The sequence below is a fragment of the Streptomyces sp. NPDC090994 genome, from assembly GCF_044768905.1.
Classification (GTDB): Bacteria; Actinomycetota; Actinomycetes; order Streptomycetales; family Streptomycetaceae; genus Streptomyces.
The window spans coordinates 226,825-282,019 of the sequence record NZ_JBIVWS010000004.1 but is presented as its reverse complement, the minus strand read 5'-3'; the positions used below and the strand labels follow the sequence as shown (position 1 = coordinate 282,019).

Below are 55,195 nucleotides of genomic sequence, written 5' to 3'. Positions count from 1 at the left end.
TCAGTACGTACGCGGTGTCCTGTATCCACCGCGTGGTGATCGCCCGCCACATCAGGTCCTCGTCCTTGAACGTGGTGTCCATCGCCAGCACGTGCCGGACGAACTGCTGATTGGTGCCGAAGTCGGTGATGTTGCCGAAGGCGACAAGTGCCATGTAGAGGGCGACGGTTCCGGTGAGGACGGTCGCGGCGAGCGGCAGCGTGCGTGAGGTGGTGGTTGTCATGTCACCACCCTGCCCCACTCGCCCTCGCGGAAGCGCCGGACGACGACGGAACGCTCGGTCGCTGCCCGTGAACACCTCTCCACGTTTCCCACCCTGAACCCCGTCTCCGTTCGATTACAGTGCTGGGCGTCGTACGTACAGACGATGACCGGGGAGGCCTGGGTGGGCGCGACGACCGGTGCCGTCTGGGGGCGTGTCGAGCAGCAGGACTTCCGGAGCCGGGTGCGCGGCGCCCTGCTCGGCACCGCCGTGGGGGACGCGCTGGGCGCACCCGTCGACGGGATGGGGCTGGCGGAGATCCGGGAGACGTACGGCGCCGAAGGGCTCGGGGACCTCGCCGCCGCCTACGGCCGACGCGGTGCCGTCACGCACCTCACCCAGCTCACCCTGTTCTCCGTCGACGGGCTGATCCGGGCCCAGGTCCGCCGGGACACCGGCGCCTGGCACCCGCCGACCGACCTGCACCGCGCGTACCGCCGCTGGCTCGCCACCCAGCGCGACTGGGGACCGGACGAGCGCCGCAAGGAGGACGGCTGGCTGGCACGCGAGGAGTGGCTGTACGCCCGGCGGGACCCGCCCCGGTCGCTGCTGCTCGGGTTCGGCGACACGACGATGGGCACGCCGGACGCGCCGAAGAACCCCGCCGAGCGCGGCGCCGAGGCCGCCGCCCGCTCCGCGCCGTTCGGGCTGCTGGTCGGCTGGGAGCCGCAACTCGTCCTCCAACTCGCCGTGGAGTGCGCCGCGCAGACCCACGGCCACCCCACGGGCCGTCTGGCGGCGGGCGCGTACGCCGTGGTCGTGCACGGGGTGACCCGGGGCGACAGCCTGGACGGCGCCGTACAGCGCGCGCTCGCGTTGCTCGCAGCCCGGCCCGGCCACCCGCCCGTGTCGGACGCGTTGCAGCACGCGCTCGGCGCGGTGCGCCAGGGGCTGCCGACCCCCGCGCGGGTGACCGAACTGAGCGGTGCGGGCACGGCGGAGGGGGTGGTGGCCGCCGCCGTCTACTGCGCGCTGGTGGGCGAGGACGTCCGGCACGGACTGCGGCTCGCCGTCAACCACGGAGGTTCGTCGGCGGCCACGGGCGCCCTCGCCGGCGGTCTGCTGGGCGCGCTGCACGGCGAGACGGCGCTCCCGCCGGCCTGGCTGGCCGAACTGGAGGGACGCCCCACGATCCTCGAACTGGCCGACGACTTCGCCATGGAGATGACCCAGGGACCGGCCCTGCACGGCCCGGCGGGCTCCGCCCCGGGCTGGCTGGCCCGTTACCCGAGGGCCTGACCGGTCCGGCCCGGCTTTCCAGGGGGCCGTTCACTCCTGCAAGATGACTGCGGTCATCACATTGATCACATCGTCACACGCACGATGTCCACCACACTCACGGATCGCCCCGGGGGAGAGCACCACCATGTCCGAACAGCCCCAGCAGCCGCCCCAGCCGCAGCAACCACCCCAGCCGCCTCAGCCGCCGCAGCAGCCGCAACCACCGCAGCAGCCGCAGCAGCCCGGCTACGGGTACCCGGGGCCGGGGGCGTACCCGGGCGATCCGCAGGCGGGACCGCAGGGCGCTCCGCAGGGCGGCCCCTACCAGGGCCACCAGCAGCAGCCCGGTTACCAGCAGCCCGGTTACCAGCAGGCCGGTCACCAGCAGGCCGGCTACGCCCAGCAGGGCTACCCGCAGGGCGGCTACCCGCCCCCGCCGGGCGGCGGCTACCCCGGTTACCCCGGCCCCGGCTATCCCGGTCAGCCCGGTTACACCGGCGACCCCAACGCCCCGTACGGGTACGACCAGTTCGGCCGTCCCTACTCCGAGAAGTCGAAGATCATCGCCGGTGTGCTCCAGCTCATGCTCGGCACCCTCGGCGTCGGCCGCTTCTACATCGGCCACGTCGGCCTGGGGCTCGCCCAGCTCTTCACCTGCGGCGGCCTCGGCATCTGGGCGCTGATCGACGGCATCATCATGCTGACCAGCGACAACACCACCGACTCCAACGGCCGGGTCCTGCGCGGTGGCTGACGTGGTGCGCCGGAACGCCGCCCTCGCCCCCCTCGCCGTCCTGGCGGCGGGGGCGGCCGGTGCCGCGTACCTCTACACCACCAACCCGCACGAGCCGGGCCACCTCCTGCCGCAGTGCCCGTTCCGCCTCGTCACCGGCTTGCTCTGCCCCGCCTGCGGCGGCACCCGCATGGTGTACGACCTGATGCACGGCCACTTCGCGGCGGCCTGGGCGGACAACAGGCTCCTGCTGCTCGCCTCGCCCTTCGCCCTGGCGTTGCTGGGCCGTTGGGCCTGGGAGGGGCTGCGGGGCCGGCGCTGGCAGCCCCGGACCGGCCGGCCGGCCCAGGCGCTGATCCTGACCGTCGCCGTCGCCTGGACGGTCGTACGCAACGTCGTTCAGCCCGGGTAGGCGTCGGCATCGACGTTGGTCACAGAACCAAAACGATAGTCCTACCCCACTCCCGCCGACCTCATGCGTCTCCCTATGCTCACGGCTCACAGGGGGGACGGCCGGTGCGGCGGGAACGCGCGCACGGGCGTGATCGGAACACGGCTGCGGATGCGACGACTCGCTCGCGTACCGGCGTGCCTCCTGGGCGCCGGAACACCCCGTTCCGGTGTCTCGTGGAAACCTCAGGAGCAGCAACTCATGACCGTCCCCACCCCCGAGGCTCCCTACGGTGTCGACCCCAAGGGGCGCCCGTACTCGGACAAGTCCAAGATCGTGGCGGGCCTCCTCCAGATCTTCCTCGGCGGCCTCGGCATCGGCCGTTTCTACGTCGGCTCGGTCGGCGTGGGCGTCGCCCAGCTGCTCACCTGCGGTGGCCTCGGCATCTGGGCGCTGATCGACGGAATCCTCTTCCTGACGAGCAGCGACCGCACCGACAAGCAGGGCCGCGTGCTGCGCGGCTGAGCACGGCGACAGCGTCAGGGCGAGGGCCCCGCTTCCGTCTCGGAAGCGGGGCCCTCGCCCTGTGCGGACCGGTCCCTGTGCGGACCGGTCCCTGTACGCGGCCGGATCAGTCCTTGATACGGGGCCGGGACCCGAGGGCGTCGTCCACCCCGCCCGCCGGGGCCGGCACGGCCGCCGCCGCTCCGGCGGACCCGTCCCCGTCGGTGTTCACGGTCTCGATGATCGCGAGCCGTTCCGGGGTGTCCTCCGGCTTGAGGAAGCCGATCAGGACGTACAGCACCAGGGAGACGGCCAGCGGGATGGACACCTGGTACTGGAGCGGTACGCCACCCTCCACGTTCCAGTTGATCGGGTAGTTGACCAGCCAGAACGCCAGCAGACCGAGCCCCCAGCTGGTGAGCGCCGCCGTCGGGCCCGAGCGGCGGAAGGGCCGCAGCAGACCGAGCATCATCGGGATGGCGATCGGGCCCATGAGCCCGGCCACCCACTTGATCACGACGGTGATGATGTCCTTGAAGGTGGGGGAGTTGACCTGGGTGGCCACCGCCATGGACAGGGCGAGGAAGACGACGGTCGTCACCCGGGCGGCCAGCAGCCCGGACCGCTGGTTCCACCCCCGTGCCCGGGCCGACAGCACCGGCGCCACGTCCCGGGTGAAGACGGCGGCGATGGCGTTGGCGTCCGAGGAGCACATGGCCATGGTGTGCGAGAAGAAGCCGACGATGACCAGGCCGAGCAGACCGTGCGGGAGGAGCTGTTCGGTCATCAGGGCGTAGGAGTCGGAGCCGTCCGGTTTCTGCGACTCGACCAGCAGCGGCGACATCCACATCGGGAAGAACAGCACCAGCGGCCACACCAGCCACAGGATCGCGGACAGCCGCGCCGACCGCTCCGCCTCGTGGGCGTCACGGGTCGCCATGTAGCGCTGCGCCTGGTTGAGCATGCCGCCGTTGTACTCGAAGAGCTTGATGAAGAGGAAGGCGAGGAGGAAGACCGTCCCGTACGGGCCGACCAGCGGTTTCTCGTGGCCCTGGAGGGCGGGCTCGTCCCAGACGCCGAAGAAGCCGCCGTGGTCGCCGAGTTCCATGACGACCGCCACGAACATCGCGACGCCGGCCAGCAACTGGATGATGAACTGGCCCAGTTCGGTCAGCGCGTCGGCCCACAGGCCGCCGATCGTGCAGTAGATGCCGGTGATCACACCCGTGATCAGGATGCCCTGGTTGAGGGAGATGCCGGTGAAGACCGAGAGCAGCGTGGCGATGGCCGCCCACTTCGCGCCGACGTCCACGATCTTCAGCAGCATGCCGGACCAGGCCAGGGCCTGCTGGGTCGGCAGGTTGTACCGGTTCTTCAGGTACTCCAGCGGGGAGGCCACATGGAGCCGGGAGCGGAGCCGGTTGATCCGGGGCGCGAACAGCTTCGACCCGATGGCGATGCCGAGCGCGATGGGGAAGGACCAGGTCACGAAGGACGTGACCCCGTAGGTGTAGGCGATGCCCGCGTAGCCGGTGAACATCACCGCGCTGTAGCCCGACATGTGGTGGGAGATGCCGGAGAGCCACCAGGGCATCTTGCCGCCCGCCGTGAAGAAGTCGCTGACGCTGTCCACGCGCTTGTGCGACCAGACGCCGATGGCGACCATCACGGCGAAGTAGCCGATGAGCACGGCCCAGTCGAGACCGTTCATGTCCCCCCTTCCAGGGTGGTTGTTCCGCATGGTGAACGGCCCGCTCATCGTGAGTGCGGTGCGGTGGGCATGACAAGGAAGCGAAGAGTCAAGAGGAGGTAAAAAGGTTCGGCTTGATGACCCGCGTTCATTGATGTGAACCATGGGTCGGGTTGCGGGCGGGAAGCCCGTCACCGGAGCGCCGGCGGCGGGCCGGACCGGCGGGCCCGGAGGCCCCTGCGGCCAACCGAGTGGTGGTCGATTAGCGTCTACGGGAAGCGAGACGTCCCGTACGAATCACACACGAATGGATAGCCGCAGTGGCTTTCGCCGAGCTGAGCCCGCACCACCCCGTGCTGCGCGACAAGTCCACGCAGGATCCGCCGACCTGGTACGAGCGCCACCGCGTCCCCCTCATCGTCCTGGCGTGTTCCCTGCCGTTGTACGGCGTGTGGGGTGCGGTCTTCGCGACCGGCGGCGGCGACCTGGCGGCGCAGGTCGCCTGGGCCGAGTTCGCGAGGATGTATCCGGGCTACGCCTACAACCTGTTCTGGTACGGCGGACTGCACACGGCGAACTACAGCGTCATATCGCCGTACCTGATGGCCGCCCTCGGCGTGGTGCCCGTCACCCTGCTGTCGGGGCTCGCGGCGTCGTGGTGCGCCGGTGCGCTGGTCCAGCGCACGGGAGTGCGCAAGCCGCTGTGGCCCGCGCTGGCGGTGATGTTCTCGCTGTGGTGCCAGGTGGTGTCCGGACGCTCCACCTTCATGCTCGGCACCGCCTTCGCCATGGGCGCCGTGCTCGCGGTGGTCAGCGGGCGCGGCGGCCGCTACCTCACGGCGGCCGCGCTGACCACGACGCTGGCCACGATGGGCAGCCCGGTCGCCGGCCTGTTCCTCGTCGTCGTGGGAGCCGCCTACCTCCTGACGCGCGAGTGGGGCCGCGCCCTCGCCCTCCTCCTGCCGCCGGTCGTCGTGGTCGCCACGACCACGCTGCTCTTCCCGTTCGAGGGCGAGCAGCCCATGGCGCTCGGGCGGATCTGGCCGCCCGTCCTGCTGTGCGCGGTGGTCGTCCTGGCGGCGCCGACCGCCTGGCGGCTGCTGCGGTACGGCGCCGCCGTCTACGCCCTCGGAGTGGTCCTCTGCTACCTGATCGCGTCGCCGATCGGCACGAACGTCGAGCGGCTCACGGAACTGGCGGCGCCCGCCGCCCTGCTCGCCGTCGTGATGTACCGGTGGGACGGCGAGCCGGACGGGGACGGCGCGCCGTCCGCCCTGCGCGCGCTGGGCCGGCTCACGCCCCGGTGGCGCAGAGTGGGCTGCACGGTGGCCCTCGGCCTGTCCCTGATCTGGCTGTCCGGCAAGACGACCGCCGACATAGTCACCAACACCAAGGTGCCCGAGTGGGCCGTCAAGACCGACGGCGTCGTCAACGAGCTGGAACGCCTCGACGCCTGGCGGACGAGGGTCGAGGTGGTACCGGCCCGCGACCACCGCGAGGCCGCCATCCTCGCGCCGTACGTCAACATGGCCCGCGGCTGGAACCGCCAGGCCGACGTGGAGCGCGGCCGTCTCTTCTACGAGGGACACGGCGGGACCGAGGTGCCCGAGGGCACCTTCACCTCCCGGGCCTACCGCGCCTGGCTCTCCGAGTGGGCCGTGGGCTTCGTCGTCCTCGTCAACGGCGAGCCGGACGGCCCCGCGGAGCTGGAGCACGCGCTGGTGAGCCGTGAACCGGAGTACCTGGACCTCGTGTGGCAGGACGCCAACTGGAAGATCTACCGGGTGAAGGACGCCACCCCGCTCGTCGACGCGCCCGCCTCGGTGGTGAGTTCCGACGGCGCCAACCTCGTCGTCCACATGCCGCGGCCCGGCACGGTCACCGTCCGCATCGCCCACTCCCCCTGGCTGTGGGCGGACAACGGCTGCCTGACCGCCGAGGGGGAGTTCACCCGGCTGACCGTCCAGGAAGCCGGAGACGTGCGGATCAGCTCCCTGTACGGCGGGCCGTCCCGCGAGAAGCCGCTGGAGTGCGAGGAGACGGAACGCTGACGCCGGCCGCGGCGTACGGCGACGCCCCGCGCCGCCGTACGCCGCACGCGGCCCGTCCTCGTCCGAGGGCGGGCCGCGTCGCTTCAGGAGACGCGCGTCAGCCTGTTCGCGAAGGCGGGCTCCGCGAGGTCCTCCCCGAGGGCGACCGGCACCTTGACGGTGCTGCTCTTGCCGTCGCCCACGGTGAGCGTGCCCACCTCGGTGCCGGCCTTCGCCGTGTGCGGCACCGAACTGTCGCTCGGCTCGTCCAGCTCCAGCTTCACGGTCAGCCCCGACCAGCCCACGGCGGAGACGTCCTTGGTGGCGACCACCGGGGTCGTACCGCCCAGACCGTCGTCGACCTGCCCGACGACCTCGCCCTTCTTCACTATGGTCTTCGCGGTGAGCGCGTCCTGCCCCGCCTCGATCAGCCCCCGCACGACGGCGGTGACCTCGTCGATGTTGGCGGTGCCGTTCTGCCCGAACTGGCCGAGGGCCGCGCCGATGATCGTCTGGGTCTTGCCGCCGACGGTCTTCTCCGCGGCGAAGAGGATGTTGCCGCCCGCCGCGGTGGTGGTGCCGGTCTTGATGCCGATGGCCACGGTCGGGACGAGCCCGAAGAAGTTGTTCTGCTGGTCGCCGTTGAGGTCGACGTAGCTGGGCTGCCGGGAGATCTCCTTGAAGACCGGGTCCTCCATCGCGGCGCGGCCCAGCTTCACCAGGTCCTCGGCGGTGGAGACGGTCGTCTTGTCCAGGCCGCTGGGGTCGGTGTACGTGGTGTTCTTCATCCCCAGCTCCTCGGCGGTCTTGTTCATCTTCGCGACGAACTCGTCCTCGGAGCTGCTGCCGGTGTCCCAGCGGGCCAGCAGCTTGGCGATGTTGTTGGCGGACGGCAGCATGACCGCCTGCAGCGCCTCGTACTCGGTGATCTTCTGGCCCTCGGTGACCTTCACCACCGACTCGTTCTCGGCCTTGCCGGTCTCGTAGTGCTGCTGCGCGGCCGCGTCGACCGGGATCTCCGGGCCCTTCTCACCCGTCTTCAGCGGGTGGTCGCGCAGGATCAGGTAGACGGTCATGACCTTGGCGATGCTGGCGATCGGGACCGGCTTCTGGTCGCCGGACGTGCCGAAGCTGCCGATGCCGTTGACGTCCATGGCCGCCTGTCCCTGGGTGGGCCACGGCATGGAGGGCTCGTCGCCCCCGAAGGAGACGGTCTCCTGCGCGGTCAGCTGGAGGGTGGGGGCGGGCAGCGGGCGCACGGCCTGTACGACCGCGAAAACGATCACCAGCAGCAGGACCAGCGGCGTCCAGATCTTGACCCGCCGCCAGGCCGTGCGCAGCGGCGTCTCCGGTGGCGGCGGGGTGTTGGTCAGCTCCGCCAGCAGGTCCAGCGGCGGCTTCGGCGGCAGCGGCTGCTGACGGGTGCGCTCGAAGCCCTCGGCGGCGGGGGCGGGGGCGGGGGTGGGAGCGGGAGCGGGGGCCGGAGTCTCCGGGCCGGCCTGCGGGCCGGCCTGCGACGGCTTGCGGACCGCCGGGTCGTCCAGCGGCTTGAGCGCGACGAACTTGCTGGTCCGCTCGGCGGGGGACTCGCTCTTGTCCGGGCCCTTTGCCGCGGGCTCCTTGGGCTCCTTGGTCTCCTTGCTCTCCTTGGTCTCCTTGGTCTCCTTCGGGGCGCCGCCCAGCTTCAGCATGGTGGTGGGCTGGTCGACGGGGGGTGCGGCGGGGCGGGGGGCCTTGAAGACGGCGGTGGGCTGGTCGGGGGACTCGCCCTTGCCGTCGACGCCGGTGTTTGCGTTCGCGTCGGTGTCGGGGGCCTCGGCGTCGGCGGACTTGGACGGGGTGTCGTCGGAGCCGCCCGAGCCGCCGGAGCCGTCGGTGTCATCCGTGCCGTCGGTGTCGCCGGTGTCGCCGGCGTCCGTGGTGTCCGTGGTGTCCGTGGCGTCCTCGGCGGAACCGGCCGCCTCGGGGCCCTCCGCACGCCCCTGTGCGCCCTCGGACGCGCCGGAGCCCGCCCCGGGGCGGTCGTCGGCGCCCTCGGGCGCCCTGAGGGCCTCCTGGGCGTCTTCCTCGCCCTCCTGGGCATCCTGCCCGCCGTCGGCCGCGCTCCCGGCGTCCGGGTCCCCGGCACCGGCATCCGTCGCCTCCGCCTCGGAAGCCGCCGGCCGCACCCAGGAGGCCATCGCGTTCCGCAGCCGCCCGTCACCGTCCGCGGTGTCCGAGGTGTCCGAGGTGTCCGAGGTGCTCTCGGCCTCCGCGCCCGCGACCGAGCCCGCCTCCGGGTCGGTGCCGGTGCCGGTGCCGGTTCCCGAACCGGTCTCCGTAGCCGTGCCCGTGCCCGTGCCCGTGCCCGAGTCCGCCTCGGCCTCCCTGGCCGTCCGCGTCCGCGTCGCCGTATCGACGCCACCGCCCGCCGAGGCGCTCCGTGTCTCCGACTCCCGCGCCACCGCCAGCCGCGGATCACGCGCCTCGTCGGCCTCCGTCCGGGCCTCGGGAACCGGACCCACGCTCCCCGACGTCCGTTCTGCCGACGACTCGCGCTGCTTCGACCTGTCGGGGGACTCGCCCGCCACCGATGCCTCCTCCATGCGCCGCACGCCCCGCGTGCGCGTACCGAACCGTGAACCGCCGCCCGGGACCCCGCCCTCAGGCGCTGTCCGAACCATGTACCAGTGTCCTGTGTACGGGCTTGACCGAAGCGGTAGACGAGAACGACATACCTGCCGGTTCCCTTACGAAGCGGTCACGCACCCTCGACAGACCAATGTGAGAGGGGTCACCCTGTCTGTCATCCACGCGGGGAGGCATGGATGGGCAGGAGCCGCAGAACACTTCCGGAGGAGCTTCTGCTGCTGGCACTGGACCCGGCCACGGGTACCACTGCGCAGCCGCAGTCGCTCGACCTCGGTCTGGCCGGAGCGCAGCTCGTCGAGCTGGCGCTGGCCGGACGGATAGCCCCAGACGGGGATCGTATCGCCGTGGTGGCACCACGGCCGACTGGAGATCCGACCTTGGACTGCGCGTTGGAGCTGCTGCGAAGGCGCGGCGCTCCGGTACGGGCCGTCCACTGGATCGGCGGACCCCGGCTGGGGCTCCGCCAGACGTACCTCTCGCATCTGGAGCGGTGCGGCATGGTGCATGCCGTGGCGGGCCAGATGTGCGGGGTGCTGCCGACGACGCGCTACCAGGCGACGGACACGGCGATCAGCCGGGAGATCAGGGCCCGGCTGGACTCCGCGATCCGCACCGGCGTACCGCCGGACCCGCGGACCGCGGCGCTCGCCGCGCTGGCGCACGCGGTCGGACTCGGCAAGCACCTCTATCCCGGGAACGAGGGGCGGTCCTCCCGCTCCCGCCTCCGGGACCTGATCCGGCACGACCCGATGGGCGGCCTCGTGGCACACGCCGTGATGGACGTCCAGAACGGCGTCGCGGCCCAGCCGCGCCGCAGCCCGGCCCCGGCCGGCCGCCAGGCCGCCCCCGGAGCCAGGCCCGTAGCGGAACCGGCCCGTGGCGTTCCGGCGCAACCGCGCCGTGGCCCCATGGCGCGCGCCGCGGCCCACTGAGCCGGGCACGCACCCGCACGACAGCACCACCGCGCCACCGCACCACCACGAGACACCCGAGCACCACCGCACCACCTGCACCACAGGCACCACAGGCATCACAGGCACCACCTTGCACCACTCGCACCACCCGCACCCCGAGCCGCCGCACGACAGTCCCCGAGACCGGTCCGGGAGCCGCTGGCCGCGCGGGGCGACGGGACCGACGTCCGGACGACGACCCGGTCCCGCCGCCCCGCGCGGCCGCATGCGCGTTCCGCCGCGCGCACGGGTGGCCTTCCGAACTGGCGTGTACGCGGCGCATATCGGCCGTTTCCCAGCGGTAGCAAGCACCTTGGTGGCAGTCTGCTCAACAGCAGATACGCAAAGTGGCAAGTCAAGTACTGAGTACGAGGCACGCAGCCGGAGGTGCACGTCCCGTGGCGTCCAATGTGAATCCCACCGTCCGGCGGCGCCGGCTCGGCCAGGAACTGCGCCGGCTCCGCGAGGTGAAGGGCATGACGGCCGAGGAGGTGGCGGAGCGGCTGCTGGTGTCGCAGTCCAAGATCAGCCGCCTGGAGAACGGCCGGCGCAGCATCAGCCAGCGTGACGTCCGGGACCTGTGCGGGGTCTACGAGGTCGAGGACCAGCGCATCGTCGATTCGCTGATGCAGATGGCGAAGGACTCCCGCCAGCAGGGCTGGTGGCACGCCTTCGGCGACATCCCGTACAGCGTCTACATCGGCCTGGAGACCGACGCGGAGTCGCTGCGGGTCTACGAACCGCAGATCATCACCGGCCTGCTCCAGACCCGTACGTACGCCGAGGCGCTCATCCAGGGCGCACTGCCGGAGACCCCCGCCGCCGACGTCGAGAAACGGGTGAACGTCCGCATACGGCGGCAGGAGCGCATCACCTCCGAGAACGGTCCGTTGCGGCTGTGGGTGGTCCTGGACGAGGCGTCTCTGCGCCGCGTCGTCGGCAACCGCCAGGTGATGCGCGAGCAGTTGGAGCACGTCGCGGAGATGTCGCAGCAGCCCCACATCACGGTGCAGGTGCTGCCGTTCGACGTCGGCGCGCACCCCGGGGTCAACGGCCAGTACTCGATCCTGGAGTTCGCCGACGCCGCCGACTCCAGCGTGGTCTACATCGAGGGTGTGACCAGCGACCTGTACCTGGAGAAGGCGCACGATGTGCAGAAGTACACGGTGATGTACGAGCACTTGAGGGCGCAGGCGCTGAACGTGGACGAGTCCCGCCGACGCATCGAGGACGTGGCGAAGGAGTACGCCCGCTGAGCCTCGACCCGTGAAGCGGCGGGGATCTTACACCCCTGGAGCCCTGAACTGGAGACTCACCTGGAATATGCCATCCGGTCGGGTGAACGGCTGCTCCGTTTGAGGAGGACGGCGAGTAGCGTCGATCGCGCCAACGATCAGAACTCGTAATCGGAGCAGAACATGGCAATTCTCCAGGGCGCCACCGACGCATGGACCAAGTCCTCCTACTCCGGAGGCAACGGCGCCTGCGTCGAGGTGAAGTCCCCCGTCGTGACGGCGATGCTGGTACGCGACTCCAAGGTCCCGGCCGGCCCGGCGCTGGCCTTCCCCTCGAACGCCTGGTCGGCCTTCGTGGCGTCGGTCAAGCAGTAGCCGCGCCCGTACGCCCGCGGAGCCCTCTCGACCAGCGCGCCGACCTTGCCGAGGGGGCTCGGCCCGTGCCCGGGAGGGGTCACGCCGTCCGCTGCGAGGGCCGCTCCCGGCCCCGGTCACGGCCATGGGCCGCCCGTACCCCAGCCGCCGAAGAAGAGCAGCGGAGACGGCGGCCGGGGAAGGGGCCGAGGTCGCGGGGATGCAGATCAGCCGACCGCGCAGGAAACGGTGGGCCAGGTCCAGTTGCCGTTGTGCTGGATGGTGACGCCGAAGGTGTTGCCGTTGCCGTTCGGGCGGGCGGTGAGGGTCTGGGCGTCGGGGTAGCTCGCGCTGGTGTTCCAGGTGGAGAGCACCTTGGCGGGTGAGGGGATCTTCATGGTGACGGTCCAGTCGCTGCTTCCGGAGACGGCGACGTCGAGGTTGTACCGGTCGCTCCACTGCTGCCCGGCGGACAGCGTGGCACTGCACCCGGTGCCGCCCCCGCCTCCACCACCTCCGCCCCCGCTGTCGGACGGTGCCACGGCGCGGCCGGTCTGCGGGGAGATCATCCCGGCGCACAGCCCGCGGGCGGCGAGGTTCTGGGCGATCCGGGGAATCGCCGCGCGCGTGTTGGCGGACCAGTCGTGCATGAGAATGACCTGACCGTTGGTGAGCCGGCCCGCCGCCTGGACGATGGCGTCGGTGCTGGCGCCGTTCCAGTCCTGCGAGTCGACGTCCCAGATGACCTCGGTCAGCCCGTACTTGGCCGCCACCGACCGCACGGTCGCGTTGGTCTCGCCGTACGGCGGCCGGAACAGGACCGGCGTCCCGCCGCCCGCGCCGGCGATCGCCTGCTGGGTCCGGGCCAGCTCGGAGTCGACCTGGGCCTGGCTGAGCTGGGTCAGGTGCGGATGGGTGTAGCTGTGGTTGCCGACCCACATACCGGCGTCGACCTGCGCCTTGACCTGGGCCGGGTTGGCGGCGGCGTACTGGCCCTGGTTGAACATGGTGGCCCGCAGTCCGTTCTGCCGGAGCGTGTCGAGCAGGGCGGGCGTGCTGCCGGACGGGCCGTCGTCGAAGGTCAGCCCGACGTACCCGGTACAGGCCGCGGCCTGTACCGGAACGGCGGTGGCCTGGGCAGCGGCCTGGGCGGTGAGGGTGGCCGCGGCGGCCGTCGCGACGACGACGAGCCCGGTCACCAGGGAACGCACGGAACGCAGGGCACGGGAGAGGTACGGTCTGCTGCTCATCGAGGTCCCCCTCAGCCGGTGCTGCACGAGACGGTGGGCCAGGTCCAGTTGCCGTTGTGCTGGATGGTGACGCCGAAGGTGTTGCCGTTGCCGTTCGGGCGGGCGGTGAGGGTCTGGGCGTCGGGGTAGCTCGCGCTGGTGTTCCAGGTGGAGAGCACCTTGGCGGGTGAGGGGATCTTCATGGTGACGGTCCAGTCGCTGCTTCCGGAGACGGCGACGTCGAGGTTGTACCGGTCGCTCCACTGCTGCCCGGCGGACAGCGTGGCACTGCACCCGGTGCCGCCCCCGCCTCCGCCACCTCCGCCCGAGCCCGTTCCCCCCACGGTGATGTTCGAGCTGCCGCTGCTCTGGTAGCCCTCGGTCGCCATGATCATGTAGTAGTTGAAGCTGCCGAGGGGCATGCCGGCCCGGGCCCAGGCGTCGAAGTGGTTGCCGGTGGTGATGGTCCCGCCGGTCCGCTTGGACTGCCGGACGCTCCAGTACTGGTCGAAGGTGCGTGTGCCCTCGACGGACGGGGCGTTGTACCGCGTCGTCTTGTAGATGTCGTACGTACCGCCGTCACTGCTGACGGTCCCCATGAAGGTCCCCGTGGGCCGGTACGTCCCCCAGTTGTCGACGATGTAGTACTCGACGAGCGGGTTCGACGTCCATCCGTAGAGCGCCAGGTAGGCGTTGCCGGAGGGGTTGAAGGTGCCCGAGTAGGTCACGCTCCGCCGCCCGCCGTTGCTCCATCCCTTCCCGGCGACGAAGTTGCCGGTGTTGCGCCAGCTGGTGCTGTAGTTGCCGCCGGAGCCGAGGTTCATGGAGACGGTGCCCTGGGCGTCGGTCCAGAAGGAGTAGTAGTACCCGTTGTCCGTGCCGGTCTGGTTCGTGGTGACGACCGTGTCGGCGTGCGCGGTGCCGGGCGCGGCCACGGCGGCCAGCACGGCGGCGCACAGGGCGCTGACGAACAACCGGAAGCGGTGTCTGCGGTGCGTCGGGTGTGCGGGTGTGGTGTCCATGGCGGGCAGTGTTGAGGTGCCTCGTCAACTGTCAATAGTTTCGGTAGCGGCTTCGAAACATTCGATGCCCGCCGGGGCGCCTGTCCGGCCGCTGCCAACGGGGGTGAGTGAACAGGGACTCGCAGGGAAGGACCGCGACCGACTGACGAGTTACCCCTCGAAGACCTCGCTGCGACGGCGAATCATTCGGAAACTTCCCCGAATCACTGATCGTCGTGGTCCAGAAAACCTGCATCGTCCGCTGTAGACATTCGTCGCTCGCAGGGCTAGCGTATGTGCTGTAGCCAGAAGTCAGGGAGGCGTGGCAGACACGAACTGCCCGCATGCAGTACGCACGCAGGACCGCAGTACTACCGAGAAGCCGGCCCCGGAACGGAAGGTGGTCCCACGGTCACGCACGCAAAAGGCAGGCCGGTACCGCAGTAACCCGGCCGGTGGTGTTACAAATCCCTCGGGGCCTTGGTGCCGTACGGCACCAAGGCCCCTCGACGCATGCCCCCACCGAACGCCCGTACAGGTCCCTCAGAGGTGCAGATGACCGCAGACACACCGCTCGACCGAATCGACGACGACGACTACCCCGCCTACACCATGGGACGGGCGGCGGAGATGCTCGGCACCACACCGGCCTTCCTGCGCGCCCTCGGCGAAGCCCGGCTGATCACGCCGCTGCGCTCGGAGGGCGGGCACCGTCGTTACTCCCGCTACCAGCTGCGCATCGCCGCGCGCGCCCGCGAGATGGTCGACCAGGGCACCGCCATCGAGGCGGCCTGCCGCATCATCATCCTGGAGGACCAGCTCGAAGAGGCCCGGCGTATCAACGAGGAACTGCGCCGCGGTGAGACCGGAGCCGGCCGCAGGACGGACGCCTGACGCGGGACCGGTCGGGCACCTCACCGGGGGAGCGGTCTCAGCGGCGAGAGGCCTCGGGGGCGAGCCGCCTCAGCAGCGACCGCCTCAGCGGGTGAGGGCGAGGACGCCCAGGGCGTTGCCGTCTTCGTCGACCACGGGCAGGGCTCCCAGCCGCCGGTCCCGCATCGCCCGCTCGGCCTCGGCCACGGTGCTCAGCGGCGAGGCGAAGGGCGCGCCCTCGACGACGACGTCCCGCAGACGGACCCGGTCCGTGTAGCCGCGGCCGTCCCGTACGGCGGTCAGCCGTGCCCGGGAGACCAGGTCCGTGAACCGGCCGTCCTCGTCCCGCACGACGAGGTGCCCCGTACGGGCGGCGGCCATGACGGACAGGGCCACCTCGACGGTCATGTCGTCCCACACCTGCGGCCCGGCCCCGTCCATGGCATCGGCGGCCGTCCGGCGTCCGGCGTCGGCGCACGGCGTGGGGGAATGCGTCTGGACCAGCGTCAAAAGGTGCCTCCTGGAGAGATGGATCGGCTTCCCGAACTACGGCGCGACGGCGCTACAGCGCTACGGCATTGCAGCGCTACGGCATTGCAGCGCCACAGCGCCACAGCGCCAAGGCGCTGCTAGGCCGCCGCGCCCGGAGCCGACCGTCGTGCGGACGACGCGCGCCGGGCCGCCGAGGCCGGGCGGCGCCGGCCGCGTGAACCGGAACCGCGCTTGGGGCGTTCGGGTGCCGCCGGCGCGGTGATGACGACCGGGACGCCGGAGGGCGCCTGGGCGCCGGTGATCCGGTGCAGGGCCTCCGTGCCGGCCCGGACCTGGGTGGTCTGCGGAACGATGCCGGCCGTCGCCATCAGACGGCTCATGGCGCGCCGCTGATGCGGGGTGACCAGGGTGACGACACTGCCGGACTCACCGGCCCGGGCCGTACGGCCGCCGCGGTGCAGGTAGTCCTTGTGGTCGGTCGGCGGGTCCACGTTGACCACCAGGTCGAGGCTGTCGACGTGGATGCCGCGCGCGGCCACGTTGGTCGCCACCAGCACGGTGACGTGCCCGGTCTTGAACTGCGCCAGCGTACGGGTGCGCTGCGGCTGCGACTTGCCGCCGTGCAGGGCGGCGGCCCGTACCCCGCTGTTCAGCAGGTGCGTGGTGAGGTGGTCGACGGCGTGCTTGGTGTCCAGGAACATGATCACGCGGCCGTCGCGCGCGGCGATCTCGGTGGTGGCCGCGTGCTTGTCGGCGCCGTGGACGTGCAGGACGTGATGCTCCATCGTCGTGACCGCCCCGGCCGACGGATCGACGGAGTGCACGACGGGATCGCTCAGGTAACGGCGTACGAGCAGGTCGACGTTGCGGTCGAGGGTGGCGGAGAACAGCATGCGCTGACCGTCCGGGCGTACCTGGTCGAGCAGGGCGGTGACCTGCGGCATGAAGCCCATGTCGGCCATCTGGTCCGCCTCGTCCAGGACGGTGACGGCGACCTGGTCCAGCCGGCAGTCGCCGCGCTCGATGAGGTCCTTGAGGCGTCCGGGGGTGGCGACGACGACCTCGGCACCGCCGCGCAGCGCACTCGCCTGCCTGCCGATCGGCATCCCTCCCACGACGGTGGCCAGCCGCAGCCGCACCGCCCGGGCGTACGGCGTGAGCGCGTCGGTGACCTGCTGCGCCAGTTCCCGCGTCGGTACCAGGACCAGCCCCAGCGGCTGCCGGGCCTCGGCGCGCTGCCCGGCGGTACGGGCCAGCAGGGCCAGCCCGAAGGCGAGGGTCTTGCCGGAGCCGGTGCGTCCGCGGCCGAGTACGTCACGCCCGGCGAGGGAGTTCGGCAGCGTCGCGGCCTGGATGGGGAACGGCACGGTGACGCCCTCCGACCCGAGCGCGCCCAGCAGCCCGGCGGGCATGTCGAGGTCGGCGAAACTCGCCACGGCCGGCAGCGCCGGGGTGATCGTCTCGGGCAGCGCGAACTCGCCCTGGCGTGCGGCGGGCCGACGGCTCGGGGCCGACGAACGGAACCGGTGGGTGGGACGTGTGCGGTTCATGCGGAACCTTCCTTGAGGGATGCGGCACATATCAAGGAATCCCCGCTCGGCCCCGGAAACTGGCAGCAAGAATTGCAAGAACGAGCCGAATGCAGACGTAATACAGAGAGGAAAAACGTATGCAGCTGGGGCCCGCACCCCGAAGGATGCGGGCCCCAGCTACGAAATGCGCGTACGAAATGCGCGCAAGCGTCAGGCGAGGACGATGTTCTCGGCCGTCGGGCCCTTCTGGCCCTGCGCGATGTCGAAGCTCACCTTCTGGCCCTCGAGCAGCTCACGGAAGCCCTGGGCAGAGATGTTCGAGTAGTGGGCGAACACGTCGGCGCCGCCACCGTCCTGCTCGATGAAGCCGAAGCCCTTTTCCGCGTTGAACCACTTCACGGTGCCAGTAGCCATGTTGTTACTCCTTCAGGGGTGGGTCGGAATCCGCACTGCGCGAAAACCACGTCGCCGCAATGATCACCCCGCCCGGAAAAAGCACCGGCGTCACATGGAATTCGGGAACCACGACTGCAACTGAGAACGACAGTAGCACGTCGCGGCGGACCGTGCGTGATGAGTAATTACGCTCGGTCCGCCGTCGTATGAAAACTGCCCGCGAAATTCGGCAAACCCTCATCTCGCGGGTACAGAAAATCACACCTGGAGCTTCACCGCTTCGATCCACTGGTCGTTGTTGAAGGCACCGACGTAGGTGAAGCCGAGATTGTCCGACTCGGTCCCGGGTTTGTCGCAGTGCATGTCGGTCCAGGTGGCGCCGTGGACGTAGGAGGTCTGGCAGACGGTGTCGTTGCCGTCGTCGACGCTGATGCCGAACCCGAGCAGGTTCGGGGCGTCCGCCGCGGTACTGCCGACGTAGTGGTCCTCGCCGTCGGCGGCAGTCGTCCACGGGCCGTCGTAGTGCCCCGTGTCATCGGCCGACCCGGGGTTGGGGACGAAGTCGTTGCCGCCGGTGCCGTTGGTCCCGTACACGGCGATGTTGACGGCCGTGATCGTTCCCGAGCCCGGGGTGCCCGCCACGTCGTAGTCGCACGCGGCGGCGCTCCAGCCCTTGCCCCGCACGTAGACCCGGTAGCAGATGTGCTGTCCACCCGGATCGTCCGCGGCCCGCTGCTGGACGGCGGTCGCCGCCGTCTCCTCCGCCGCCTCGGTCTCCTCCGCCTCGGAACCGCCGCCCCCGCCCCCGGACCCCGACCCGCCTCCGTCGCCGCCCGCGCCCGCCTCCTGCGTCGCGGTCGCGGCCGGGGGTGCCAGTGCCTCGGCGGACGGAGCCTTCGGCGCCTCGGCGGTCGCTGAGGGATCGGCGGGCGGCAGCGTACTGATGGCGGTGTCCTGGGCCACTTCGGTGGCCGCGGTGCGGACCTGGGGCTTGTAGGCGATCCAGATCATCACGAACGCGATCGCCAGCGCCACGAAGACGCTGAGGAACCCCGCCAGCCAGCGCGGCAGGAAACTCCGCTGCACGTACACGCCCTCGACGTCCAGCGGCGCCACCCCCGACCGCTGCACCGCCAGGGTGTAGGGCCGCTGCTCCGACGACCCGAACCAGCTGATCTGCCGCGGTTTCAGCGTCGTCTTCACGAACGCCGCGCGGCCCGGCTCGATCTGCACATTGCTCGGGTGGATGTCGTACGACAACTGATCGCCGTTGTCGCTGCCGCTCACCGACGCCGTCAGCTTCGTGTTGCCGAGGTTGTCCACAGCCAGCCGCGGCTTCCCCCGGAACCGGCCCTTCACCGTCGGCGGCAGCAACTCCGCCCGCACCTCCGAGAACGGGGTGATGGTGAGGTTCCCCTCCGGAACCGTCACCGCGTCCGGGTGCTCCGTCGGCGTGATCCGCACCCCGTACGGATTCGGCCCCGCCGTCGCGTCCGGCGTACGCGGCGGGGAGAAGGTCAGCTCCACCGTCCCCGTCGTCCCCGGATACAGCCGCAGCGACGGCGGCTCCACGGCGGTCCACGGCGCGACGGAACCCACCGCCTCGAAGCGGTACTCGTCCACCACGTCACCGGTGTTGCGCAACCGCAGCCGTACTGTCGTACTACCACCCGGGTCCACAGTCGCGGAGGCGGGCTCGAGGGAAGTCCACAGGCTCACTCGCGGACACTAAACGCGGCGATGGCGCCGAGTCAGCAAGCCACGGGGCACGTCGGGTGCCCGAAGAGGCGGGACCGGTTGCCCCCGCTCCACGACCGGACCGGAGCGGTGCGGTCGGAAGACGTCGTCGCGGGTCCCTCGTCACCCTCGGCCCGGCACGGCCCCGGCACTCGCGCGTGCGCGTGGCTGCGCGCGGTCGGCGGTCATCGCCTGTCGCCGCTCGTCCGGGCAGGCCGGGAAGACCGAAGGCACCCGGTACCGGTCGGAACCGTACCGTTCGACGAGGTGGAGCTGGGCCAGTTCGTCCAGGAGCAGGTCCGCGGTCCGTTCCGGCACGCCCAGGACGGCCGCCGCGTCCGCCGGGCACACCGGGAGACCGGCGCCCCGCGCCAGCGCCTTGTGGAGGGCGGCCGCCGCGTCGGTCAGCCCGCGCAGCGACCAGGACATGACCACACCCAGGTCGGTGATGTCCTCGCCGAGCCGGAACACGCTCAACGGGTCGCACTCGCCGCGGATCTCGTCCACGAGCCGCGCCAGGGGCACCCCGGGGCGCTGCGCCACCCGTTCGGCGAGGATGCGCAGGGCGAGCGGCAGGCCACCGCAGAGCGCGACGAGTTCGCGCAGCGAGTCCGGCCCGGTCCGGTGCCCGGGCAGCAGCGCCCGCAGCAGTACGGCGGCCTGCTCGGGGTCGAGCGGGGGCAGGGTCAGGCGCCGGGCACCGTTCCTGACGACCAGGCCCCGCAGCTGGTTGCGGCTGGTCACCAGGGTGGTGCCGGTACGGCCGGGGAGCAGCGGACGGACCTGCTCGGGGCAGAGCGCGTTGTCCAGTACGAGCAGGACCCGTCGCCCGGCGAGCGTGCTGCGCAGCAGCGCGCTGCGCTCGTGCGGATCGGCGGGCACCTCGTCCCGGGCCGTCCCGAGACCCACCAGCAGGGCGTGGAGCGCGTCGGCCACGCTCATCGGCGGCCGGCCGCTGAACCCGTCGAGGTCCAGATAGACCTGACCGTCGGGGAACCGCTCCTGCCGGCTGTTGGCCCAGTGGACCGCGAGAGCCGTCTTGCCGACTCCCGCGGGACCGTCCAGCAGCAGCACCCGCCGGGTGCCGTCCGCCGGGAGCCCGTTCCCGTCCAGCAGTTCCCGGTCGAGGGTGGCCAGTTCGTCGGCGCGCCCGACGAAGGGCGCGTCCCCCGCCGGGAGTTGCCGGGGCACGTACCGGCCAGGGCCGCCGGACGGTGCTGCGGGGCGTGCCGCGGCCACCGGCGCGGCGTCGCCGGCCAGCATCCGCTGATGCAGCTCGCGCAGTTCGAGGCCCGGGTCGACGCCGAGCCGCTCACCGAGCAGCCGCCGGCACCGCTCGTACTCGCGCAACGCCTCCGCGGGCCGCCCCGACCGGTGGAGCGCGAGGATCAGCTGGGCCCAGAACCGCTCCTGGAGCGGATCGGCGGCCAGGGTCTCGCGCAGCTGCGGAATATGGTCGGCCGGGTCCTCCCGGTCCAGCCCGATCGCGATTCTGCGATGGACGGCCCGCAGCCGCAGTTCCTCCAGGGAGGGCACGATGTCCTGGTGCAGCGACGGCGCGTCGATCCCGGCCAGGGCCGGGCCCCGCCACAGCGCCAGCGCCCCGTCCAGCGCCGCCGCCTCCGCGTCCGGCCCCGCCGCCGCTCCCAGCGCCGTCGCCCCGCGGGCCCTGTCGCGGAACTCGGTGCTGTCGACGCTCACCCGCTCCACGCTCAGCCGGTACCCGCCCCGCTCCCCTTCGATCACCGACCGGGCATCGTCATGGGAGCCGTCCAGCACCCGGCGCAGCCGCTTGACGTGCCCCCGGATCGTCGTCCGCGCAGCCGCCGGCGGATCGTCCCCCCACAGCCGCTCCATGATCTCTTCCACCGGCACCACCGCCCCGTGGCGCAGAGCCAGGGCGGCCAGCAGGGCCCGTGGCCGCCCCGCCGGTACCGTCAGCCGCTCCGCTCCGTACGTGACGTCCAGCGCGCCGAGCAGTCGTACGACGATCCTGTGCACGTAGCCGTCCCCCTCGTGTCCCCACTGCGCGACCGGTCGGCGGTCTCGCGCGCCCCGACGGACTCGGCGGTCAGCACCGTCGTCGGGGGTGACATCGGGAAATGTACCTTTCGTTCCCGGGCCGGAGTGACGGCCGTTCGACCGACATGTCGCAAACTGCCCTTTCTTCCGGGGTGTCGCGGACTGCATCATGAACAGCGGTGATCACTGACTCTGCTGACTCTTCCGCCCCCCTCGATTCCTCCGCCTCCCTCGCCCGCGCGGCGAAGGGGGCCGCGGCGGAGTCCGGGGCAGGGCCCATGGAGCTGGAATTCCTCGGCTTCGCCCGGACGATGTCGGGCTGGCTGCGGCTCGTCGTGGTGAGCGCGTGCGCCGTACTCGCCGTGGCGGCCATGCCGGTGGCCGGCATACCGCTCACGGCGGTGTTCGCCGCCGTGACGATCGCGTGGTCCGTGGCCTACTTCAGGTGGATCCGGTCGGGCCGGAACATACGCCTGCTCACCGCGGTGGACCTCACCCTGGTCACCGGACTGTGCCTCACTCAGGCGTACACCGTCCCCGCGAGCCAGGACCGGCACGGCGACACCTGGATCCTCGTCACGGTCAGCATCGTGGCCGTCGGCTACCAGATGACCCACCCGGGCGTGGCCGGCGCGCTGGCCGCGCTGCTGGTGGCCGGCGCCGACCTCGTGGGAGTCGTCCTGGACCGCCCCGCGACCTGGGGTGCCGCCCTGCCCAACGTGCTGTGGCTGCTCGTCCAGTCCGCGCTGTCCCACACCTTCTACCGGCTCCTGCTACGGCGCAGCCGTGCCGCCGATTCCGCGGCCGCGTCGGCGGCCGCCGCCCGGCTCGGCTGGCAGGTGGCCGAAGCCCGGCGCACCGCCGAGCGGGAACACCTGGCCACGTTGCACGACACCGCCTGCGCCACCCTGCTCATGGCATCCGTGCCCGGCTCACGGATCCGGCCGGAGGTGCTGCGGGCACAGGCCCGGAGGGATCTGGAGAGGCTCGCTCCCGAGCGGCGGCGGATGGACGACGTCGTCCTCACGGAGCTGCTCGCCGAGGAGATCGCGTCCCACGCCCTGCGGGTCCTGGTCCGCGGCGACGCCGAACTCGGGCCCGTCTGGTGGCCGGCCGCCGCCGCGCTGCGCGACAGCGTGGGCGAGTCCCTGCGCAACGTGGCCCGGCACGCGGGCGTGCGGACGGCCGAGGTGAGCGTAGGCCGGGTCGGCCACCGCGCGGTCGTCATCGTCCAGGACCGGGGCAGGGGCTTCGACCCGGCGGCGGTGCCCGCCCACCGGCAGGGACTGGCCAGGTCCGTCATCGGGCGCATGCACACCGTCGGCGGGCGGGCCACCGTCGAGTCGCGCCCCGGCGAGGGCACCGTCGTACGTCTGGAGTGGCCCCGTGGCTGACCTGCCGGACGGAGGAGACCCCGGGGCGGCGATCGGGCGGGTCGAGCCCCTGGCGCGGCAGATCGACGTCCGCATGCGCGACGGCCTGTACCTGGCGAGCCTGCTCACGGTCGGCGCCGTCCACTGCGGCCTCGCGCTGCCCGTGCTCCTCGGCAACCTGGACACCTATCACCGTCCCGCGCTCCACCTGGCCTCCTTCGCCCTGCTCAGCGCGGTCCTGGCGGCGGAGACCACACAGCAGCTGCGGAGACGGCGCCGCTCACGGCCCTGGGTGTGGACGATGGTCACCGCCACCTTCGCCGCGTCCCTGACCGCGACCAGCCAGATGTCCGCCGAGTCGTTCGGCGGCGCGCACTGGTCGTTCCTCGAAGTGGGCTGGTTCGGTGTCGTCCTGCTGCTCGACCGGCCCCGCGCGCTGACATGGCTGTTCCTGGCCTGCCATCTGGCCGCCACCGCCGCGCAGTTGCTGCTGGCCGGTGTGCCGTCCAGGTCGGCGGCGGCCGGGACGGCCGTGAGCGTCCTCGCCATCTGCACGTTCCAGACGGCGGCGGCGCTGGCGGTGCGGCTGCTGTCGGACCGGGCCACGCGGGCCGGCGCCACCCTGCGGGAGCAGGAGCGGCTGCGTACGGCGGCGGCGGTGGCGGCTCACATCCACGCCGACCAGCGGGCCCGCTACCGCGACCTGGACACGACCGTGCTGCCGCTGATCACCGGGCTGGCCGACGGGTCACTCGATCCGCGCGAGGAGCCGGTGCGGCGCCGGTGCGCGCTGGAGGCCGCCCGGCTGCGCCGGCTGTTCGCGGAGCACGACTACGCCGCCGACCCGCTCGTCCATGAACTGCGGGCCTGCATCGACGTCGCCGAGCGCAACGGTGTCAGCGTGCACCTGGCCGTGCGGGGCGACCCGGTCGAGGTGCCCAGGCCGGTACGGCAGGAGCTGACGGAGCCGGTCCTCGCGGCGCTGGCGGCGGCCAGGCGCACCGCCCGGACGACCGTGGTGCGCGGTGCCGGGCAGGTGCGGGTCGGCGTGGTCATCGACCGGCCGGAGGCCCAGCCGGCCCGGGCGGCGGGGCAGGGGGTGCGGACCCGCGCGGTCAGTGACGGGGGCCGTCTGTGGGTGGAGTCCGTCTACACCCTGTCCGGAGCCGGAGCCGGAGCCGGAGCCGGAGCCGGAGCCGGAGCCGCAGCCGCAGCCGCAGCCGGGACCGCAGCCGCAGCCGGGACCGGAGCCGGAACCGACGGCGGGACCGGAACCGACGGCGGGACCGGAACCGACGACGGGACCGGAACCGACGACGGTACGAGCGCCGCCGCCGCTCAGAGCTCCTCCAGCGAGATCAGCCCGTCCTGAACCGCCTTCGCGACCAGGTTGGCCTTGGTGGTCGCGGGACGGCCGACGTTGGCGTACTTGATGCGCACCCGGTCCAGATACGTGTTCACCGTCCGCACGGAGATGCCGAGGCTTTCCGCGACCATCGCCTTCGACTCCGACTGGAACCATTCGAGCAGCACTTCGATCTCGCGGGCGGCCAGGCGCGGACGCTCGCGCCGGGTGTCACTGCCCAGCGCCCCGGCCAGCGCCGGAGGCGTGTACGGAACCCCGGCCGCCGCGGCCAGGGTGGCCTGGAGCAGATGCTCCTCGCCCTCCGCCTTGGTGAGGTACGTGAACGCGCCGATGTCCAGGCAGGTGAGCGCGGCCTGCGCGCTGTCCTGCATGGTGTAGACGATCACCTGGCGCTGCCGGGCGACGAGGTGGCGCAGTTCGGCGTAGGCGGACATGCCCGTGCCGAGCTGGAGGTCGAGGATCACCACGTCCGCCTCCGCGCCGGGGCCGGTGGTCGCGGCCGCCAGGGTCGCCCCCTTGGCCACCACCCGTACTTCGGGGTCGACGGAGGCCGCGTACCAGGATTCGATCCCCGCCAGCACCACCGGGTGATCGTCGATCAGGACGACGCTGACCGAACGGACTGACGTCACGGGGCCTGCCTCCCTGTCGTGCCGCGCCGGGCGATCCGTACCGCCCCGACCCTACAAGCGGGGCGGGATGCCATGGGCGTCTTCCGGTCGTGGTCCGGCCCCGTGCCAGTAGCCGATGAGCGCGGCGTACTCGGGTGCGGCGGCGAGGAGTTCGTCATGGCTGCCGACGGTCAGCGCGTCCTGCCCGACGAGGACGATCCGGTCGGCGCGCAGTGCCGAGCTGATGCGGTGCGCCACCACGATCAGTGTCCCGGGCCGGGCGCGGAACGCCCGCTCGGCCCGTTCCTCGGCGGCCCGGTCCAGATGGCAGGTGGCCTCGTCCAGGATCACCACCCGCGCCTCCGACACGTACACCCGGGCCAGCGTGATCAGCTGCCGCTCGCCCTGGGACAGCGGCCCCGCCCCGGTGACCGGCCCGTCGTAGCCGCCGAGCCGGCGTACGGTCCGAGCCAGGCCGAGCGCCGCCACCGCCTCGTCCAGCAGCTCGTCCCCGGCCCGCGGGGCCAGCTGCGTGAGGTTCTCGCGGAGGGTGCCGGTGAACACGTACGACTGCTGCGGTACGACGGCGACCCGGCGGCGCAGCTCCGCCTCGGCGAGCGCCGGCATCGGCGTCCCCCCGAGCGTCACGGCGCCGCTCCCGGGTGTCTCCAGGCCGGCGATGAGCATCGCCAGGGTGGACTTGCCGACGCCGCTCGGCCCCACGACCGCCAGGTGCGCGCCGTCGGGTACGTCCAGGGTGACGCGGGTGAACAGGGGCCGGGCGAAGGGCCCGTAGGCGAAGGAGACGTTCTTCAGGGCGATGCCGGTGCCGGTCACCGGGGCGGTGCCCGCCGCCGGGCGCGGCGGCAGGTCGAGGAAGGCGGCCAGTCTGCGCAGGGTCACCGACAGCTGCAGCCCCATGTTGCCGACGGTCTGCACCAGGGCCCGCAGCGCCGGCTCGACGCCCTGGAGCAGGTACACCATGGCGCCGACCAGCGCCCCCGGCGTCAGCAGCCCCGTCCGTACGGCCCAGCCCGACGCCAGTACGACGACCGCGAACGGCAGCCGCGCGCCCAGCGCCACGACGGCGATCCGGCCCGCCCCGGCACGGGCGCCGGCCACCACCGCCGCCGCCTCGGCGTCCACCCGGACGCCCACCGCCCGCCCCGCGGTCTCCCAGGCGCCGCAGGCGACGACGTCCCGGACGCCGGTGAGCTGCGGCCCGGCCCGCCGCGCCAGCTCCTCCTGGGCCCGCAGCAGCGCGACATGACGGCGCCTGAGCAGCGGCGTCAGCAGCGCCATCAGGGCACCGGCCGCCAGCACCGCACCGCCCGTGGCGGCGGCGAGCAGCGGGTGCAGGGCGAACAGGCCGATCAAGGCGGCGACGACGCTGAACGCGACCGTGCGCAGCGACAGCAGCAGACCGCCGGAGATCTGGCGCACCGACTCCACCTGACGGGTCACCCGGGCGACGGTCGACACGTCGGCCGCCGCGTGCTCCGCGTACACGGCGCGGTGCAGCCCGGCCCGCACCACCTGCCGGGTCAGTTCGTCCCGCAGCGACTCCACGACGGCGGCCGCGTGCGGTATCGCCTGCCGCGTGCCCAGCGTGCCGGCGATCAGGGCCGCCCCGTACGCCAGCAGGAGCAGCAGCCCCTCGAAGGGCCGCCCGGCCAGGAAGCCGTGGTCCAGGGCCGACGCCACCAGCGTGCCCGAGAACAGCACCGGAAGGGTCTCCACGAAGGACCACGCGGCCAGCGCGCCCAGGTTCCGCCGGTGGGAGCGCAGCACCGGCACCACGGTGCGCCGGATCGGGGAAGGGGCGGGACGCGCCGGGTCGCCGGACACTCAGACCTCCGTACGTTCCTGGCCGGCGCCGAACACCGCCCGGTAGGCGGGGTCGGCCAGCAGCCGGTGGTGGGGCCCGACCGCCCGGACCCGTCCGTCCTGGAGCCAGGCGACGAGATCGGCGGCGGCGGCCGTGGTGATCCGGTGGGCCACGACCAGGCGGGTGGTGCCGCGCAGCGCCTCGTCCAGGGCCCGGCCGATCTCGTTCTCGGTGGCCGTGTCGAGACTGGACGTGGCATCGTCGAAGATCACGACCCGGGCGCCCCGGGCCACCGCGCGGGCCAACCCCAGCCGCTGCAACTCCCCGCCCGACAACCGCAGTTCCTCGACCGGCGTCTCGTAGCGCAGCGGCAGGCGGCTGATGAAGCCGTCGGCCCGGCTCGCCCGTGCGGCGGCCCGGACGGCGGCGGCGCTCACGGGCCGGTCGCCGTAACCGATCACCCCGGCCACCGTGTCGCCGAGCAGGTGCGGGCGCTCGAAGGCGTAGGCGATGGCGGCGCGCACCTCGGCCCGGTCGACGTCCGCGAGGTCGGTGCCGTCCAGCCGTACCAGCCCCTCGTCCGACGCCAGGGCGGCCCCGGCGACCAGCGCCAGCGTCGTCTTGCCCGCTCCCGAGGCACCGACCAGGGCCAGCGTGCGGCCCGCGGGCACGTCGAGGCAGACCCGGTCCAGTACGGCCCTGCCCCCGGCCCGCACGGTGACCTCGCGCAGTGCCAGCGCGCCCTCTCCCGGCGGCAGCGTCCCGTGTCCCGCCCGGGGCAGCGGGGCGGCGAACACCTCGGTCAGCCGCTCGGCGGAGCCCCGTACCCGGCCCAGCTCCGCGAAGATGCCGACCTGGGACAGCAGCCGCATGGCGAACACCAGGTAGAGCTGGGCCGCGAGCAGCTCGCCCGGGGTGAGCCGCCCGGCCACGACCCCGTACCCCGCGGTCGCCAGCACCCCGATCTGCAGCGCGGGCGCCAGCAGCGACAAGTACCAGCCCGCCCTGCGCTGCGCCTCCCAGAACCCCGTCCCCGCCTCGCGCACCCGGGGCAGCGGCACCAGGACCCGTTCCACCTCCCGGTCCAGGGTGGCCGACGCCCGGATGGTGCGGGCGCCGGCGACCGCGTCGACGAACCGGTCGGACAGATCGCCGTGCGCCCGCTGGTACGCGCCGGTCAGTGTCGTGGTCCGGCCGATGAGAACCCGGGCGAGCAGCGCGACGACCGGGACGCCGAGGACGAAGACGAGGACCAGCCGCCAGTCGATGAGGAACAGCGCGGCCAGCCCCCCGACGGCGGTGACCGCCGCGAAGAGCGCCTGGAGGAGGTTGGGCGCGGCGGCTCCGGCCTCCGCGGTGCTCTCGGTCGAACGGTTCAGCAGATCGCCCGGCGTGAACCGGTCCGCGCCGGACAGGCCGAGCCGGAAGATCCTGGCGAAGGTGTCGTGCCGCAGCCGCGCCGTCGTGACGGCCCTCATCCGGGCCTCGGTGATCCGCGCGCCGGCCTCCGCGGCGGTCAGGGCCCCCAGCAGCGCGCAGACGAGCACGAAGGGAGCGGTGCCCGTGGCCCGGTCGAGCACCACGTCGACGGCGCCCGACAGGGCGTACGGGAGCAGCAGACCGAAGGCCGTCTCGCACAGGTACAACGCGCCGAGGACGGTGAAGAGGCCCTTGTTCCGCCCCACCGCCGAGGCCAGCAGCCGGTCACTGTCGCGCATCGGGTTCCCCCCGTCCCTCGATCGCCGACGGGTGCGGCGAGCCACTCGCCTGGGCGAGTCCGCACCGCACCCGTCGGTCCCCTTCAGCGGCCGGCCGGTCAGCCGGTGTTCTGGTTCTGGAAGAAGAAGTAGGCCTCGTCGGCCCCGCTCCGGAAGAATCCGGTCTCCTCCGCGAACTCCCCGAGCTCGACGAGCGCGGGCACCTCGTAGATGTCCTTTTCCATGGTGGTCACCTCCTTCGGGAACTCAGCTGCGCGTGGCGGCGGCGGACGTCAGATCCAGGTGTCGAAGAACCAGGTGATCTCGTCCCCGTTGCGGATACCGAAGACTCCGGTCTCCTCGTGGAAGGAACCGAGTTCGACCACGGCGGGCACCTCGTACGTCTCCTTCTCCATGTTTCTCACCTCCCTCCGTTCAGGCTGGTGTGCGATACCGCCGGGGTTCCGGCGGAAGCCTCGATGACGATGAGCCGGTTGTAGTACGCGGCGTCGGTGGCCTCGTCGACCATCCGGCCCTCGGCCTCCACCCAGGCGTGTGCCGCGAAGGGCGGAGCCTTGAGCACCCCCACGCACCAGGTGGGCCACACCGACCGGGTCCGGCACAGCAGTGCCGTCGCGATCGACCGCGTCAGACAGGCGCGCGAGCCGCAGCACCGCGGGCTGACCGTGAGCACGGTGTCCCTGGCCAGGGACGTCTCGGCCACGGTCGCCGGGCGGGCGCCGCGCCGGACGCGGAGCAGCACCGCCCGGATCCGCCGGGGCTGCTGCCGGGCCAGCACCCGGGCGACCGCCACGGCCGCCCGGGTGACCAGGCGCCGGCGCAACGGCACCGCGACCGGGACGGCGGGCAGGACGGGGATGCTCATCGGGCCACCAGCCCGGCCGAGCGCAGCGATCCGATCAGCGCGTCGACGTCCTGGCGGGCCCGCTCGGGGGTGACCTCGTAGCGGTCGGTGAGCGCGGTGACGGCCTCGTCGACCGAGTCGCCGCGCGCGAGGGCGGAGACCACCAGGGCGGCGGACGAGGTGAGCTGCCAGTAGCGGCCGGTGCGCTCGTCCAGGACGACCAGCCCGAACTCGGTCTCGGTGGAGGACACGTGGTCATGAAGCCGCAAGCCCATGGCTTGCCTCCTCACTGTGGTGGTGGGTGTGGCCGGCCAGGTGATTACGGGCGAACACCGCGCAGTTGACGGTCGCGTCGATCGACGCGTCACGCGTCCCCATGTGCTGGGGCGACTCGCCGGACGCGAACGCGGAGAAGTCGATGATTCCGCGGGAGGTGAGCGGAGACTGCTCGACGATGTCGAGAATGGCCGGCCAGTGGTCCCGAAGTCCCCGGGCCGCCTGGGCACTTCCCCCCATTTTCGAACTGCGCCGCAAGAACGCGTCGGGAAGGGAACCCCGCATGGCCGCCTTGATGAGCGGTTTGAATTCCATCGGCGTGTAACGATCTTCATGCCGTACCGCGAAACACGCCTCGATGACCCGGTCGTCGAAGAACGGCGCTTCGAACGGCATTCCGAGGGTCGCGGCGAACTGCTGCGTGCCGCGCACGATCCGGCTGCCGTCCCGCACCATCGCCAGCTCCGCGTGCCGGGCCCGGTCGGGCCCGAGGGGTTCGGCGTGCGGGGACAGGTCCCGCAGCCGGGCGGACAGGGCCGCCGCCGCGTCCTGGCTCAGCCAGCGGGGCAGCGAGACCCGCTGGTCCCACTCCATCCGCAGATCCGTCCCCACCTCACGGACCCGGCGGGCCTCGTTCAGGGTCCGCCGCAGCCACCGGCCGTAACTCTCCGAGCCGAGCAGCTCCCTCAGGACCGGCAGGAACGGGCGGTCATCGAGCATCTTCGTGGTCCTGACGCGCCGGAGCGCGAGCAGGGGACGGCGGCGGAACAGCGTGTGGTCCCACACCGGCAGCCCGTGCAGCAGATGGTCGCCGCCGAGCCCGTTGAGATACGTCCCGGCGCCGCGCGCGGCCGCCCGCTCGATGCTGTGGGCGATGCGGGGCGCGGTCAGATACGCCTGCGACGGCTCGTCGAGCCGCTGGCCGACGGCCTCCATGCCCTCGAAGAACTGCGGCATGTCGTCCAGCCGGCCCACGTCGTGCCGTACGCCCGGCATGCTCGGCAGGGCACGCCGGGCCCAGAGCAGGTCCTCCCGGCCGCCCGGGTCGTCGTTGTACATCGTCGTCGCGACGACGTCGGCGGGGCCCCGGGCGGCGAACCAGCACAGCGGCGTCGAGTCCAGACCGCCCGACAGGTCGCAGTGCACCGTGCCGCCGGCCCTGGTCCGTACGTCCACCGCGGCTTCGAGCGCGGCCCGCAGCCGCTCGGCGCCGGCCCCGCGGCCCAGCTCCGGCTCCGGGCGCCGCCACCAGACAGTGGTACGGGCCCGCCGGCCGTCGCCGTACACCAGCAGTGCCGACCCCGGCGGTACGGCGGACACGCCCCGCCACATCGGCTCCTCGGCCAGTGGATGCGGGAGCACCCGCAGCAGCCGGAGCGCGAGCGCGGTGTCGTCGAGCGGGAATCCGCCGAGGTCCGCGAGGACGTCCGCCCGGTCACTGATCACCCGTACGCCGTCGATCACGGCGTGGAACACCCGGCGGAGCCCGCTCGCGGAACCCTGCACCCGCAGCCGGTCACCGTCCGCCGCGAGCAGATGGAAACTGCCGGCCAGGGCAGGCGCCAGACTGTCCAGCGCGTCCACACCGGCCGTACGCCCCAGAGCGCCCCGCACCGACTCCTCGGTCGCGGACGACACCCCGATGACCGCGGCCCGGACCCGGCCCAGCCGGACCGTCACCCGCTGTGCGTCCGGTACCCGGGCGAACAGCAGCGGCCGGCCCGACGCGTGACGGGCGACCAGGTGCGCGTCCGCCGGAAGCCGCCGGGCGATGCGCCCGGCACCCTCACAGTCCGCAAGTGCGACGAAGAACCAGCCGTCCACGATGACAAGACCTCCTGCCTGCCCCGCGGTGCTGCTCGCCGCGGTGGCGATGCATTCATCGTGCGGGCCGGCCGTGGTACTGCCGTGGCACTGCTGTGGCACCTCTGTGCTACGTGGCTGACCTGGGCGGACGCGGGCGTTCCTGGAGGGGCGGCGGTACCACTGTCGGCAGGTGGGGAGGCGGACGCAGGGGCACGTGTGCGGCCCGGCGACGGGCAGCGGGGCTGTGACCGTTTCCCACCCTCATCCGTGCGGAACGCCCGCATCGGCGCTGATCAGCAGCCGGGAAGCTCGCGGACGAGCGGCCCGGCCCTGGTCGTGCAACCAGCGGCGGATCGGCTCCACCGCGACCGCGGCGGTGTCGTGGTCGGTGGCCAAGCCGATCACCGGCTGGCTGGCGCCCCGGTGTTCGCGTGCGTGCTCGTTGAGATACCGGAACCGGGCATCCCCGTCGGCATACTGACGTCCCTCGAACTTCCGGGCGTCGGCCTGTGGCCGGCTGCCCTCCTGGCGCAACAGACCGGCGACGGTGCCGGCACCGACCCGGTGTCCCTGGCGGGTCAGCTCGGCCGCCGGCGTGCGGGTCGACTTGGCCGTCCACCGCAACGGCGCCATCGGGTCCCCGCGCTCGTCCGGCTCGACCGGACGCACCAGCGCAGACCGCGGTCTGGGATCGAGGTCCGCGACACGTTCGCGCCCGCCGCCCGGCCGCCGTACCCGCCCCACCAGGGATTCGCCCGCTGCCAGGTCGGACATGCCGCTGTGGATCGTTGTCTCGCTCACCCCGGCCGCCCGGGCCACGGCCCGGATGCACCATGCCCCGGACTCCGGGCCTCCGCGGCCGCCGGCAACCGTCGCTGCCGCTCGTCCAGATGCGGGGACAAGACCGCGAACCTCACGGCGAGTTGATCGCGAGTCTCGTCCCGGATGGGCCTACGCCATCAACGGCCCAGGGGCGACAGCTGTAGCCGTGCGCGTACTGCGAGGAGGCGTACTGATCGTGGCCGGGTGCGTGCGCGAACGGCGCGCCGGACGACTCGTATCCCTATGCCCCTCACGGGACGTAGCTGACGAACCCCGGGCTGACTTCGTTGCCTTGGAAGTCCCAGGACTGTGTCACGCCGTAGCGCGACGTGTCCGAGCCGTCCTGATGCATCCGAACACCGAAGCCGGTGGGCGCGTGCCAGGTCCGGTTCCATCCCTTGCGGTGCATGGACGCCGCCATGTCCAAGGCGGCAGTGGCGTCCGGATGGCCGGCGGAGCAGGCCATCAGCAGTCCGTGCCGGCCCGGGGTGTTGGCGGACGCCTCTCTGAATCCCGGGTGGTGTCGCAGGATCTTGGCGAAGGTTTCACCGTCGACCAGCAACACCCTGACCCCGTCTCCCGTGTCCACGGGGATCCGGAAGGTATGGATGCCGGCGTGAGCATGGACATAGAGGGGGCGTCTGTCCCACGGCGCGGGATGGGCCTCCCCGACCGAGAACCCTGCGTCATGGACGACACCGTCGTGATTCACGGTGTAGAACTCGCGGTCCGACGTCCGGTTCGGTGCCTTGGCCCACGCGGTGACCTTCTCGATGTCACCCCGCTGGGTCGGGAAAGATATCCCGATCAGCATCCCCGAGGCGTCGCGCAACGCCTTGGCCCGCACATCGGCGTGATCGAATCTGTATTCATTGCCATCACTGTCCACGGCGTGCAACGGGCCGCCCCGTCCATACACGGGGCGCCGCTCCCTCGACGGCATGCGCTGGACGTGCGGAGCGCCGCCGCCGCGGTGAAGCACCTTGGCCATCGCGGCGTTCCCCGCGGTCCTCCGTACCGCGCGCGCCGCCTCGGTCATGGCCGCGGTCGAGGAAACCTGCCCGGGCCGGGGTTCGACGCCGAGCGCCGTTAACGCGTTCGGGTCCGCCAACGGGCCGGCGGTCCGAGTCCGTGGGACCGTCGACCGCTCCCTCGTCGCAGACACGTCCGTACGGTCTCTCCCACGCACCTTGCCGCTCCTCGCACATGTTCTCTCGCACTGCTCCCGGCCGAACCCGAAGAGCCGGCTGCACAACGCCCCCCCTGCGTCACCCTAGTCTCGAAGTTTTACGGTGGTCCACCGACGGAGTCGGTGGACCGTTCACGTCCTGTTAGTACTGCTTAGTACTGCAACCTGCGGTGACTGATTGCCGGGTCAGGGGATGTGTCCGCGTCGTTTGTAGTGGCTGGTGCGGGCCTGGTGTTGTCGCCGTCGGCGCCAGGCCGACCAGTGCAGGATGTGCTCGACGGGCTTGGCTCGGCGGTCGGTGAGGCGGGTGTTCAGCCGGCGTATCCCGGCGAGACTGAGGTGGATGAGCTGGGAGGATCCGTTTCTGCTTTCCCGGCGTCCAGCAAGGCGGGGGAGCAGTGGGAGGAGTCGGGGTACGTCTTCACCACCCGCACGGGCCGCCAGGTCGAGCCGCGCAACGTCTACCGCTCCTTCACCCGCGTCGCCGAGTCCGCCGGCCTCTGCGTCATTCGGCTGCACGACGCCCGGCACGGCACGGGCCCGCTCCTCACGGTGGCCGGCGTCGCTCCCCGCGTCGTGATGGAGTTCCTCGCGCACTCGCAGATCAGCGTCACCATGGACGTGTACACGCATGTCGTGCAGGACACGCAGCGCGAGGCCATGAGTCACGGGGACCGGCTGCCGCGGAGGCGTCCCGGTTGCCAGTGACCGCGCTCATTGATGTCAGACGTGGATGTGGATGTCAAAAGACCTCCCCTCAACGTTGAGGGGAGGCCTCGCAAGATTTCCCATGCTGTCTCCGAAGATTCAAATATTTCGGAAGATGAAAGATCGTCGAATGGGTCCCTGAGTCCTTTCGTTAGCCAATGCTCGATGAAATCGTCATGGTTTCCTGAGCGCCTTGCACAATCTGAAAGCTTTTGGAGGCCTCCACCGCAGGACGACGGACTCCGAAGACGGCTACGCGGCCCGCGAGAACTTGGCTCACCCTCTGTTCACCGAGATCGCCACGGACCGGCAGGCGCAGGACTGCCGCGCGCTGGTGCGCGCCTGCGCCCTCGGCGCAGGGACTCTCCCGCACGAGCTGCGAGAAGAACTGACGGCGGCTCTGCGCGCCGGCGACAGCGTGGTCAGGGGAAGCCTCGTGCGTTCTTCCGATCCCGATCCCGATCCCGGAGGAACGCAACCCCTGCGGCTCCAGCGGTGTCTGTCGGCGCCGTCGGTGCTGCTGTTGGATGGGCGTCGTAGCCGCTGACGGGAACTGACCGTCATAGGTCACTTCGCAGCGCACTCGCGACGCCGGGCCTGACACGCCGCCACGTCCGCAGTATCGCCGCCCGGCACGCCTCGCACCGGCACCCGTAGACGCGGTACGTCGTGCGACGCTCTACGCGGCGCCTGCGCGGAGTCCAGTCACCCGTATGGGTGAACCGCACGCAAGATCGCTGGGAGATGTGGATTCCGTGTGGCACCCGATCATGGGAAAGGCCCCCCGTTCGAATAGAACGAGGGGCCGCACCCCTTCTGACCTGCTACGCAGTCTGTGCCCCGGCAGGATTCGAACCTGCGACACCCGCTTTAGGAGAGAGGCTGGGTGATCTGCGAGCTGAGCTGCGGCTTCGCCGGCCGAGGAAGCGGACGGCTACTCGACCGCAGGGCACCGGCGTTGACCGTGACTGACCCCTGCATCTGGCACGGCTGTGGCACGAACCTCAACCGACGACGGGCCAGCCACGATGGCGGGTGGACCCACCGGCCAGGCGCGCGTATGCCGCATTTTGCTTTACCAGCCTCAGCCATGTTGTCTGGGCACTGCGTCAACCTGACCGATCAGGCGAGTGCGCGTCTCGAATACTGCTCACGGGCACGACGGGCAATATGTAAATGAAGTCGGTCATGGCAGAGACCTATGTTGGTCGGTGTTTTGACTCGACCGCGGTTGTCCGTCTGTTGACGAAGCGCAGCTCCGATGATGACACTTCGCTTTATTTTCAGCTACAGAGTCGAATCTGCGGCATTCGTGCGAGAATTCTGCCGATCCTGCCGGAAGGCCCCATTTGAGGCGCGCCCTCTCGTCGATATCGGCAGCAGCTAGGGTGAAAAAGGTTTCAATGTGCGTTGCGTGAAAGGATCGAACTTTATTCCCTTCATCCCCTTTGAATCTGGCGACTTCACTAGAGAAGCGTGAATCGATTACTCCGTTATTGTGAACCAGTAGATTTCTGATGGCTACCGCTTCAACTGCGAAGTTCAAGTCTCCAGCATCTTCGAATATTCGAAACCCAAACTTCCCTTTGGTGTCGCGGTAAAGCTCCCGCATCCCTTTGTATGATAGGCTGCGTACTTCTGATTCTGCAGCGTGTCTTAGGAAAGCATTCATGTCGGGGTGGCGCAACACGTCTTTCAGTTTGTACTCGGAATTCGAATGGGCCAGCATGTGGGGATTCTCCGTGAAGAGTAGGCCCAGGAGTTGCGAGATGTAGGTCAGGAAGTGATCGACGCAACGCATCACGCGCAAATCATCGATGATCTCCTGATCTTTGCGCATCTCGCGTTCGTACTGGAACATTCCCTCCCGCAACGGCCTGCCGCTTTCCGATGTCTGCTCTTCGAATAGAACATCCAAAGTTTGATCCATTCGCTGGGCCAACCGGAAGATGCCACCAAAAAAGTGCAACAGCTTATGTTGGTTGGCCAAAAAACTTCGAAGCGGATCAGTTGCGGATACTGGTATAGGCCCGCACAGGAGTTTTCCTGCATGATACATCCAGTTAGGATCTCCTGGCGTATAATAAGTCACTTCTTGGCCACCCCGAGGCTGAGAGAAGCGATCGTGCTAGGTGCGGCGATTTTACACCCGATTTAGGTATGGGGCGGCTGCGTGGGTGGGGTTGGTACCTTGCTCGTGAAGTTGACCGTGATCATGGCGTTTGTGTTGGCTGGCTGTTGAGGCGGGTCGCAACGCTGACCGCATGGTGCCTTCTTGCCCTGGGTCTTGTCGGGGATCTTGGTGAGCTGGGTTCTTGCTGGCCAGGGGCGGTGGGGTCGTGACCCGAGCGGTCGTCGTTGGTCGTCATTGGCCACTGTCGAGTGGCCTCGGACGGCCCAGCTTCGGCGCACTCGGCTGACGGTCGGCGCCCTCGATGGCCTTGTCTGAACCTCAGCCAACGACAGCCAGCCACGACGGCGGGTCAGCCGACCACTCAGGCGCGCGTGTGTCTCGCTGCACCCGCACCGGCCTCAGCCACGCTGTCTGTCCGTCGATCAGAGCAAGCTACGACGGGCCGGCCTGTGACGACGGCGCCTGAGCCCTCAGCTTGGGAAGCTGCGGGCATTTGAGGACGGTTTGGACGCTGACCTGGGCAGACGGCTGTGATGCAGCCTCGTCGGGCCCAGTTGCTTTCACCGTGGTTCCCCGCTGCTCCCCGCTAGTTCTGGTGCGCCTGTGGTGCGGTGCCGTATGCGCATCCCGTCGAAGGCTCAGGGATGGGAGTCTCCGCGTCTCGTGCCATGATCCTCAGGTGCTGCAGATACCGGGATACGAAGGCGGCCCTCTGGTCGCGGGGAGCGCCTATCTGGACGACCCCTTGTTCTGGCCGGTACACCTTGGTACCTGCTTGCGCGGTGAGGATGGGCAACGAGCCGCGTTCGGTGCCGACTGGGACTCGGCCATGGAGCTGCACCGCGCACTCTCCGCCGACCATGAGTGGCCGGTGTTCAGCGTGCCCCTGCGCTCCGGCCACACCATCTACGTCGTCTACCGTAACTTCGAGGGAGACCGAGGGGTGGACTACCTGATGCACCACCCGGCTTGGCCCGCAGCGGAAACCCTCGCAGTGGACGACGGCCACTTCATGGGGCCCGGCACGGCCTGGATGGAACTGCTGTCCGCTGCTCGCCAGCCGGCACCAGAGGGCGTCGGCGATACCGACGCTCGCCTCCTGCTGCTCTTCCCGACGCTCGGCGATGCGCGGCTCCCGGACGACGCGGCGGTTCCCCTCACTGCCGCGCTTGCTGCTCTCACCTTGATCGAAGAGCCCGTCGAAGTAGCGGGGATGCTCCTGGAAAACCAGGGTCAATGGGAGCGTGCTCACTGGAGGTCAGCAGACGGCGTCTGGATCAACGACGGCGGGCACTCCTACCGAAACCCCCGCAACGCCTTCGCCCTTCCCGAAGGGCGCCTGCGGGAGATCAGCAACGCGTTGAACGCTGAGGAACAACGACAGCTCCGGGCATCCAACTGAAGCTCTGAGCTTGGGATGCTCGGGTGGTGTATGGGGAGTTGGGCTTCTCACCTGCGGGAAGAGTGGCCTGACGGCCCCGCTGCTGGCGTCTTGTTATCCCGCTGTTCCCCGTGGTTCCCCGCCCAACCTGGCACGGGTCTGGCACGGAGCCTCTGAGCCGTCGTGCTGCCTCGACTCCCGTGAGCGTCTGGCCGAGACTGCGGACGACTCCGGTCACGGTTGAAAGACCGTGGACGGTGCTGATGAGGCGGAAACGCAAACTGGTAGTCGGGTCGGAGCGCTAGTAAATTACGCGCTAAAGCATCACGCAGGGACAAATCGAACACGAGGCAACTTGTCAGTTATGTATGCGCGAAGGCCAGGATCGTTGCTCACATTATGGAGAACATAGCAGCGGTCAGGGAGGTGCGCTATCAGCTGCCTAGCCAATCTCCCCGTATCGCTGAAGGAAAACATTTGGGGGACGTACAGGTGGACTTCAGCGCACCCTTTAACTCTATTATAATCCCCTGCGGCAATGACGTTTCTAGTTAGCTGTAGACCGCAAGGGTGCCTATGATTAAGGCTTCTGGCGAGGTCAATCAACACCCACTCGTTTAATCCCTCCCTGTGGCGATAGGCAAGCTCTATGTAGCCGTTACACTGGCGCCGGAAAGACTTGAGTGCCGCCGCACCTCCTTGACCGGTGATCGCGTCCAGATCCAAGGGCCCGAACTTCTGGCCGGTGTAGAGGATGTACAAACAACCTTTCCGCGTTTTCAGCGACAGGCTCTCTGATCGTCCGTGAGCAAAGGCGTTCAAGGCCACCTCGTAAACGAAAAAAAAGGTGGAGTCGTGTATTTCCCGGCCCCATGCTCGACTTGCGCCAATGTCCTCAAAGAAATCCAGCACAAGCTGGCGGGGATCACCATCTGGTATGACTATGTCGTGATCGACAAGGAGGCTCGGCGCCTGCTCCCGGGTGGGGCGTCCAACGCGGAGGCGAGCATTGCGTTCGGCACTTCTTTTCCATGCCGAAAGAAGCCTCACCGGGTAGCGATCCTCGTTATCGTCTATGAGTTTGGCGTGATTTCCGCATAGCCATATTCCGTTATCGTATGCAGCTCGCTGTTGTGGGGATAACTCCTTGTTGTAGCGCGGCCCTCCTTTCGCGGCTGCGGTTATGTGTGCACCCACTCCGATATTACTCACTCCACTCCTTCGAGAGTCCGATGGGCCGATGGTAGCCATATCGCATGATGGGGCAGAGCATCTGAAGGCAACCCGCTTAGCTAGTTCTTCCAGGGTCTTCGCGTTGAAGTCGTCCCGTTCGCTCATAATGTCTCCTTCCAGGTGTTGCGTAGTTCTTGCAGGTACTGAACAGGGAGTTGCAGTGTCTTTGGTAGGTAGCCAGGCTGAGGCGTTACCTGGGGTGGCGGGGAGAGAACGTAGGGAACCCCTGGCGAGCCGCTCTTTTTGCTTCCATCCCGTCCGCCGTCGACCCACACACCGTGGAGCGGACGCGGCCCAGGGTGTCAAGGTGGAGCGCGCCACTGTACGAACGACCTTGACGCCCTGGGCCGCGTCCGCTCGGCTTTGCCTGGGTCGGCGGTGGACGGGATGGAAGCTCCTCGCGCACCCCTACGGGCCCGCTGTCGGCGACGGTGCCCCCTCCATCCCGGTGCCGGCCGATCCCCCGCCGGAGGCATCCGTCGTGACCTCGACCGCTCACCGCGGAGTATCCGTCTCACGGTTCTCGACTCATCCGTCTGAGCGCGGCTCGGACGCCGGCCGGGCTGGAGCGGGGCGGAGACAGGAGCGCAGGCCCGGCCGGGGGCCGGGCCGCGCGCGGGGAGCGGAGCGAGCCGCCTTGAACCAGTAGAGAAAGTTGTAACTCAGTCGGCGATGGGTGGAGGGGAGGAAGGGGCTTGGGAGCTGAGGCCGGCTATGGGACGCAGGTCGAAGTGCTTGGGGGCCTGCTGGAGGCTTTCGGTGATGCGGCCGTGGTTCTCTATCTCCCGGTGGGCGCTGGCACTGCGGGACCAGGTCGTCGAGAAGGGCGGCACCCCGCATCCGCCGCCGCAGGACGTGGAGGACTACTACCGAACTGGAGTGTGAGAACGCCCCCGTCGTCTGCCCTTCGGGGCGGGCGGCGGGGGCCTTTCGTCATGTCTGCGCTCAGCTGGTGGCCAGCACCGGCCGGGCCTCGGTCCACAGCGCCTCGACGTGCTCCGCGAACCGGTCGAACAGCCCTCCTTCACCCCGGCGCCGCAGGTGCAGCAGCGGCGAGTCGTGCCCCAGCAGGTTGGCCAGGTGCGGCGTCACCAGCATCTCGTCGTCGAACCGGAACACCGACAGGGCGATGTGCCCGTCAGACAGGCGCGCCTCGACGCCGTCCCCCTCGATCCTGCTCAGGGCGTCCAGCGTGATCTGAATCCGCGTGGACACGGTGAGCGGGACTGCTTCGATCTCCTCCCGCCGGCGCGTCACCTCGGACTCGGGATCGCCGACGAGGAACCGGACCGTGCAGCCCGCCGCAACCTTGGCCGCGAGCCGCTCGCCGACACGCGGCTGTTCCTGCCAGATGAAGTAGTTGGTGTACCCCGCATAGGTGATCTCTCGCGCCGCGTCGTCGAGGAGCCGCGACCACACGGCGGCCGGGCAGGCGTTGCGATACGGGTATGTCGCCACGATCTCCCGGTCGGGGCCCGTCTTCACTGCGCTTCGGATCTTCGGCCATAACACGTCTGCGTCCACTCCTAACGCCTCAGCCACGTCCTCCCGCGTCTGCGGGTGGGGGACGCGGACAGGGTCCGTGATCCAGCGGTCCACCGTCTTGCTGCTCACTCCGACTCTACGGGCGAGACGGGACCGGCTGATTCCGGCGGCGTCAATAGCGCGCTGAAGCTCCAGATTCAAGGCTTCCCCCCAGGACACTTAGGCCATTCAGGACGGTAGCGCGTGGCGTCCCGAATGACCCCCGTCTGGCAGTACAACCGTCCTTTTGGGGCGTCCACGATGACGGGCACCAGCAACCCCCTTACATGGGAGGCAGCAGTGGCCATCACCCTCACCCGCCCCGCGCCGGAGACGGTCGCCGAGCGGGCCCGCGAGATCCACACCGCATGGATGGCGGACCCGGAGATGCCCGCCGTCCTCGACGGCTGCAAGAAGTACTCCTCGGACTGGACCGACGACTACGGCCAGGTCCTCATCCCCGAGTACAACGTCGAGCGCGACGCTCCGCCGCTCATCAACGACGCCCTGCGCGTCATGGCGCTGAAGAGCGCGGTGTACGAGATGACCGACGGCGACGAGCTGGCGGCCGAACTGCCGGTCCCGGTACCGGTCGACACCGCGGTGCACGCGCTGTGCGCCCAGTTCACCGCTCTGTCCCGGGTGCAGCAGCGGACCGGCCGCCTGTTCGTGCACTCCACCGTCCGCGAGCACGAGGCCGGCCGGGCCTGGCGGCTCGGCGATTACACCCACCAGGCGTACCGCAGCACGTTCGGCCCGGTCGACAGCCGGTACTGGATCGACGAGCCGGAGGCCGAGCGGCGCCGCCAGATCCTCGACGGCCTGTACGCCGGGATCGGGATCACCGAGCGCGGGATGGCCTCCACCATCGACTACGCCGCGGCGTAGCCGACTCGCCTGCGGGCGGCCCCGTCTCCAGCGGCTTGGGAGGCGGGGCCTGCCTGTCCGGCCGGAGCCCGATCTTGTCCGGGTGGACGCAGGCCGGGACGCGCCCGTCCAGCGTGTAGCGCCGTCCGTCGACGCTGTTGAATGGCGCCTCCCAGGTCGGCCGGTCGTAGATGACGAAGGCCTCCCGGGGGAACCGCAGCGACGGGCAGATTCCGCACACCGGCCGGTCGTCGTGGTCGGAGTCAGGGTCGATGTACGGCTGCTGCGCGGCGGCGTCGTCCATGCCGGGAGGGTAGCGGTCCGCCATGCCAGTTCCAGGGCGTCACGTCAGGGGTCAGTTGTTCGGCAGGTCATCCGCCACGAAGGTGCCGATGCCTGTTTCACCGCGCACCCATCCTTCGCGGCGCAGGTAGGCCAGGGCCTTCTGGCTGGTCGACGAAGCCACACCCAGCTCAGTGGCCAGTTCCAGCGTGGACGGGACGCGGGACCCGGGCGGGTACGTACCGTCCTTGATCCGCGCGATCACCACCTGCGCGACCTGCCGCCACACGGCCCGCGTCCGGTCAAGATCCTCACCCATATTGGCGACCGTAAGTAGCCGCACCATGCCGCGCGACCGCAGGAGCCCTCGGCAAGGCGCGGTAAGGCGCGGTATGGTCCGTGTCACAAAGAGCCCCCGCGGCCGCGCGAACGGCCCGGGGGGACGGCCACCGCTACCTCAGGAGCAGTGACGTATGGAGCGTAGAACACCGGCGCCCACCCCGACAGCCCTTCAGTGCGCCACCTGTGCGCGCCACCAGGCGGCTGCCGCACAGGCCGAGGAGCGGCGCGACTACTCGCGTGCGAGCGACGAGCGCGTGCTGCTCGCCCGGCACCAGCAGAGCGCGCACGGGGACGCCCGGTGACCGCGGAGCCGATGCGGCTGATGACGATGCGCGTCACCCGCATCCGCGACGGCAAGGTCATCGAGGAGCGGCCCGAGGTCGAGATCACGTCCAGCAGCAAGCTGGACCCCGACCTCACGTCTGCGTGGCCCCCGTGTCGGTGCCCGCGGCACCGCGACCTCACCTGACCCCTGCCGGCGCTGCTACGCCGATGGCGGCGCCAGTGGGAAGGGCGGCCGCTCCCGCTACCCCGTCAGGGGCGGCCGTCACCCAGCAACTCGGACAGAGGGACATCGAGGACCCAGGCGATGCGGAGCAGCGTGCTGCCTCTCCAGTCCTCGCCGGCTTCGACGCGCTGGTAGGTCCAGCGCTGAATCCCGGCCGCGAGCCACACGTCGTCCTGGCTGAGGTTCTGCCGGAGCCGCTCGGCACGGACGCGCGGCGTACTCGCCCTACGCCTCACGACGTGCCGGGCGCTACAGGGTTGGTGGCCCCTCCAGGTAGCGGCCCGGCACGGGTACCTTCGTCCTCCCGTGTGGAGGCGGGGGTTGCTCATTCCTGTACCCGCCTGCGCAAACGGCATGATCGTTTAGGCGATTTTTAGGCGACGGGACGCCGTGCCGAGGGTGTGTCGAGGGTGTATTCAGACTGTCGGCAGACTGCACGGACGACACATAAGGAAGGCCCCGGATGCTCGCTGACTTGCGAGTTCCGGGGCCTAATCCTGATCAACTGCTGTGCCCCCGGCAGGATTCGAACCTGCGACACCCGCTTTAGGAGAGCGGTGCTCTATCCCCTGAGCTACGAAGGCCTGGGCTGCTGCTGCGGGCAGCCCAGGACAGGGTATCGGATGGGGGCGGGCCCAGGGCAGGGGCTCTGGCTCTGCGGTGCGGCGCAGGGGTCAGACCGGCGGCACCGTCCGGAAGCGGCCCGCCGCCCGCAGGTCGGCCTCGATCGCGGTGGCCGTTTCACGCAGGGCGGGGAGGAGTTCCTCGACGCAGGACTCGGGGGTGCGGCGGGCCGCGTGGAGGGTGACGTCGATCGCGGCGACCGTGTGGCCGGCGCGGTCGCGCACCGGTACCGCGAGGGAGCGCAGGCCCGCTTCCAACTCGCCGTCGGTGAGGGCGTAGCCCTGGGGGGCGTCGGCGAGGAGGACGCGGCCGAGGGCGGTCGCGGGGGCCGGGAGGCGGGTGCCGACGGTGATGTGGGCGCTCAGGACGCGGCTGGTGGCGGCGCGGGCCGTGTACTGGATCTCCTTGCCGGAGTCGGACAGGACGGCCATGGACGTCGATTCGTGGACGCGGGCGGCGAGCGCCTCCAGGTGGGGCCGGGCGATCTGGGGGAGGGAGAGGCGGGAGAGGGGAGGGAAGCCGAGGGAGAGGGTCCGGGGGGTGAGGGTGACGGTGCGGTCCGTGGCCGACGAAGGGGTGATCAGGCCCGCGTACTCGTGGGTGATCAGGGCGCGGCGGGCCGTCGCCCGGGACAGGCCCGTCGCCTTCGCCACGTCCGTGAGGGTCAGCGCGGAGCGGCCCTCGCCGAACGCGGTCAGTACGGTCAGGCCGCGGGCCAGGGACTCCACGAAGCCTCGGCCCAGTTCCTGTTTGGACGCGCCGGTCCATACCGCCAGGCCGGCCGGGACCGGGCCCGGCTCCGGCGGTGGGGCGGTGCGCAGGGTGTCCTCCATCGACGACACCGCCGACAGCAGGGCCGGCAGCAGGTCGTCGCGCAGGCCCGCGGCGGTGTGCCGGCTGGTGTGGCTGACCACGCTCGCCACACAGGCCACCCGGCCGGTACGGGGGTCCCGTACCGGTGCCGAGACCGCGACCAGGCCCGGTTCGATCAACTGGTCGTCCAGCGCCCAGCCGTCGGCCGCCGCCCGGGCCGTACGGCGGGTGAAGTCCTCGTCGGGGGTGGGGTGGGGGAGGGGCGGGACCGCCGGGAAGGCGGTGTCGTGCGGGTCGCTCGCGCGGCGGGTGTGCCAGTGGTGCCAGTCGGCAGACGTCCATTCCGCCGCGAACAGGGGGCCCGGCGCGGTGCGTTCGGCCGGAAGCAGGTCGCCGATGCGGAAGCTGAGGGACATCGCGCGGCGGCGGGTGGCCTGGTGGATGAAGCGGATGGCGTCGCGGTCGGCGACGGCCAGGGAGACGGACTCGTCCAGTTCGTCGGCGAGGGCGTCGGCTCGCCGGGAGAGCAGGGCGGGCAGGCGCAGGGCGGCCAGGTAGGCGTTGCCCAGTTCGGCCAGGCGCGGGGCCAGGGCCACGTCGCGGCCGTCCAGGCGGACGTAGCCCATGCGGGCCAGGGTGGCGGTGACGCGGTCGACGGTGGAGCGGGCGAGGCCGGTGGCGCGTTCCAGGGCGCTGAGGCTGAGGGTGCCGTCCGCCTCGGTGAGCTCGCGCAGTACGGCGATCCCGCGCAGCAGCGGGGTGACCGCCTCCGCCGGTTCGGCCGGTCCGGACGGTCCGGCCGGGTCGGCGGCGGGGGTGCCGTGCGTGGCGTTCGTGGTCCTGGCGGGCATCGGGTCTCCGGTACGGCGGTCTGGGCAGGCCTACCGTATGCCGCCCGCCGTACGGCGTCCCCGGCGTCCGCTCTCAGCGTCGCGTCACCCGTACCCGGTGGTCGCCCTTGAGGTCCGCGCCCGCCACCGTGACCTTCACCCCGTGGCGCGGGTCCTCGAACGTCTCGCCGGGGGTGAACGTCGCGTCCGAGAGTTCGGCGTGGACGTTGGGGCTGCGGGTGCAGCCGCCGCTGTCCCGGCGGGAGTCGTACACCTCGACCGGGCCCATGCCGGTGTCCACGTCGGCGTCGACCTTGTAGATCAGGACGCCCGGCCGGCACACCGACTCGTCGTTGCCCTCGCGGGTGCGCAGTTCGACGGCGTAGCCCGAGCGGGCGTCCAGGGGGACGAAGACCAGTTTGGTGCCGCCCGCGCGGGCCAGCGGGGTGAGCGTGTACTCCCGGGTGCCCGGCGCCGACGCGCAGTGCACCTGGGCGGCGTCCAGCCAGCCCAGCTTCCACTTGTGCCAGCCGACCAGGTCGTTGTTGGCGCCCCAGTCCTCGCTCATGATGTCCCAGTGGCCGACCGCGCCGCCGCCCTCCTGGGTGTAGAGGTCGGGCAGGCCGAAGACGTGGCCGTTCTCGTGGGGGAGGACGCGGTAGCCGGTCCTGCCGTAGGAGCCGGAGCCGTCGTCCTGGCGGGAGTAGACGAAGGACGCGTTGGCGACCGGGACGCCGTCGGCGACGGGGGCCTCCTGGTTGCCGGCGAAGGTGACGGACAGGACGGTGTCCAGGGCGGAGGGGCCCGCGTTGGGGGTGACCAGGACGTTCAGGAGGTCGTAGGCGCGGAAGTCGACCCGGGGGTCGGCCGTCGCCACGATGTCCTCGACCAGGTCGCGGTAGGCGGGGTCGAAGGGGGCGCCGCGTTCTATGCCGTACTCGGCGAACGGTTTCGGCATGCGCAGCCAGTCGCGGACCGGGGCCTCGGGGCGGTAGTCGAGACGGCCGTAGGAGCTGGTGCGGAACCACTGGCGGGTCTGCGGGAAGAACTCCGCGTAGCGGTCGAGGGCCTTGCCCTGCCCGGGGGCGTCGGAGAAGTCGACCATCAGGTTGAGGGCGCGGACGGTGCCGGTGGAGCGGGAGTAGCCGGGGGCGGTCGGCACGCCCTCCGACATCTGGATCCCGGGCCCGCCGGTGATCATGCAGGGGCCGTGCGCGGAGGAGCGGGAGAGGGAGGCCGGGGCGGCGCCGGCGGCGGACGGGCCCGGCGGGAGGGGGCCGGTGCCGGCGGAGGTGCTGACGGCCAGGGTCAGGGCGGTGACGGACAGGAGGGCGGCCACGCGGCGGGGGCGTATCCGACGGCGCTGCGGCTGCATCCAGTCCTCCCGGGGCACGGCAGCCGCCGGTCTCCGGCTGCACCCTTTGGCCCACCCTGTGCCGGGGGAGGCGGGGGCGCGCGCTGGAGGAGACCGATCGTGGGTTTCCCGCCGGTAGGGGGTGGGGGGGCGGGGGTGGGAGGGCAGTAGAGACCAGTTCCGGGGGGTTGGGGGCGGGCCGCGGTGGGGGAGTGGGGCGGGGCGGGAGCGGATCGGCCGTGTGACGCAGGTCACGACATATTCCCGTGGGCGGGGAAATAACCGGGGATCGTTTCCCCGTTTAGACCTGTGTCCGCGCGAAACGGGGACTGGCTCCCCGGTTCGCTACCGAGCACTCGCCACGAGTGTCAGCCACACGCCACGAAGGAGTACGCCGTGCAGACCGCGACCCCCGCGCAGCGCAAGGTGGCCCGGCCGCGCGCCGACGCCCTGCGCAACCGGGAGCGGATCCTCACCGCCGCTCAGGAGATGTTCGTCGAGCACGGCCCCGATGTGCCGCTCGACGAGGTCGCCCGCCGGGCCGGTGTCGGCAATGCCACGGTGTACCGCAACTTCCCCGACCGCGACGCCCTCGTCCGCGAGGTCGTCTGCTCGGTCATGGACCGCATGGCGGGGGCGGCCGAGGTCGCGCTCGCCCGGGGCGGCGATGCCTTCGAGGCGCTGGAGCGCTTCGTGCACGTCGCCGCCGACCAGCGGATCAGCGCCCTGTGCCCGATGGTCTCCGCCACGTTCGACCGGTACCACCCCGACCTGGAAGCGGCTCGCCGACGGGTCGAGGGGCTCGTCGGCCAGATGATGGACCGGGCCAGGGCGGCCGGTCAGCTACGGGGCGACGTGGGCGTCGGCGACCTGCTGGTGGCCGTGGCCCAGCTCAGCCGGCCGCCGGCCGGTACGCGGTGCCTGGGCGGCGACCGCTTCACCCACCGTCATCTCCAGCTGTTCCTGGACGGGTTGCGGGCTCCGGCCCGCTCCGCCCTGCCGGGCACGGCCATCACCGTGGAGGATCTGCGCCGGCCCTGCGAATAGTCCCGTACGCGTCGCCTCATCCGTCCGAGTACTTCCGCACTTCCGTCCGAGAGCACCTCTGACCGGTCCGACGTCCGGTGCCGAACCCGGTCCGGGCGCCGGCTCCGAAGGCCGGCCGGCCGGCCGTGAGCGTGGACGGGCCGTGATCCGGCCCTGCCCGCTGCCGCCCCGGCGTTTCTGATCAGCGTCGACACCGGTGTCGATGTCACCGTCGGTGTCGTCACCGACTCAGTCTTTCCGTATTCGTTCCGCTTCCGTTCCGCTTTCCGTTCCGTTTTCTGTTCCGTTTTCTGTTCCGCTCCGTTCCGTTTTTTCCGTCACGACGTCCCGAAGTGGGTACCTCCATGTCCGAAGCAGCCGTCAAGGCTCCCGGCGTCCCCGACGCCAATCGCTGGAAAGCGCTGGTCTTCATCGCGCTCGCCCAGCTGATGGTCGTTCTCGACTCGACCATCGTGAACATCGCCCTGCCCTCCGCCCAGCAGGACCTCGGCATCTCCGACGGCAACCGGCAGTGGGTCGTCACGGCCTACGCGCTCGCCTTCGGCGGACTGCTGCTGTTCGGCGGCCGGATAGCCGACCTGTGGGGCCGCAAGCGCACCTTCGTCGTCGGGCTGATCGGCTTCGCGCTGGCCTCCGCGCTGGGTGGCGCCGCCACCAACGAGGCGATGATGTTCGGCGCCCGCGCCCTCCAGGGTGCCTTCGGCGCGCTGCTCGCGCCCGCCGCGCTCTCCCTGCTCGCCGTGACCTTCACGGACGCCAAGGAGCGCGCCAAGGCGTTCGGCATCTACGGTGCCATCGCCGGTGGTGGCGCGGCCGTCGGTCTGATCCTCGGCGGGTTCCTCACCGAGTACCTCGACTGGCGCTGGACGTTCTTCGTCAACATCCCGTTCGCGGTGGTCGCCGCGGCCGGTGCCTGGTTCGTCGTCCACGAGCCGGCGGGCAGCCGCAACCGCGCGGCGCTCGACGTCCCCGGCGTCATCCTGTCCACCCTGGGCCTGGTCGCCCTGGTCTACGGCTTCACCCGCGCCGAGTCCGAGGGCTGGAGCGAGGCCACGACGGTCGGCATGTTCGTCGCCGCCGCCGTCCTGCTGGTCGCCTTCGTGCTCGTCGAGTCCAAGGTGAAGGCCCCGCTGCTGCCGCTGCGCGTGGTCGCCGACCGCACCCGCGGCGGCATCTACCTCTCCCTCGGCCTCGCCATCATCGGCATGTTCGGCCTGTTCCTCTTCCTCACCTACTACCTTCAGATCGTCAAGGGCTACTCGCCGGTCAAGACCGGCTTCGCCTTCATGCCGATGGTCGTGGGCATGATCACGGGCTCCACCCAGATCGGCACCCGTCTGATGACCCGGGTCGCGCCCCGGTTCCTGATGGGCCCTGGCTTCCTGGTCGGCGCGGTCGGCATGCTGCTGCTGACCCAGCTGGAGATCGACACGTCCTACGCCGCGGTGCTGCTGCCCGGCATGCTGCTCCTGGGCCTCGGCATGGGTACGGCATTCATGCCGGCCATGTCCATGGCCACCCAGGGCGTGCGGCCGCAGGACGCCGGTGTCGCCTCCGCGATGGTCAACACCTCCCAGCAGGTGGGCGGCGCGATCGGTACGGCCCTGCTGAACACGATCGCCGCCTCGGCCACCACCACCTACGTCGCCGACCACATCGGCGGCGCCTCCGGCCGGGCCCAGCAGCAGCTGGTCCAGCTCCAGGGGCAGGTGCAGGGGTACACCAGCGCGATCTGGTTCGCCGTCGGCATCCTGGTCGCGGCGGGCGTGATCGCCCTGACCTTCGTCAACGCGGGCCGTCCGGGTGGCGGCGCGGTCGCCGCCTCCGGCGAGGGCGCCGAGGACGAACTGCCGGTGCCGGTCATCGCCCACTGACACCTGGACGCCGTACCCCTTCGGGCACCACCCGGCACCACCCGTGCGTACGGGGAGGGGACGCCTCGTACGCACGGTCCCGGCGGACCTGTCCCGGCCGCGCGCTCAGCGCAGCCAGGGCAGGTCCGCGCCCGCTTCGGCGGGCTGGAGTCCCTCGGCGACGATCCGCATGATCTCGCCGAGGGACTCCTGCTGTTCGGGGGTGAGCCGGTCGAACACGGCCTGGCGGACGGCGGCCACGTGCCCCGGCGCGGTCCGCTCCAGCACCGCGTACCCCTCGTCGGTGAGCACCGCGAACTGGCCCCGCTTGTCGGAGGGGCAGTCCTCGCGGCGCACCCAGCCGTTCTTCTCCAGCCGCGCCACCGCGTGCGAGAGCCGGGACCGCGTGATCTTCGCGGACCGGGCCAGCTCCGTCATCCGCAGCCGCCGGCGCGGCGACTCGCCGAGCTTGACGAGCAGCCCGTAGTACACGTGCGGCATCCCCGCGTCCCGCTGGAGCTGGCGGTCGAGATGGTCCTCCAGGAGGGTGGCCGCCTCGATGTACGAACGCCAGACGAGCTGCTCTCCGGGGCTGAGCCAGCGCGGTGCGCCGGCGGATGCGGGGGTGGATGCCGTGTTCATGGGTCCACTGTACGAGCCTGCTTCTTGAAGGTTAAACAAATGGAGCGTACTGTTCTCCGTGAACAAGCTTGATACTTCAAGTATGTGTGAGGGAGCCGCCGCCATGACCGCCGCCACCCGGGAGCGCATGCCCGCCCTCTACCTCAGCCACGGCGCCCCGCCCCTCGCCGACGACCCCGTCTGGCCCGGCCAGCTGGCCGCCTGGTCCGCCGCGCTGCCGCGCCCGAAGGCGATCCTGGTCGTCTCCGCCCACTGGGAGGAGGCCCCGCTCGCCCTCGGCGCGGTCGAGACCGTCCCCCTCGTCTACGACTTCTGGGGCTTCCCCGAGCACTACTACCAGGTGCGTTACGCCGCTCCGGGTGCCCCCGCGCTCGCCGAGTCCGTCCGCAAGCTGCTGCGCGCCCCCGGCACGCCCGTGCAGGACGTCCCGGACCGGGGCCTGGACCACGGCGCCTACGTCCCGCTCGTCGAGATGTACCCGGACGCCGACCTGCCCGTCCTCCAGGTCTCCCTGCCGACCCTCGACCCGGCCCGGCTGATGGAGATCGGGCGGCGGCTGGCGCCCCTGCGCGACGAGGGCGTGCTGATCCTCGGCTCCGGGTTCTTCACCCACAACCTGGCCGCCCTGCGGCAGGCCGGTACCCCGGCCTGGTCCGCCGAGTTCGACGACTGGGGGCGGCGCGCGCTGGACGCCGGTGACGTGGACGCCCTGCTCGACTTTGGGCACAAGTCCCCGGCGGGCCGGCTCGCCCACCCGCGCACCGAGCACTTCGCCCCGCTGTTTGTGACGCTGGGCGCGGCGGACGCGGCCGGCGAGCTGGACACCCAGCGGTCGGTGATCGACGGGTTCTGGATGGGGCTGGCGAAGCGGTCGGTTCAGTTCGGCTGACCGGCCGGCCCCTGGAGCTCCTTCTCGTACCAGGCGACGTCCCAGTACCGCCCGAACTTGCGGCCCACCTCCCGGTACGTGCCGACGTACCGGAAGCCGAAGCGTTCGTGCAGCCGGACCGAGGCCTCGTTGGGCTGGGCGATGCCCGCGTAGGCGCGGTGCAGGTCCTCGCCGGCCAGGGTCGCGAAGAGGCTCTCGTAGAGCAGGGTGCCGATGCCCCGGCGGCCGGCCCCCGGCGCCACGTACACCGTGGTCTCCACGGAGGTGGCGTACGCGGGCTTGGGGCGCAGGGGGCTCGATGTGGCGTACCCCAGGATCCGCTGTGCGTCCGTGCCCGGGTCCGTGTCCGTGTCCGTGTCCGTGGCAACCATCAGGCGATGCGGTCCGTCTACAGGGTGGGAGAGCAGCCACGGGCGGCGCTCCTGCGGGGTGAAGACCCGGGTGTCGAAGGTGACGGCCGTCTCACTCACGTAGTGGTTGTAGAGATCGGTGAGGGCTCCGAGGTCCCCCTCGACCCCCGGCCTGACCTGGACCTCAGCACCCTCTGACGGCATCACGCCTCCTCGTGTGGCGGCACAGGGTACTGCATGATCAGAAAAATGGGGTGACGGGTTGGGAATTCTGTCCGGATTCCAGTCGTTGTTTCCATCGGATGCAGGGCACCCGACCAGAGTCCGGAAGCACCACCGAGCCGGCCCGGGAGGGCGCCCGGAGTCCTGAACCACCCGCTGACACCATCATCGCAAGGGAGCACGCATGGCAACCCGTGCCGTCGCCCGTCGTAAGTCCGCCAACGGCGAGACGAGCGACGCGGCAACCAGCGTCCGCGCCAACGGCGGCGAGCTCGCCGACCGCGATCTGGTCGGCATGTACCTCGACGAGATCGCGCGTACACCGCTGCTCGACGCCGCCAAGGAGGTCGAGCTGTCCCAGACCATCGAAGCGGGTGTGTTCGCACGACAGGTTCTTGAAGGCTACGAGGAGACCGGGGCGGACGCCAGTCGTGAGGAGCTCCAGGCGCTGGTCGACGAGGGCGAGCGGGCGAAGGACGTCTTCATCCGGTCCAACCTCCGCCTGGTCGTCGCCGTCGCCCGCCGCTACCCGCGCAGCGGTCTGCCGCTCCTCGACCTGATCCAGGAGGGCAACGCCGGCCTGGTCCGCGCGGTGGAGAAGTTCGACTACCGCAAGGGCTTCAAGTTCTCCACGTACGCCACGTGGTGGATCCGGCAGGCCATCACCCGGTCGATCGCCGACCAGTCCCGCACCATCCGGCTCCCCGTCCACCTGGTGGAGGAGCTGGGCCGCATCCGCCGCGTGCAGCGCGAGTTCGCCCGGGAGCACGGCCGCGAGCCGGAGCACGCCGAGATCGCCGCCGAGCTGGGCTCCACGCCGGAGCGCGTCACCGACGTGCTCGACTGGGCCCGCGACCCGGTCTCGCTGAACATGCCGGTGGACGACGAGGGCGAGACCCAGTTCGGCGACCTGCTGGAGGACTCCTCCGCCGTGTCGCCCGAGCAGTCCGTGATGACCCTGCTGCGCAGCGAGGAACTGGACGACCTGATCGGCCGCCTCGACCCGCGCACGGCCTCCATCATCAAGATGCGGTACGGCATCGAGGACGGCCGGGAGCGTACGCTGACCGAGGTCGGCAAGGAGCACGGGCTCACCCGTGAGCGGATCCGGCAGATCGAGAAGCACGCGCTGCTGGAGCTGAAGAAGCTGGCCCGTGACACCGGCTTCGAGGCAGCGGCGTAGACCCGGCGTACGCCGGGTGTGCGAGGCCGCGCGAAGGCGGCGAAGATGGCCGTGTAACGCTGCTTCAAACGACAGGTCCTGGGAACAAGCATTCAGGGACCAGTAGTTCGGACGCGGTATGTACCCGGTACGCACCCTGTACGTACCCGGTACGTACCCAGTTCGTGCCTATCGGTCCAGACCTTTGGGTCAGGACCGAGGGCCGGTCCTCCGGCCCCCGAGACCACGTCCCGCCGCACTCCCCCCGGCGCCGGGACGTCCCCAGCCGGGCTCGGCGCTCTCCCCCCGGGCGTCCGAGCCCGGCTCTTCGCTGTCCCGGCCCGCCAAACACGCCTGGAAGGCGGGGCACCCCGGACCTGAACCCCGGGGTGGCCCGCCGGATGGCAGATTCTGCCACAGAGGCATAAATTGACGAAGGTGAGCAGCACCACCTCCGATCCCCGCCGGCCCGCCGACCCCGTTCCGGCCGCCGTTCCCGCCCCCGGCGCGGGGGCCACCCTGTCGCTGACCGAGCGGCGCAAGGCCGAGACGCGGATGGAGATCGCGCGGGCCGCCGCCCGGCTCTTCGTACGGCAGGGGCTGCGCGCCACCCGCGCCGAGGACATCGCCCTGGCCGCCGGGGTCGCGCCGCGCACCTTCTACCGCTACTTCGCCACCAAGGAGGAGGCCGTGGCCCCGCTCTACGCGGCGGGCGCCCAGCTCTGGGCGGAGGCGGTCCGGGACGCCCCCGCGGAACTGTCCCCGCCCGAGGCCCTCGACCACGCGACCCGGCACATGCTGACGCCCGGCGCCGAGGTGTCGGCCGCCTCCTGGGAGTGGACGCGCGCGCTGATCCGGCTGGCCGGGACCAGCCCGGCCCTGCGGAAGGTGTGGGCGGAGGTCTGCCACACCTCCGAATGCCCCCTCGCCCAGGTGCTGGCCGTCCGCGTGGCCCGCGGCGACGACAACGTTGCCGCGCGTCTGGTGGCCTCCCACCGGCTGAGGTTCCCGGCCGCCGTGGCCGTGGCGGCCCTACGGGTGGCCGTGGAGCAGTGGGCCGCCGACGAACAGCCGGGGAACGCCGGCCGCAGCCCCCTCGCCGTGGCGCTGCGCCATCTGGAGACGCTGCACGGCTTCCCGTGGGAGACGCTCACCGACACGGCCGGCTGAGCGGGGGAGGGGCGGGCGGACGGGAATCGTTGCCGGTGGTGGGGGTGCCGGTGATGCCGTGGTGGTGGGTGGCCGGTGGTCGGGGGCCGGTGGTGCGGGTGGCAGGGGTGACGGGGATGGCGCGGGTGACGGGGGTGGTGCGGGTGGTGGGGTGGGAGGCAGTCATGCCTGTTCATGTCCGAGCATGCCCGAACGTGCCCGAACCTGTTTACTTTCCAGGCCACCGGACATAACCTTCCCTCCGAAACCACACGTTCGGGCAGGACCGGAGGCAGACGGACATGTACGCACCGGAGCGGCAGCAGGAGATCCTCCGGCTCGCCCGGGACGGCGGCCGGGTGGACGTGGTGTCGCTGGCGGAGGAGTTCCAGGTGACGGCGGAGACCATCCGCCGGGACCTGAAGGCCCTGGACCGGGCCGGACTGCTCCGCCGGGTGCACGGCGGCGCGATCCCCGCCGGACGCCTCGACTTCGAACCGGACCTCGCCGAGCGCGAGACCACCGCCGCCGACGAGAAGGACCGCATCGCCAAGGCCGCCCTCGCGGAACTGCCGGCCGACGGCACCGTGATCCTGGACGCCGGCTCCACGGTGGCCCGGCTGGCCGCCGCCGTACCGTCCGAGGCGTCGCTCACCGTCGTCACGCACAGCCTGCCGACCGCCGCCCGCCTCGCCGACCACCCCGGCATCCAGCTCCACCTGGTCGGCGGACGCGTCCGGCACCGCACCCGCGCCGCCGTCGACGCCTGGGCGCTGCGCGCGTACGGCGAGATCCGCGCCGACGTCGCCCTGGTCGCCGCCAACGGCTTCTCCGCCGAGCACGGCCTGACCACCCCCGACCTCGCCGAGGCAGCCGTCAAGCGGGCCGCCGTCGCCGCCGCCCGCCGCGTGGTGCTGCTCGCCGACTCCACCAAGTACGGGCAGGAGCACTTTGCCCGCTTCGGCGGCCTGCCGGACGTGGACCTGCTGATCACCGACAGCGGGCTGAGCCCGGACGACGCCGCCGCCATCGAGCGCGGCGGCACGGAAGTGGTACGCGCATGATCCTCACCGTCACCCCCAACCCGTCCCTGGACCGCACCTACGAGGTCCCCTCCCTCGACCGGGGCGAGGTCGTCCGCGCCACCGGCGAACGCGTCGACCCCGGCGGCAAGGGCGTCAACGTCTCCCGCGCGGTCACCGCTGCCGGCCGCCGCACCGTCGCCGTCCTGCCGCTCGGCGGGGCACCCGGCGCCCTCGTCGCCGACCTGTTGCACGCGCAGGGCATCGAGGTCGCCGCCGTACCGGTCGCCGGGGCCACCCGCTCCAACATCGCCCTCGCCGAGGCGGACGGCGTCCTCACCAAGATCAACGCGCCCGGCCCCGAACTCACGGACGCCGAACGCGAACTTCTCCTGGAGACCATACGGCGCCAGTCCCGCGACGCCGACTGGATCGCCTGCTGCGGCAGCCTGCCGCGCGGCCTCTCCCCCTCCTGGTACGCCGAACTGGTCGCCCGCGCCCACACCGCCGGCGTCCGGATCGCCCTGGACACCTCCGGACCGGCGCTGCTGCGCGCCCTGCCCGAGCGGCCCGACGTGGTCAAGCCCAACGCCGGGGAACTGTCCCAGGCCGTCGGCCGCCCGCTGGCCACCGTCGGGGACGCGGTCGAGGCCGCCGAGGAACTGCGCGGGCTGGGCGCCCGGGCGGTCCTGGCGAGCCTCGGCGCCGACGGCCAGCTGCTCGTGTCCGAGGCGGGCACCTGGTTCGGCGCCGCCCCGGTGGCCGCCGTCCGCAGCAACGTCGGCGCCGGTGACGCCTCGCTCGCCGGGTTCCTGACCGCGGGCGGCACCGGACCCGAGGCGCTGGCCTCGGCGGTCGCGCACGGCGCGGCGGCCGTCGGCCTGCCCGGCAGCGTGATGCCGGCCCCGGCCGACCTGGACCCGGCGGCCGTCACGGTCACGGCCGACGTGCCGGTGGACCGCCCCCTGAAGGAACCGGTGTCATGACACCCGCGAAGGAGCCCGCGATGAGCGACCTGATCAACGCCGACCTGGTCGACCTCGACCTGGACCGGTCCGCCGACAGCAAGGAGGCGGCGGCCCGCTCGCTCGCCGAGCGGATGGTGGCGCTGGGCCGGGTGACCGACCTGGACGGCTTCCT

The 55,195-nt window shown here is 71.1% G+C and carries 54 protein-coding genes, 2 tRNA genes and 3 pseudogenes (2 of these 59 running past the window's edge); 26 read left to right on the top strand and 33 right to left on the bottom strand.

Annotation, left to right across the window (positions count from 1 at the left end):
- Nucleotides 1-223, bottom strand: the start of a protein-coding gene (locus ACIQR3_RS11465) for a DUF2165 domain-containing protein (RefSeq protein ID WP_403537369.1). 287 nt of this gene lie to the left of the window's left edge; only the first 223 of its 510 coding nucleotides appear in the window; its start codon is at nt 221-223; the stop codon falls past the left edge of the window.
- Between the two features lie 162 nt (nt 224-385).
- Between ACIQR3_RS11465 and ACIQR3_RS11460 the strand changes: the two genes are divergently transcribed.
- The 4 genes from ACIQR3_RS11460 to ACIQR3_RS11445 all read left to right on the top strand — a co-directional run bounded on the left by ACIQR3_RS11460 (nt 386) and on the right by ACIQR3_RS11445 (nt 3,132).
- Entirely contained in the window at nt 386-1,501 is a 1,116-nt protein-coding gene (locus ACIQR3_RS11460) for an ADP-ribosylglycohydrolase family protein (protein ID WP_403537793.1), read from the top strand.
- A gap of 127 nt (nt 1,502-1,628) precedes the next feature.
- Nucleotides 1,629-2,237 carry a TM2 domain-containing protein gene (locus ACIQR3_RS11455; protein ID WP_403537368.1) on the top strand — a complete coding sequence of 203 codons (609 nt, stop codon included), beginning with the start codon at nt 1,629-1,631 and terminating at the stop codon, nt 2,235-2,237.
- 1 nt (nt 2,238) lies between these two features.
- On the top strand, nt 2,239-2,628 hold the full coding sequence (locus ACIQR3_RS11450) for a DUF2752 domain-containing protein (RefSeq protein ID WP_403537367.1): 390 nt from the start codon (nt 2,239-2,241) through the stop codon (nt 2,626-2,628).
- A gap of 240 nt (nt 2,629-2,868) precedes the next feature.
- Entirely contained in the window at nt 2,869-3,132 is a 264-nt protein-coding gene (locus tag ACIQR3_RS11445) for a TM2 domain-containing protein (protein ID WP_215173649.1), read from the top strand.
- Between the two features lie 106 nt (nt 3,133-3,238).
- On the opposite strand, the gene ACIQR3_RS11440 is transcribed toward ACIQR3_RS11445, so the two are convergent.
- On the bottom strand, nt 3,239-4,822 hold the full coding sequence (locus tag ACIQR3_RS11440; RefSeq protein WP_403537365.1) for a sodium:solute symporter family protein: 1,584 nt from the start codon (nt 4,820-4,822) through the stop codon (nt 3,239-3,241).
- 395 nt (nt 4,823-5,217) lie between these two features.
- Between ACIQR3_RS11440 and ACIQR3_RS11435 the strand changes: the two genes are divergently transcribed.
- Complete coding sequence (locus ACIQR3_RS11435) at nt 5,218-6,852, top strand: hypothetical protein (protein ID WP_403537791.1); 1,635 nt, start codon at nt 5,218-5,220, stop codon at nt 6,850-6,852.
- Between the two features lie 83 nt (nt 6,853-6,935).
- Here the strand turns inward: ACIQR3_RS11435 and ACIQR3_RS11430 are convergent, their stop codons facing one another.
- A complete protein-coding gene (locus ACIQR3_RS11430; protein WP_403537363.1) occupies nt 6,936-9,335 on the bottom strand; it encodes a D-alanyl-D-alanine carboxypeptidase in 2,400 nt (799 codons plus the stop codon).
- A gap of 303 nt (nt 9,336-9,638) precedes the next feature.
- Here ACIQR3_RS11430 and ACIQR3_RS11425 point away from each other — a divergent pair, with 303 nt between their 5' ends.
- The 3 genes from ACIQR3_RS11425 to ACIQR3_RS11415 all read left to right on the top strand — a co-directional run bounded on the left by ACIQR3_RS11425 (nt 9,639) and on the right by ACIQR3_RS11415 (nt 12,025).
- On the top strand, nt 9,639-10,394 hold the full coding sequence (locus tag ACIQR3_RS11425; RefSeq protein WP_403537361.1) for a GPP34 family phosphoprotein: 756 nt from the start codon (nt 9,639-9,641) through the stop codon (nt 10,392-10,394).
- Nucleotides 10,395-10,813: 419 nt separating this feature from the next.
- Nucleotides 10,814-11,671, top strand: coding sequence for a helix-turn-helix domain-containing protein (locus ACIQR3_RS11420; protein WP_403537359.1), 858 nt, complete (start codon nt 10,814-10,816; stop codon nt 11,669-11,671).
- Nucleotides 11,672-11,833: 162 nt separating this feature from the next.
- Entirely contained in the window at nt 11,834-12,025 is a 192-nt protein-coding gene (locus ACIQR3_RS11415; RefSeq protein WP_403537357.1) for a DUF397 domain-containing protein, read from the top strand.
- Nucleotides 12,026-12,231: 206 nt separating this feature from the next.
- Here ACIQR3_RS11415 and ACIQR3_RS11410 read toward each other — a convergent pair whose 3' ends face one another.
- Together ACIQR3_RS11410 and ACIQR3_RS11405 are read right to left on the bottom strand one after the other, a co-directional pair.
- A complete protein-coding gene (locus ACIQR3_RS11410; RefSeq protein WP_403537356.1) occupies nt 12,232-13,254 on the bottom strand; it encodes a polysaccharide deacetylase family protein in 1,023 nt (340 codons plus the stop codon).
- Between the two features lie 11 nt (nt 13,255-13,265).
- Nucleotides 13,266-14,255 (bottom strand): glycoside hydrolase family 11 protein, encoded by a 990-nt coding sequence (locus ACIQR3_RS11405; RefSeq protein WP_403537354.1) that lies wholly within the window; start codon nt 14,253-14,255, stop codon nt 13,266-13,268.
- A gap of 534 nt (nt 14,256-14,789) precedes the next feature.
- Here ACIQR3_RS11405 and ACIQR3_RS11400 point away from each other — a divergent pair.
- On the top strand, nt 14,790-15,128 hold the full coding sequence (locus ACIQR3_RS11400) for a MerR family transcriptional regulator (RefSeq protein ID WP_403537352.1): 339 nt from the start codon (nt 14,790-14,792) through the stop codon (nt 15,126-15,128).
- Between the two features lie 84 nt (nt 15,129-15,212).
- On the opposite strand, the gene ACIQR3_RS11395 is transcribed toward ACIQR3_RS11400, so the two are convergent.
- The 5 genes from ACIQR3_RS11395 to ACIQR3_RS11375 all read right to left on the bottom strand — a co-directional run bounded on the left by ACIQR3_RS11395 (nt 15,213) and on the right by ACIQR3_RS11375 (nt 21,265).
- On the bottom strand, nt 15,213-15,617 hold the full coding sequence (locus ACIQR3_RS11395; RefSeq protein WP_403537351.1) for a CBS domain-containing protein: 405 nt from the start codon (nt 15,615-15,617) through the stop codon (nt 15,213-15,215).
- A 119-nt stretch (nt 15,618-15,736) separates the two neighbouring features.
- Nucleotides 15,737-17,149 carry a DEAD/DEAH box helicase gene (locus ACIQR3_RS11390; RefSeq protein ID WP_403537349.1) on the bottom strand — a complete coding sequence of 471 codons (1,413 nt, stop codon included), beginning with the start codon at nt 17,147-17,149 and terminating at the stop codon, nt 15,737-15,739.
- 192 nt (nt 17,150-17,341) lie between these two features.
- Nucleotides 17,342-17,545, bottom strand: a complete 204-nt coding sequence (locus ACIQR3_RS11385; protein WP_073934532.1) for a cold-shock protein — start codon at nt 17,543-17,545, stop codon at nt 17,342-17,344.
- A gap of 240 nt (nt 17,546-17,785) precedes the next feature.
- Entirely contained in the window at nt 17,786-19,246 is a 1,461-nt protein-coding gene (locus tag ACIQR3_RS11380; protein ID WP_403537348.1) for a hydrolase, read from the bottom strand.
- Between the two features lie 141 nt (nt 19,247-19,387).
- Entirely contained in the window at nt 19,388-21,265 is a 1,878-nt protein-coding gene (locus tag ACIQR3_RS11375; RefSeq protein WP_403537346.1) for a BTAD domain-containing putative transcriptional regulator, read from the bottom strand.
- A 299-nt stretch (nt 21,266-21,564) separates the two neighbouring features.
- Here ACIQR3_RS11375 and ACIQR3_RS11370 point away from each other — a divergent pair, with 299 nt between their 5' ends.
- Together ACIQR3_RS11370 and ACIQR3_RS11365 are read left to right on the top strand one after the other, a co-directional pair.
- A complete protein-coding gene (locus ACIQR3_RS11370) occupies nt 21,565-22,680 on the top strand; it encodes a sensor histidine kinase (RefSeq protein ID WP_403537345.1) in 1,116 nt (371 codons plus the stop codon).
- A complete protein-coding gene (locus tag ACIQR3_RS11365; RefSeq protein WP_403537343.1) occupies nt 22,673-24,031 on the top strand; it encodes a hypothetical protein in 1,359 nt (452 codons plus the stop codon). Before ACIQR3_RS11370 ends, ACIQR3_RS11365 begins: the two co-directional genes overlap by 8 nt.
- Here the strand turns inward: ACIQR3_RS11365 and ACIQR3_RS11360 are convergent.
- From ACIQR3_RS11360 to ACIQR3_RS11315, 10 genes and pseudogenes are all read right to left on the bottom strand, one after another.
- Nucleotides 23,998-24,657, bottom strand: coding sequence for a DNA-binding response regulator (locus ACIQR3_RS11360; protein WP_403537342.1), 660 nt, complete (start codon nt 24,655-24,657; stop codon nt 23,998-24,000). The two genes, ACIQR3_RS11365 and ACIQR3_RS11360, sit on opposite strands and share 34 nt — an antisense overlap.
- 51 nt (nt 24,658-24,708) lie before the next feature.
- Nucleotides 24,709-26,484 carry an ATP-binding cassette domain-containing protein gene (locus ACIQR3_RS11355; RefSeq protein WP_403537340.1) on the bottom strand — a complete coding sequence of 592 codons (1,776 nt, stop codon included), beginning with the start codon at nt 26,482-26,484 and terminating at the stop codon, nt 24,709-24,711.
- The gene (locus tag ACIQR3_RS11350; RefSeq protein WP_403537338.1) at nt 26,485-28,182 is read right to left on the bottom strand and encodes an ABC transporter ATP-binding protein; all 1,698 of its coding nucleotides are present in this window, start codon (nt 28,180-28,182) and stop codon (nt 26,485-26,487) included.
- Between the two features lie 98 nt (nt 28,183-28,280).
- Complete coding sequence (locus tag ACIQR3_RS11345) at nt 28,281-28,406, bottom strand: keywimysin-related RiPP (protein WP_403537336.1); 126 nt, start codon at nt 28,404-28,406, stop codon at nt 28,281-28,283.
- Between the two features lie 48 nt (nt 28,407-28,454).
- The gene (locus tag ACIQR3_RS11340) at nt 28,455-28,577 is read right to left on the bottom strand and encodes a keywimysin-related RiPP (RefSeq protein ID WP_403537335.1); all 123 of its coding nucleotides are present in this window, start codon (nt 28,575-28,577) and stop codon (nt 28,455-28,457) included.
- A 5-nt stretch (nt 28,578-28,582) separates the two neighbouring features.
- Nucleotides 28,583-29,047 (bottom strand): lasso peptide biosynthesis B2 protein, encoded by a 465-nt coding sequence (locus tag ACIQR3_RS11335; protein WP_403537334.1) that lies wholly within the window; start codon nt 29,045-29,047, stop codon nt 28,583-28,585.
- Nucleotides 29,044-29,277 carry a lasso peptide biosynthesis PqqD family chaperone gene (locus ACIQR3_RS11330; protein ID WP_403537332.1) on the bottom strand — a complete coding sequence of 78 codons (234 nt, stop codon included), beginning with the start codon at nt 29,275-29,277 and terminating at the stop codon, nt 29,044-29,046. The genes ACIQR3_RS11335 and ACIQR3_RS11330 overlap by 4 nt, the downstream gene beginning before the upstream one ends.
- Nucleotides 29,278-29,281: 4 nt before the next feature.
- Nucleotides 29,282-31,126, bottom strand: a complete 1,845-nt coding sequence (locus ACIQR3_RS11325; protein ID WP_403537330.1) for an asparagine synthase-related protein — start codon at nt 31,124-31,126, stop codon at nt 29,282-29,284.
- Between the two features lie 246 nt (nt 31,127-31,372).
- Nucleotides 31,373-32,025 (bottom strand): annotated as a pseudogene (locus tag ACIQR3_RS11320) (ISAzo13 family transposase); the annotation flags it as partial.
- A gap of 155 nt (nt 32,026-32,180) precedes the next feature.
- Nucleotides 32,181-33,041, bottom strand: coding sequence for a hypothetical protein (locus tag ACIQR3_RS11315; protein WP_403537329.1), 861 nt, complete (start codon nt 33,039-33,041; stop codon nt 32,181-32,183).
- Nucleotides 33,042-33,494: 453 nt separating this feature from the next.
- Between ACIQR3_RS11315 and ACIQR3_RS11310 the strand changes: the two are divergent.
- Together ACIQR3_RS11310 and ACIQR3_RS11305 are read left to right on the top strand one after the other, a co-directional pair.
- A pseudogene (locus tag ACIQR3_RS11310) lies at nt 33,495-33,827 on the top strand (tyrosine-type recombinase/integrase); the annotation flags it as partial.
- A 220-nt stretch (nt 33,828-34,047) separates the two neighbouring features.
- A pseudogene (locus ACIQR3_RS11305) lies at nt 34,048-34,374 on the top strand (hypothetical protein); the annotation flags it as partial.
- A gap of 288 nt (nt 34,375-34,662) precedes the next feature.
- Here the strand turns inward: ACIQR3_RS11305 and ACIQR3_RS11300 are convergent.
- Both ACIQR3_RS11300 and ACIQR3_RS11295 read right to left on the bottom strand, forming a co-directional pair.
- Nucleotides 34,663-34,735, bottom strand: a tRNA-Arg gene (locus ACIQR3_RS11300).
- Between the two features lie 278 nt (nt 34,736-35,013).
- Entirely contained in the window at nt 35,014-35,886 is an 873-nt protein-coding gene (locus tag ACIQR3_RS11295) for a hypothetical protein (RefSeq protein ID WP_403537328.1), read from the bottom strand.
- 754 nt (nt 35,887-36,640) lie between these two features.
- Here ACIQR3_RS11295 and ACIQR3_RS11290 point away from each other — a divergent pair.
- Nucleotides 36,641-37,363, top strand: coding sequence for a hypothetical protein (locus ACIQR3_RS11290; RefSeq protein WP_403537326.1), 723 nt, complete (start codon nt 36,641-36,643; stop codon nt 37,361-37,363).
- Nucleotides 37,364-37,666: 303 nt separating this feature from the next.
- Here ACIQR3_RS11290 and ACIQR3_RS11285 read toward each other — a convergent pair whose 3' ends face one another.
- Nucleotides 37,667-38,680, bottom strand: a complete 1,014-nt coding sequence (locus ACIQR3_RS11285) for a hypothetical protein (RefSeq protein ID WP_403537324.1) — start codon at nt 38,678-38,680, stop codon at nt 37,667-37,669.
- Nucleotides 38,681-39,337: 657 nt separating this feature from the next.
- Here ACIQR3_RS11285 and ACIQR3_RS11280 point away from each other — a divergent pair.
- On the top strand, nt 39,338-39,460 hold the full coding sequence (locus tag ACIQR3_RS11280) for a hypothetical protein (RefSeq protein ID WP_403537321.1): 123 nt from the start codon (nt 39,338-39,340) through the stop codon (nt 39,458-39,460).
- A 60-nt stretch (nt 39,461-39,520) separates the two neighbouring features.
- Here the strand turns inward: ACIQR3_RS11280 and ACIQR3_RS11275 are convergent, their stop codons facing one another.
- Nucleotides 39,521-40,189 (bottom strand): hypothetical protein, encoded by a 669-nt coding sequence (locus tag ACIQR3_RS11275; RefSeq protein ID WP_403537318.1) that lies wholly within the window; start codon nt 40,187-40,189, stop codon nt 39,521-39,523.
- 114 nt (nt 40,190-40,303) lie between these two features.
- Between ACIQR3_RS11275 and ACIQR3_RS11270 the strand changes: the two genes are divergently transcribed.
- Nucleotides 40,304-40,987 (top strand): hypothetical protein, encoded by a 684-nt coding sequence (locus ACIQR3_RS11270; protein ID WP_403537315.1) that lies wholly within the window; start codon nt 40,304-40,306, stop codon nt 40,985-40,987.
- Here ACIQR3_RS11270 and ACIQR3_RS11265 read toward each other — a convergent pair.
- Both ACIQR3_RS11265 and ACIQR3_RS11260 read right to left on the bottom strand, forming a co-directional pair.
- Complete coding sequence (locus ACIQR3_RS11265) at nt 40,941-41,270, bottom strand: hypothetical protein (protein WP_403537313.1); 330 nt, start codon at nt 41,268-41,270, stop codon at nt 40,941-40,943. The genes ACIQR3_RS11270 and ACIQR3_RS11265 overlap by 47 nt on opposite strands.
- A 51-nt stretch (nt 41,271-41,321) precedes the next feature.
- Nucleotides 41,322-41,567, bottom strand: coding sequence for a GntR family transcriptional regulator (locus ACIQR3_RS11260; RefSeq protein WP_403537310.1), 246 nt, complete (start codon nt 41,565-41,567; stop codon nt 41,322-41,324).
- A gap of 154 nt (nt 41,568-41,721) precedes the next feature.
- Between ACIQR3_RS11260 and ACIQR3_RS11255 the strand changes: the two genes are divergently transcribed.
- Together ACIQR3_RS11255 and ACIQR3_RS11250 are read left to right on the top strand one after the other, a co-directional pair.
- Nucleotides 41,722-41,892, top strand: a complete 171-nt coding sequence (locus ACIQR3_RS11255; RefSeq protein WP_403537307.1) for a hypothetical protein — start codon at nt 41,722-41,724, stop codon at nt 41,890-41,892.
- Nucleotides 41,889-42,059: a hypothetical protein gene (locus ACIQR3_RS11250; RefSeq protein ID WP_403537304.1), complete on the top strand. Its 171-nt coding sequence runs from the start codon at nt 41,889-41,891 to the stop codon at nt 42,057-42,059. The genes ACIQR3_RS11255 and ACIQR3_RS11250 overlap by 4 nt, the downstream gene beginning before the upstream one ends.
- Nucleotides 42,060-42,124: 65 nt before the next feature.
- Here the strand turns inward: ACIQR3_RS11250 and ACIQR3_RS11245 are convergent, their stop codons facing one another.
- The 4 genes from ACIQR3_RS11245 to ACIQR3_RS11230 form a co-directional block, all read right to left on the bottom strand.
- Nucleotides 42,125-42,334 carry a helix-turn-helix transcriptional regulator gene (locus ACIQR3_RS11245; protein ID WP_403537302.1) on the bottom strand — a complete coding sequence of 70 codons (210 nt, stop codon included), beginning with the start codon at nt 42,332-42,334 and terminating at the stop codon, nt 42,125-42,127.
- A gap of 275 nt (nt 42,335-42,609) precedes the next feature.
- Nucleotides 42,610-42,682, bottom strand: a tRNA-Arg gene (locus ACIQR3_RS11240).
- A 90-nt stretch (nt 42,683-42,772) separates the two neighbouring features.
- Entirely contained in the window at nt 42,773-44,386 is a 1,614-nt protein-coding gene (locus tag ACIQR3_RS11235) for an IclR family transcriptional regulator C-terminal domain-containing protein (RefSeq protein WP_403537299.1), read from the bottom strand.
- 73 nt (nt 44,387-44,459) lie between these two features.
- Nucleotides 44,460-45,740, bottom strand: coding sequence for a M6 family metalloprotease domain-containing protein (locus tag ACIQR3_RS11230; protein ID WP_403537297.1), 1,281 nt, complete (start codon nt 45,738-45,740; stop codon nt 44,460-44,462).
- A gap of 375 nt (nt 45,741-46,115) precedes the next feature.
- Here ACIQR3_RS11230 and ACIQR3_RS11225 point away from each other — a divergent pair, with 375 nt between their 5' ends.
- Together ACIQR3_RS11225 and ACIQR3_RS11220 are read left to right on the top strand one after the other, a co-directional pair.
- A complete protein-coding gene (locus tag ACIQR3_RS11225) occupies nt 46,116-46,766 on the top strand; it encodes a TetR/AcrR family transcriptional regulator (RefSeq protein ID WP_403537294.1) in 651 nt (216 codons plus the stop codon).
- A gap of 344 nt (nt 46,767-47,110) precedes the next feature.
- Nucleotides 47,111-48,640, top strand: coding sequence for an MFS transporter (locus ACIQR3_RS11220; RefSeq protein ID WP_403537291.1), 1,530 nt, complete (start codon nt 47,111-47,113; stop codon nt 48,638-48,640).
- Between the two features lie 105 nt (nt 48,641-48,745).
- On the opposite strand, the gene ACIQR3_RS11215 is transcribed toward ACIQR3_RS11220, so the two are convergent.
- Entirely contained in the window at nt 48,746-49,261 is a 516-nt protein-coding gene (locus tag ACIQR3_RS11215; RefSeq protein WP_403537289.1) for a MarR family winged helix-turn-helix transcriptional regulator, read from the bottom strand.
- A 103-nt stretch (nt 49,262-49,364) separates the two neighbouring features.
- Here ACIQR3_RS11215 and ACIQR3_RS11210 point away from each other — a divergent pair, with 103 nt between their 5' ends.
- Nucleotides 49,365-50,150, top strand: a complete 786-nt coding sequence (locus tag ACIQR3_RS11210) for a dioxygenase (protein ID WP_403537286.1) — start codon at nt 49,365-49,367, stop codon at nt 50,148-50,150.
- Here the strand turns inward: ACIQR3_RS11210 and ACIQR3_RS11205 are convergent.
- On the bottom strand, nt 50,138-50,704 hold the full coding sequence (locus ACIQR3_RS11205; RefSeq protein WP_403537284.1) for a GNAT family N-acetyltransferase: 567 nt from the start codon (nt 50,702-50,704) through the stop codon (nt 50,138-50,140). The two genes, ACIQR3_RS11210 and ACIQR3_RS11205, sit on opposite strands and share 13 nt — an antisense overlap.
- A 202-nt stretch (nt 50,705-50,906) precedes the next feature.
- On the opposite strand from ACIQR3_RS11205, the gene ACIQR3_RS11200 reads away from it, so the two are divergent.
- Together ACIQR3_RS11200 and ACIQR3_RS11195 are read left to right on the top strand one after the other, a co-directional pair.
- Nucleotides 50,907-51,905 carry an RNA polymerase sigma factor RpoD/SigA gene (locus ACIQR3_RS11200; RefSeq protein WP_403537281.1) on the top strand — a complete coding sequence of 333 codons (999 nt, stop codon included), beginning with the start codon at nt 50,907-50,909 and terminating at the stop codon, nt 51,903-51,905.
- A gap of 534 nt (nt 51,906-52,439) precedes the next feature.
- The gene (locus ACIQR3_RS11195) at nt 52,440-53,054 is read left to right on the top strand and encodes a TetR/AcrR family transcriptional regulator (protein ID WP_403537790.1); all 615 of its coding nucleotides are present in this window, start codon (nt 52,440-52,442) and stop codon (nt 53,052-53,054) included.
- Here the strand turns inward: ACIQR3_RS11195 and ACIQR3_RS11190 are convergent.
- Nucleotides 53,035-53,220, bottom strand: coding sequence for a hypothetical protein (locus tag ACIQR3_RS11190; protein ID WP_403537278.1), 186 nt, complete (start codon nt 53,218-53,220; stop codon nt 53,035-53,037). The two genes, ACIQR3_RS11195 and ACIQR3_RS11190, sit on opposite strands and share 20 nt — an antisense overlap.
- A gap of 115 nt (nt 53,221-53,335) precedes the next feature.
- On the opposite strand from ACIQR3_RS11190, the gene ACIQR3_RS11185 reads away from it, so the two are divergent.
- The 3 genes in view from ACIQR3_RS11185 to ACIQR3_RS11175 are tightly spaced (at most 20 nt apart) and all read left to right on the top strand, a layout consistent with a single transcriptional unit that may run on beyond the window.
- Complete coding sequence (locus tag ACIQR3_RS11185) at nt 53,336-54,097, top strand: DeoR/GlpR family DNA-binding transcription regulator (RefSeq protein ID WP_403537276.1); 762 nt, start codon at nt 53,336-53,338, stop codon at nt 54,095-54,097.
- The gene (gene pfkB / locus ACIQR3_RS11180) at nt 54,094-55,041 is read left to right on the top strand and encodes a 1-phosphofructokinase (RefSeq protein ID WP_403537273.1); all 948 of its coding nucleotides are present in this window, start codon (nt 54,094-54,096) and stop codon (nt 55,039-55,041) included. The genes ACIQR3_RS11185 and pfkB overlap by 4 nt, the downstream gene beginning before the upstream one ends.
- Nucleotides 55,042-55,061: 20 nt before the next feature.
- Nucleotides 55,062-55,195, top strand: partial view of a fructose-specific PTS transporter subunit EIIC gene (locus ACIQR3_RS11175; protein ID WP_403537789.1) — the 5' portion only. Its footprint extends 1,951 nt past the window's final position; the window shows 134 of its 2,085 coding nt (coding positions 1-134); the start codon lies at nt 55,062-55,064; its stop codon lies off the right edge, out of view.

Coding starts and splice junctions, on each gene's coding strand:
- ACIQR3_RS11195 (WP_403537790.1), top strand. CDS start 52,440: ATGGAGATCGCGCGGGCCGCCGCCCGGCTCTTCGTACGGCAGGGGCTG.
- ACIQR3_RS11220 (WP_403537291.1), top strand. CDS start 47,111: ATGTCCGAAGCAGCCGTCAAGGCTCCCGGCGTCCCCGACGCCAATCGC.
- ACIQR3_RS11285 (WP_403537324.1), bottom strand. CDS start 38,680: ATGAGCGAACGGGACGACTTCAACGCGAAGACCCTGGAAGAACTAGCT.
- ACIQR3_RS11335 (WP_403537334.1), bottom strand. CDS start 29,047: ATGAGCATCCCCGTCCTGCCCGCCGTCCCGGTCGCGGTGCCGTTGCGC.
- ACIQR3_RS11385 (WP_073934532.1), bottom strand. CDS start 17,545: ATGGCTACTGGCACCGTGAAGTGGTTCAACGCGGAAAAGGGCTTCGGC.
- ACIQR3_RS11340 (WP_403537335.1), bottom strand. CDS start 28,577: ATGGAGAAGGAGACGTACGAGGTGCCCGCCGTGGTCGAACTCGGTTCC.
- ACIQR3_RS11370 (WP_403537345.1), top strand. CDS start 21,565: ATGGAGCTGGAATTCCTCGGCTTCGCCCGGACGATGTCGGGCTGGCTG.
- ACIQR3_RS11230 (WP_403537297.1), bottom strand. CDS start 45,740: ATGCAGCCGCAGCGCCGTCGGATACGCCCCCGCCGCGTGGCCGCCCTC.
- ACIQR3_RS11185 (WP_403537276.1), top strand. CDS start 53,336: ATGTACGCACCGGAGCGGCAGCAGGAGATCCTCCGGCTCGCCCGGGAC.
- ACIQR3_RS11445 (WP_215173649.1), top strand. CDS start 2,869: ATGACCGTCCCCACCCCCGAGGCTCCCTACGGTGTCGACCCCAAGGGG.
- ACIQR3_RS11350 (WP_403537338.1), bottom strand. CDS start 28,182: ATGCGCGACAGTGACCGGCTGCTGGCCTCGGCGGTGGGGCGGAACAAG.
- ACIQR3_RS11455 (WP_403537368.1), top strand. CDS start 1,629: ATGTCCGAACAGCCCCAGCAGCCGCCCCAGCCGCAGCAACCACCCCAG.
- ACIQR3_RS11200 (WP_403537281.1), top strand. CDS start 50,907: ATGGCAACCCGTGCCGTCGCCCGTCGTAAGTCCGCCAACGGCGAGACG.
- ACIQR3_RS11255 (WP_403537307.1), top strand. CDS start 41,722: ATGGAGCGTAGAACACCGGCGCCCACCCCGACAGCCCTTCAGTGCGCC.
- ACIQR3_RS11205 (WP_403537284.1), bottom strand. CDS start 50,704: ATGCCGTCAGAGGGTGCTGAGGTCCAGGTCAGGCCGGGGGTCGAGGGG.
- ACIQR3_RS11295 (WP_403537328.1), bottom strand. CDS start 35,886: ATGTATCATGCAGGAAAACTCCTGTGCGGGCCTATACCAGTATCCGCA.
- ACIQR3_RS11390 (WP_403537349.1), bottom strand. CDS start 17,149: ATGAACCGCACACGTCCCACCCACCGGTTCCGTTCGTCGGCCCCGAGC.
- ACIQR3_RS11190 (WP_403537278.1), bottom strand. CDS start 53,220: ATGACTGCCTCCCACCCCACCACCCGCACCACCCCCGTCACCCGCGCC.
- ACIQR3_RS11440 (WP_403537365.1), bottom strand. CDS start 4,822: ATGAACGGTCTCGACTGGGCCGTGCTCATCGGCTACTTCGCCGTGATG.
- ACIQR3_RS11345 (WP_403537336.1), bottom strand. CDS start 28,406: ATGGAAAAGGACATCTACGAGGTGCCCGCGCTCGTCGAGCTCGGGGAG.
- ACIQR3_RS11410 (WP_403537356.1), bottom strand. CDS start 13,254: ATGAGCAGCAGACCGTACCTCTCCCGTGCCCTGCGTTCCGTGCGTTCC.
- pfkB (WP_403537273.1), top strand. CDS start 54,094: ATGATCCTCACCGTCACCCCCAACCCGTCCCTGGACCGCACCTACGAG.
- ACIQR3_RS11280 (WP_403537321.1), top strand. CDS start 39,338: ATGCGGCCGTGGTTCTCTATCTCCCGGTGGGCGCTGGCACTGCGGGAC.
- ACIQR3_RS11265 (WP_403537313.1), bottom strand. CDS start 41,270: ATGGACGACGCCGCCGCGCAGCAGCCGTACATCGACCCTGACTCCGAC.
- ACIQR3_RS11210 (WP_403537286.1), top strand. CDS start 49,365: ATGACCGCCGCCACCCGGGAGCGCATGCCCGCCCTCTACCTCAGCCAC.
- ACIQR3_RS11400 (WP_403537352.1), top strand. CDS start 14,790: ATGACCGCAGACACACCGCTCGACCGAATCGACGACGACGACTACCCC.
- ACIQR3_RS11425 (WP_403537361.1), top strand. CDS start 9,639: ATGGGCAGGAGCCGCAGAACACTTCCGGAGGAGCTTCTGCTGCTGGCA.
- ACIQR3_RS11260 (WP_403537310.1), bottom strand. CDS start 41,567: ATGGGTGAGGATCTTGACCGGACGCGGGCCGTGTGGCGGCAGGTCGCG.
- ACIQR3_RS11405 (WP_403537354.1), bottom strand. CDS start 14,255: ATGGACACCACACCCGCACACCCGACGCACCGCAGACACCGCTTCCGG.
- ACIQR3_RS11415 (WP_403537357.1), top strand. CDS start 11,834: ATGGCAATTCTCCAGGGCGCCACCGACGCATGGACCAAGTCCTCCTAC.
- ACIQR3_RS11235 (WP_403537299.1), bottom strand. CDS start 44,386: ATGCCCGCCAGGACCACGAACGCCACGCACGGCACCCCCGCCGCCGAC.
- ACIQR3_RS11215 (WP_403537289.1), bottom strand. CDS start 49,261: ATGAACACGGCATCCACCCCCGCATCCGCCGGCGCACCGCGCTGGCTC.